Raw genomic sequence first — 55991 nt, forward strand, 5'->3', positions numbered from 1 at the left:
TGGTATGCGTGTTCTTTGCTCCTCCATGGCGTGAACCGCGCCAAAACCGGCATGCAAGGCCCGTTGGCCCTGCCAGTAAAAACCGGTTGCCCTGGCGCCATGCACGGAAGGAACTGTTATCCACAGGCCTATGGACAGGCCGCGCACACTATGCTGAAAAACGAGTTGCGGGACATACTGACGCGGCAAAAAGCCGATGACAGGGGAGACTGGCTGGAATCCCTTACCCTGCGTCAAGAAGGCGACACGCTGAATGTCGGGTTTCCCCACTTTTATTTTGCCGCGTGGTTCAGTCAGCACAAGCGCGATCTTTTTGAACAGGCGCTTTCCTGCCGTTTTGCCGACGAAAGGCTTCCTCAAATTGTATACGAGCAGCCCGCGCTGGGTCATGTACAAACATGGTCGCTGCAACATGCGGGACAGGAAGCCCCAGGCCAAAACGGCGCAAACACGGCGGATCGACCTGTCGACGCTTCAGCCCACGGCAATGAAAACGACGCCTTTACGGCCTTTATTGCCAATGCAAAAAACTCCTTTCCTCTGGCTGCCGCCAAGGAGATAGCGGAGCAGCGCGCCGGCGTGACCTACAACCCGTTTTTGCTTTGCGGGCGCAGCGGCACGGGCAAGAGCCACATTCTGCGATCCATGGCCGCAACGCTGCAGCAGAGCCAGACTGGCAACCGCGTCATCATTGCCCCGGCAGCACGTTTTTGCGCCGACAATCCGGCCTGGGTACGCCATCCGGAACTTTTCTGGCAGCAGTGGGATGTGCTGCTGCTGGACGACATACAGGACCTTGCCGGGCAGACGGCCTGGCAGCAAAAGCTTGTGGCATGCATGGACGCCTGCCCGCCATCTACCTCGCCGGGGCGCAGGTCGGGGCAGATGGTATTTGCCTGCACAGGACAGCCCCAGGCGCTCAAGGCCCTGGACGAGCGTCTGCGCTCGCGGCTTGAAAGCGGCCTCGTGGTGGAACTCATGGAACCTGACCTTGACGTGCGCATGCGCTACCTGCAGGCCACATGCAAAGAAAGAAACATGAACCTTTCACGCGACCAGTTGCTGTTCATAGCGCAACGCTGTTCGCAGTTTCGCCTGCTGCAGGGCCTGCTTATCAAGGTGGCGGCTTTTTGCTCTGTGACGGGCTGTGAACTGTCGCAGGCAGATCTTGAAAACATCGTCCGCACGGGCGTGGCCGACAAAACGCCAGGCTGCCTTGAAATTCTTGGTGAAGTGGCGCGCACCATGAACTTGCGGGCCGAGGACGTACTTGGCGGCAAACGCCGCCCTGACCTTGTGCTGGCCCGTCAGATCGCCATGTATATCTGCCGGCGCAAGCTGGGGCTTTCGTACCCTGAGCTAGGGCGGGCTTTTGGCGGAAAGGACCATAGTACTGTCATCCATGCAATTAAAAAGATTAAGAAATTTCTAGTTAGTGACAAAGCGCTCCAGCAGTTAGTGGCGGAACTGGAGCTTAAGACACAATAGCGCCCCGCAGCCGGGGTGAAACCACAGGGCAATGTCACCGGCGTTTCCTGCGAAGGCACTGAAATGTTCCAAAAAAAGTTAATAAAAAAAGCAAGTTAAACAGCTTAGAAACATAGCTACAGACGTCTATAATAGTAAGGAAAAAACATATGAAACTTACTGTAAACAAAGAGCAAATCATCGAAGGCCTGCTGAAGGCGGCTGCCATCATTCCCGCCAAGGCGGGGGCGCAGTATCTGCGCTCCATCTGGCTCAAGGCGGAGGAGGGCAGTATTTCCGTCATGTCCACCGACGCCAACATAGAGTTTACCGGTCGGTATCCCGCCGAGGTAGCCAAGCCTGGCCTTATAGGCGTGCAGGGCAGAGCCTTTGTGGATCTGGTGCGTCAGCTGCCCACGGGCGTTCTGCATCTCACGCTTGACGAGGCTTCGGGAAATCTGCTGATTGAACAGGGCCGCCGTACCTACAAACTGCCAGTGAGCGGGGCGGAGTGGTTTCAGAATTTTTCCGCTTTTCCCGCTGAGGAGGCGGTCACCTGGTCGGGCGACTTTTTGCAGGACGTGCTGGACAAGGTGGGCTTTTGCATCAGCGACGACGACGCCATGGACGCCATCGCCTGCCTGTGCATGAAGCCGCGCGGCAACGGACGCATTGACGTGTGCGGGCTTAACGGGCACCAGTTTGCCCTTGTGTCGTTTACCCACGACGAGCTGGCGGAGCGTCTGCCCGAAGCAGGCATGCTGATTCAAAAAAAATACCTGCAGGACATCAAAAAATGGCTTGGCGTAGATGAGATAGAGCTGAACATCACCGACAAGCGCCTGTACCTGCGCAGCCTGGACGGGGCCGAAACTCTCAGCCTGCCGCGCGCGGCTCACGAATACCCCGACTACAACATTTTTATGAGCAAGCTGGCCAGCGAAGACATGCACCCCATGACGCTTGCCCGCAAAGAAGCCATTGAGGCGCTTGGGCGTATCCTTATTTTTAATACCGAGAGCGACCGCTGCACCTACATGGATCTGACCGCAGGCGAGGCGCTGCTTTCCGCCCAGGGGCAGGATGTGGGCTCCGCCAACGAGAGCCTTGAAGTAACCTATAACGGTGATATAAAACGCATTGCCTTCCCCACGCGCAACCTGCTTGACGTGCTGGGACACTTTGTTTCGACAAAGATAGACATGATGCTTACCGGTTCTGAAGGCCCCTGCGGCATACGCGGCGCCGACGACACTGAGTACACGGTCATTATCATGCCCATGAAGGTTTCTGAAACGACCTATTATAGCGAGGAAGACGTTTAATGGCTCCTGAAACCGGCAACGGCGGGTACAACGCCTCTTCCATTACCATTTTGGAAGGCCTTTCGGCCGTGCGCAAGCGCCCGGCCATGTACATAGGCTCCACTGACGCGCGCGGCCTGCACCACCTGGTATACGAGGTAGTGGACAACTCCATCGACGAAGCCATGGCTGGCTTCTGTTCGCGGATAACGGTCATTTTGCACGCCGACAACAGCGTCACAGTACGTGACGACGGCCGCGGCATACCTGTCGACATTCACCCCAAGGAAGGCGTGCCCGCCGTGCAGGTGGTCATGACCAAGCTGCACGCCGGCGGCAAGTTTGATAACTCAAGCTACAAGGTTTCCGGCGGGTTGCACGGCGTTGGCGTGTCGTGCGTCAATGCCCTTTCAGAAGAGCTTACGGTTACCGTCCGCCGCAACGGCAAGCGCTACCGTCAGCATTACGCGCGCGGCGTGCCGCAGGACAAGCTGGTTGTCATCAGCGAAAGCTATGTGGAAGGTCACGGCACCACAGTGCGCTTCAAGCCCGACGAAGAAATTTTTGAGGTGCTTGAGTTTTCATATGAAACATTGAAAAAGCGCTTTGAAGAGCTGGCCTACCTCAACAAGGGCCTGACCATCGAGTGCATTGACGAGCGCATCGGCGAGACCCATGTTTTCCACGCCGATGGCGGCATACGTCAGTTTGTGGGCGACCTCAATTCGGGCGAGCAGGGCATTCACCCCATTATTTTTGGCGAAGGCGTGGTCGAAAACGTCACTGTTGACTTTGCCCTGCAGTACAACGCCGGGTACAAGGAAAACATTTTTACCTTTGCCAACAACATTCGCACCAAGGAAGGCGGCACCCACCTTGTGGGCTTTCGCACCGCGCTGACCCGCGCCATCAACGGCTACATCAAGGGCCAGCCGGACCTGGTCAAAAAGATGAAGAACACCTCGCTGTCGGGCGACGACGTACGCGAGGGTCTTACCGCCGTTATCAGCGTCAAGCTGCCTCAGCCGCAGTTTGAAGGGCAGACCAAGACCAAGCTTGGCAACAGCGAGATAGCCGGTCTGGTGGCTGGTGTTGTTTACGACCGCCTTAACGTCTATTTTGAAGAAAATCCCAAGGATATACGCCTCATTATAGACAAGGCCGTCGATGCCTCCCGTGCCCGCGACGCCGCCCGCCGCGCCAAGGAGCTTGTGCGCCGCAAGGGCGCGCTTTCTGACAACTCGTTGCCCGGCAAACTCGCCGACTGCCAGAGCAAGGACCCTATGGAGTCTGAGCTGTTCATCGTCGAAGGTGATTCGGCAGGTGGTTCGGCCAAGCAGGGGCGCAACCCCAAAAATCAGGCTATCCTGCCCCTGCGCGGCAAGATTCTGAACACGGAGCGCACCCGCTTTGACAAAATGCTGGCCAACAAGGAAGTAAAGGCCCTCATCACCGCCATGGGCGCGGGCATCGGCGAGGAAGACACCGACCTCGACAAGCTGCGCTACCACAAAATCATCATCATGACAGACGCCGACGTGGACGGAGCGCACATCCGCACCCTGCTGCTGACCTTTTTCTTCAGGCAGTATCAGGAGATGGTGGAGCGCGGCTTTGTCTACATCGCCCAGCCGCCTCTGTACCGCGTGCACAACTCGCGCATGGAAAAGTTCATCAAGGACGACCCGGCGCTCAACGAGTTTCTGCTTACCCGCGTCAGCGAGGATGTGACCGTGGTTGCCTCCAGCGGCAAGGAATATACGGGCAAAGAGCTGATCAACCTCATGGAGCACATTGAAAAGCTTGAAAACCGCGTCAACGATGCCGAAATGGCGGGCACCCCGCGTGATCTCTTTATGGCTCTTGTTACCTATGCAAAGCAGATTGACGCGCAGAGCCTCGAAAACCAGGACAACGAACTGACCGGGTGGCTCAACGGACACGGCTATATGCTGACCCTTGAGCGGGAAAAAAACGAGGACGAAGAGGAGCGCCTGTTTGCGGTATTTGAAAATACCGGTGGGCACCATACCCGCAGGGGCATGGAATTTTTTTCTTCGCGCCTGTACCGGCAGACCTGGCAGCTCTTTGACGAGCTGCGCTCGCAGTGCGGGTCGTTTGCCTTTACCCTGCGCCGCAAGGACGGCGATGTCCCCGCCGAGGACATGTTTACGCTCATGCGCATGGTGTTTGACGAAGCCCGCAAGGGCATCAACATCCAGCGTTACAAAGGTCTTGGTGAAATGAACCCCGACCAGCTGTGGGTAACGACCATGAACCCCGAAAACCGCGTGCTTCTGCAGGTTTCGGTGGAAGACGTCAACGAGGCCTCCGACGCCTTTGTTGAGCTGATGGGCGACCGCGTGGAGCCGCGCCGCGACTTTATCGAGCGCAACGCCCTGGCTGTTCAGGATCTGGATATCTAGGCTCCGGGCGTGCATAACCTGCCCGTCGGCGGGCAGATATGCGTGCGCCTGTGTATGTTTTTTACTTACCTGTGCGGGCAACTGACGGTTTGAACGTACTTTTGCCGCACAACATATAAAAAGGGGTTTCAGCGGGGCGTAGCCCCCTGAAAACCGGGGGCCTGCCCTCCGATCCCCAAAATAACAGCAGCGAGGCCCGCAGTGGCAGACATGCAGTCGCAGATAAGCATAGAAAAAGAACTCCGCAAATCGTATCTGGAGTATTCCCTTTCGGTCATCATCGGGCGCGCCATCCCTGACGCGCGCGACGGCCTTAAGCCGGTGCACAGGCGTATTCTTTTTGCGCAGTACGAGCTTGCCAACAACTATAACCGTCCGCACAAAAAATCCGCGCGTATCGTCGGTGATGTCATCGGTAAATATCACCCGCACGGCGACTCTGCCGTGTACGACGCGCTGGTGCGTATGGCGCAGGAATTTTCCATGCGCGATCCGCTGGTGGACGGGCAGGGCAACTTTGGTTCCATCGACGGCGACGCCGCAGCTGCCATGCGTTATACCGAAGTGCGCATGTCCAAGCTTGCCCAGGAGTTTTTGAACGACCTGGACAAGAATACCGTGGACTTTCGTCCCAACTACGACAATACCCTGCAGGAACCCACGGTCATGCCGAGCAAGGTTCCCAATCTGCTGCTCAACGGCAGCTCGGGCATTGCCGTGGGTATGGCCACCAACATTCCGCCCCATAACCTTGGCGAACTGTGCGACGCGCTGCAACTGCTGCTTGATAACCCGCAGTGCAGCGTCGACGAGCTTATGGAATATGTGAAGGGGCCGGACTTTCCCACCCGTGGCTTTGTGTACGCGGGCAAGGGTCTGTACGACGCCTACCACACCGGGCGCGGCACCGTTAAGGTGCGTGGCCGTCTGGATTTGGAAGAACGCAAAAAGGGCGCGCAGAGTATTGTCATTCGCGAGATCCCCTTTGGGCTTAACAAAAGCTCGCTGGTGGAAAAAATCGCGGCTCTGGTCAATGACCGCAAGATCGACGGCATCACCGACCTGCGTGACGAATCTGACCGCAAGGGCATCCGCGTGGTTATCGACCTCAAGCGCGGCACCATCCCCGACATTGTGATCAATGCCCTGTACAAGTTTACGCCGCTTGAAACGAGCTTTGGCATCAACATGCTGGCCGTGGTGGACAACCGCCCCCAGCTGCTTACCCTCAAGACGGCGCTTTCGTGCTTTGTGGATCACCGGCGCGAGGTGGTCATCCGCCGCACGCGTTTTGACCTTGAAAAGGCCGAGGCCCGGGCGCACATTCTCGAAGGTCTGCGCATCGCCATCGACAATATCGACGAGGTGGTGGCCCTTATTCGCGCTTCGGCCAACCCGGAAGAAGCCCGTAACGCCCTGATGGAGCGGTTTACGTTTTCAGAGCTGCAGGCCAAGGCCATCCTTGAAATGCGCCTGCAGCGCCTCACCGGCCTGCAGCGCGAAGAACTGATGAACGAATACAAGGACCTGCTGCAGAAGATCGAATTCTACCGCTCCATTCTTGAAAATTCAGAAGTGCTGCGCGGCGAGCTCAAGCGCGAGATCGCCGAGATACGCGACAACTTCGCCACGCCCCGGCGCACCGAAGTGCTGCGCGAAGCCCTGAGCGACATTGATATTGAAGACCTCATCCCCGACGAGGAAGTGGTCATTACCCTGTCGCGGCGCGGCTACATGAAGCGCACCGGGCTTGAAAACTATCAGCAGCAAAAACGCGGCGGCAAGGGCATTGCCGCACTGCATACCTCGGACGACGACTATGTGCAGGAGTTTTTGACCACCACCAATCACCAGTACCTCTGCCTGTTTACCAACAAGGGCCGCATGCACCAGCTCAAGGTGCACCAGGTGCCCGAGGGCAGCCGTACGGCCAAGGGCGTGCATATCAACAACCTGCTGCCGCTCGAGGAAAACGAGTGGGTGACGACGGTGCTGGCCCTGCGCGAATTTGCCGAGGACAAGTTCTTTTTGTTCATCACCAAGCGGGGCATGATCAAACGTTCGTCCGCGTCGCTGTACGCGCGTTGCCGCAAGACCGGCCTTATGGCCGTGGGCCTGCGCGAGGACGACGAGCTTGTGGTTGTGCGACCCATCCGCGACAACAGCCATGTTGTGCTGGCCACGGCCGACGGCTTTTCCATCCGCTTTGCCTGCAACGACGTGCGCCCCATGGGCCGCGTGGCTACGGGCGTCAAGGGCATTGCCCTGCGCAGGCAGGACTTTGTGGTGGCCGCCGTCATCACAAAGGACATTGACCTGACCACAGAGATAATGTCCATCTCGGCCAACGGTTACGGCAAGCGCACCAGCGTCGACCTGTACCGTCTGCAGTCGCGCGGCGGCAAGGGCATCATCAACTTCAAGGTGACGGGCAAGACCGGCCCCGTTATCGGTGCCATGCCCGTGCGCGACAACGACGGCCTCATTCTGTTGACCTCGTCCAACAAGATCGTGCGCATTGGCGTTGACGATGTGCGCAGCAAGGGTAGGGCAACCATGGGCGTTATGCTTGTGCGCCTTGACGAAGGCGCGCATGTGGTGGGCTTTGACCGTGTTGACGAGGGCGGGCAGACCGGCAGGGACGCCAATGCTGAATTGGACGGCGACGACTTCGCCGGGGTTTCTTCCACGCCCGCCGTTGTTGAGCCCGAAGTGCCCGGCAGTGATGCCGCAGACGACGACGGCGAGGAATAAAAACGACTGATGAAAATACTGCGGCGGGTTTGCGGCAAGGCTCTGCCCCTGTGTCTGTGTCTGTTTTTTGCGGGCTTTCTGTGTGCTTGCAAAGACCAGAACATCGTGGGCGACGATCTTTCCGCTGCCCGTACCGCGGTATCTTTACGCGACTGGTCACTTGCCGAAAGGCTTTTGGAGCGTTATCTGCGTGAGGCGCGGGACGCTGACCTGCGCTGGGAGGCGTGGCAGCAGCTCCTGGTGGTGCTCAACGCCGCCGGGCAGGAGCCGCGCACAACGCTTGAGTATCTGGAAACCATGCTGGCGGAATTTGCGGACAACGACGCCAGAAGCGCCGTTATCCTGCGCCGTATGGGCGAGGTTAACGAGGGCATGCGCCGTTATGGTCGTGCGGCCGACGCCTGGAACGCCTACATAGGCCTTGGCGGTCTGTCCGCCGAGCAGACGGTGGACGGCTACCGCAGGCTTGCGGCCATGCAGTTTAATCTGCGCCGTTTTGACGCGGGGGAGGATACCCTCCAGCAGTGTCTGGCCCTGCCCCTTGCCGACCATGATAAAATAATGTGCATGTACGACCTTGCCGACCAGAACATGGCGAGGGAGCGCTGGCAGGAGGTTTCCGACCTTTGCCAGCAGATACTGGACAGCGACCCTGACAAGACCCTGCGCGGTCTGGCGGGGTATTTGCTGGCTGATGCCCTTGAGCAGCTCGGCAAAGGCAAGGAAGCCCTTAAAAACTTTGAACTGGCCCGCGACGATTATCCCAATCCGTCGGTCATTGATAATCGCATTGCGCATCTGCGCAAAAAACTGAAGAAGTAAGGCCTATGATCAAGCACGAATGCGGCGTATTCGGCATTTACGACCATGAAGAAGCGGCTCGTCTGGCTTATTTCGGTTTGTACGCACAGCAGCACCGCGGGCAGGAAAGCGCCGGCATTGTCACCTTTGACAAGGACGGCGTGCACGAACACAAGGGTATGGGTCTTGTGCCGGATGTTTTTTCCGAGGCGGATCTCAAGGCGCTTACCGGCAGAACAGCCATCGGTCATGTGCGCTATTCCACCACCGGGCGCTCCTCGAGCAGCAACGCCCAGCCTTTCCTTGCCCATTTCAAGGGGCGGGACGTGGTGCTTGCCCACAACGGCAACCTGGTCAACGCGGCCCAGCTGCGCGAAGATCTGGAGAACGAAGGGGCCATTTTTTCCACCAGCAACGATACAGAGGTGTTCATGCACCTGCTGGTGCGCGCCCTCAGGCACAACGACCTGCCCGGCGCGGTCAAGGAGACCTGTGCGCGCGTGCGTGGGGCTTACTGCCTGCTGGTGATGGTCGATGGCGTCATGGTTGCTGTGCGCGACCCGCACGGTTTTCATCCGCTGGCCTTCGGGCGCATAGACGGCAGCCCCGTGTTTGCCTCCGAAACCTGCGCCTTTGACCTGCTTGAGGCCCAGTTTGAACGCTCGGTGGAGCCGGGCGAGATGCTTATTGTCAACGGCAACAGCGTGCGCAGCGACTATCTTTTGGGTCCGCTGCCCGAAAAACCGCGCCAGTGCATCTTTGAACTGGTCTATTTTGCCCGGCCCGACTCGTACATTTTTGACGAGCAGGTGTACCTGTGCCGCAAAAAAATGGGCTGGAACCTGGCTGACGAATCGGCCCCTGACGTGGACTCCGTCATGCCTTTTCCCGATTCGGGCATATACCCCGCGCTTGGCTTTGCGCAACGCTCCGGGCTGCCCTACGAGCACGCCATGATACGCAACCACTATGTGGGGCGCACGTTTATTCAGCCTTCGCAGAGCATGCGCAGCTTTGGCGTGCGGGTTAAGATCAACCCTGTGCGCGAGATGATCGAGGGCAAACGCATCTGTATTATCGACGACAGCATTGTACGCGGCACCACCATGATGACCCGCGTCAAAAAGCTGCGCGAGCTTGGCGCCAAAGAGGTGCACATCCGTATTTCCAGCCCGCCGGTCAGGTTTCCCTGCTTCTACGGCATAGACTTTTCTTCACGCGGCGAGCTTATTGCGGCCCAGCACAACCTGCAGGAAATAACCCGCAAGCTTGACGTGGATTCGCTGCATTACCTCAGCATCGGCGGGCTGCTCGGCTCGGTGAGCAAGCCGCAGAATTATTGCATGGCCTGCTTTACAGGCGACTACCCCGTGCCCTGCGACGAATGCACCGGCAAATTCAGCCTTGAATCTGCCTGCGCCAAAAGGTAGACCATTTTCTTGCGCTGCCTTTCCTGAAGGCGGACAGTCTTATATGAGGAAGCCATGAGTATCGCACGTATCAAGGGTTTTGCGGACATGTTTCCGCCTGACAGCGACCAGTTTACGCGCATCGAAAACACCGCGCGCGGCGTTTTTGGGCGCTACGGTTTTGTTGAGCTGCGCACGCCCCTGCTGGAGTTTACCGAGCTTTTTTGCCGCTCCATTGGCGAAGAAACCGATGTCGTGCAAAAGGAAATGTACACGTTTCCTGACCGCAAGGGGCGCTCGCTCACCCTGCGCCCCGAAGCCACCGCTGGCGTCATGCGGGCCTATATCGAGAGTGGGCTGAACAACCGCGAGGCTGTAAGCCGCCTGTTTACCACTGGCCCCATGTTTCGCTACGAGCGCCCGCAGAAGGGCCGCATGCGTCAGTTCCACCAGATTAACTGCGAGTGCCTTGGCAGTCACAGCCCCATGGCCGACGCTGAGCTTGTCAGCATGCTGCTGCGCTTTTTGTCTGATCTGGGTCTGACCGACCTCACGCTCAAGATCAACTCGCTCGGCTGCTCAGAGTGCCGACCCAAATACAAGGCGGCCCTGCTCGAATATCTTGCCGGTGTGGATAAAAGTCTTCTTTGCCCCGACTGCGCCCGCAGGGTTGAGACCAACCCGCTGCGCGTGCTCGACTGCAAGCAGCCTGGTTGCCGCGCCATTACAGACAACGCTCCCAAGCTGCTCGACTACAATTGCCCTGACTGCCGTGCTCACTTTGATACCGTGCTGCAGCTGCTTGACGGGCAGGGTCTGCCCTATGAGCTCGACCACAGGCTTGTACGCGGCCTTGATTATTACTGCCGCACCACGTTCGAGGTGGTGAGCGGCAGCATTGGCGCGCAGGCGGCGGTGGCTGGCGGTGGCAGGTATGACGGGCTTGTGAAGAGCCTTGGCGGCCCCGACGTGCCCGGTGTTGGCTTTGCCTGCGGTATGGAGCGCCTTGCGCTCATGATGGGCGATGGCGGCGCGGCCGCAGCCGATTTTTATCTTGTCGCCATGGACCAGCAGAGCAGAACCCAGGGTTGGCAGCTTGCCCAGAAGCTGCGCAACGCCGGGCTGAGCGGTGAAATGAATTTCAGTGAAGGCGGTTTTAAAAGCCTTATGCGTCAGGCGGGCAAGTCGGGCGCGAGGTATTGTCTGATCATCGGCCCCGATGAAGCCGCCCAGGGCGCAGTGGTCGTTAAAAACCTTGAAAGCGGCGAGCAAAGCTCCATGCCGCAGTCAGGTGTACTCCAATTCTTGCAAACGGGAACCAACAATGACTGAACAGATGCAGACGCAGGACGCGCAGCAGGACGTGCAGCGCGAACACCAGAAATTCGTCACTGAGCTTGGAGACTGGCGGCGCAGCCATTCCTGCGGCCAGCTGACCATCAAAAATGATGGTGAAGATGTTTGCCTGATGGGTTGGGTGCAGTATCGCCGCGACCACGGCGGTCTTATCTTTGTGGACCTGCGCGACCGCGATGGTCTTACCCAGGTTGTTTTCAGCCCCGACATCGCCCCGGCTGCCCACGAAAATGCCCATATTCTCCGCTCCGAGTATGTCCTCGCGGTCAAGGGCAAGGTGCGCCCGCGTCCTGACGGCATGGTCAACGCCACTATGGTTACCGGCCAGATTGAGATTGTGGCTTACGAATGGAAGCTGCTCAATACTTCCAAAACACCGCCTTTTCCCATTGAAGACCGTACCGACGCCGGTGAAAACCTGCGTCTTACGTGGCGTTATCTTGACCTGCGTCGTCCGCGCATGCAGGCCAACCTGCGCCTGCGCCACAAGGTTTCGCAGGCAGCCCGTCGTTTTCTCGACGACAACGGCTTTACGGAAGTGGAAACTCCGGTGCTCACCAAGTCCACGCCTGAAGGCGCGCGCGACTTTCTGGTGCCCAGCCGCCTGAACAATGGCGAATTTTACGCCCTGCCGCAGTCCCCTCAGCTGTTCAAGCAGCTGCTCATGGTGGCGGGCATGGACCGCTACTTCCAGATCGTGCGCTGCTTCCGCGACGAAGACCTGCGCGCCGACCGTCAGCCCGAGTTTACGCAGGTCGACCTTGAGATGAGCTTTGCTGATGAAGAGCAGGTCATGACCATTGCCGAAGGCCTCATGGCCCGCGTGTTCAAGGACGTCATGGGCAAGGATCTTTGCCTGCCGTTCCCGCGCATGCCCTGGGACGAAGCCATGGCACGCTACGGCGTGGACAAGCCCGACACCCGTTTTGGTCTTGAGCTTGTTGACCTTACCGACATTGTACGCGGTTCGGGTTTCAAGCTTTTTGCTACGGCGCAGCTGGTCAAGGGTATGAAGGTTCCCGGCGGCGAATCCATGACTCGCAAGGAAATTGACGCCTTTACCGAGTTTGTGAAGATTTACGGCGCGCAGGGTCTGGCCTGGATCAAGATCAAGGCCGATGAATGGCAGTCGCCCATAGCCAAGTTTCTCTCTGACGCGGAGCGCAAGGGCATTGCCGATGCGCTGGATCTCAAGGTCGGCGATATCGTCTTTTTCCAGGCTGGCGAGCCAGCCATGGTCAACGCCGCTCTGGGCAACCTGCGCGTGCACCTGGCCAACCACCTCAAGCTGATACCCGAAAACAGCTTCAACTTCTTGTGGGTTACGGACTTTCCGCTTTACGAATACGACGAGGAAGACAAGCGCTACGTGGCCTGCCACCATCCCTTTACCTCGCCCGCGCCCGGCCATATGGATCTGATGATATCTGACCCGGCCAAGGCCCGCGCCCGTGCCTACGACATGGTGCTCAACGGCTGCGAAGTGGGCGGCGGTTCCATCCGCATCCATTCGGGCGAAGTGCAGCGGCGCATGTTTAAGGCCCTTGGCTTTACGCCCGAGCAGGCCGACGAACAGTTTGGCTTTCTTATTCAGGCGCTTGACCTTGGCGCACCGCCGCATGGCGGTTTGGCCTTTGGTCTTGACCGTCTGGTCATGCTGCTTTCGGCTTCGCCCAGCATCCGTGACGTTATTGCCTTCCCCAAGACGCAAAAGGCTACCTGCCTCATGACCGACGCGCCCGCTGGCGTTTCGTCGCGTCAGTTGAGGGAGCTGGGTTTGCGCTTGCGCGAAGTTCCTGCAGCGGAGCAAAAAAAGGACGGCGCAGCAGCCGATAAACCATAGGGGGCGAACCCTGCATGATTCTTGATATTGTCGTCTACCCTGATCCGCGGCTCAAAGAGGTTTGCAAACCAGTTGGCGAGATAACGGACGAAATTCGCCAGCTGGCCGCAGACATGCTTGAGACCATGTATGCAGCGCCTGGCGTTGGGCTTGCCGCCCCTCAGGTGGGCCGCAACATCCGCATGCTTGTTATGGATCCTGCCATGCAGGATGAGGAAAAAAATCCACGGGTGCTTATCAATCCTGTGCTGACCCTCTCTGGCGAGAAGGTTGTCAGCGAGCAGGAGGGCTGCCTCTCGGTGCCCATGAACTACCGCGCGGATGTACCCCGTATGAGCAATGTGCACCTGCACGCCTTGGATCTGGACGGCAATGTTATCGAAGAGGATCTTGAAGAGTTCCCTGCCATTATTCTGCAGCATGAATTCGACCATCTGGACGGCATACTGTTTATCGACAAGATAAGCCGCCTGCGCCGCACCCTGTACGACAGCAAGGTGAAAAAATGGCTCAAACGCAAAAATGCCGCATAGTATTTATGGGTACGCCCGAGTTTGCCGCCGCCAGCCTGCAAAGGCTGGCGGCCTGGCCTCGTGGCGAAATTGTGGCTGTGTACACACAGCCCGACAGGCCTGCGGGGCGCGGGCACAAACTTGCGGAATCACCCGTTAAAAAGCTTGCGTTGCAGCTGGGCCTGCCAGTTATGCAGCCCGCCAGCCTCAAGAACGCAGAGGCGCAGGCCGAGCTTGCCGCCTTTAAGCCTGATCTGCTCGCTGTTGCAGCGTACGGGCTTATCTTGCCTGACGCGGTGCTTGCCATGCCGGCTCTGGACGCCGTCAATGTGCACGCTTCGCTGTTGCCGGGCCTGCGCGGCGCAGCGCCCATACAACGTGCTGTGATCGACGGCTGGCAGCCCGGCGCGCGCGCAGGTATTTCCATCATGCGCATAGCGAGCAAGCTTGATGCTGGCCCTGTGTTTGCCACTGACGGTACTGTCATAGGCGAGCATACCGCTGGTTCGCTGCACGACGCCCTTGCGGGCATCGGTGCGGAGCTGCTGGTGAAAGTTGTTGACGATATCCTTGATGGCAAGGCCTGGGCGGTAGAGCAGGACGACGCGTTGGCCACCTATGCGCCCAAAATTTCCAAGGAAGATGGTTTTATCGACTGGACGCTGCCAGCTGCCGAGGTTCATGCCCGGGTGCGCGGCGTCACCCCCTGGCCGGGGGCGCGCACGGTTTTGGAAACCGCCTGTGATGGCAAGCAGCGCCCGCCGCTTTTGCTCATTCTGGCTCCAGGGCGTATTGGCGAACCAACGGGCAGCGCCGTGCCCGGTTCGCTGCGTGTGGATGCCGACGGTTTAAGCGTCGCCTGCGCGGACAAGTGGTATGAGTTTACCGCCGTACGACCTCAAGGTAAAAAGGACATGTCGGCCCGCGACCTGCTCAACGGAATTTTGCGGGGTCTGCCCAGGGGCATCGCCGGTTTGGCCAGAGCGCCAGTACCGGGCGAGTAACCCTTGCTGACACTTTTTATGTTTTTACTGAGGCTCTTTTGAGCCTCGTTTTTTCTTGTTTTGGCTCATAGTTCATGCCTGCCTGTTGCGCTTCACTGGGGGGCGTTTAAGGGCTTTTTTGACTATGCTCGCAGTTTTTCCCTGGCTGATGCAGCCGAGGCATCATGTTTAGCAAATCGCCCTTTTCATTACCCCCCGATCAGTACGGCGGCGCGCGCAAACGCGTTTTTATCGGGCTTATGCTTGCATCTTGTCTCTTGTCGTGCGCTGTTATTGCTTTTTTTCTTATTTTGCCGTGGGTGGGGTTTTTTTCAACGCAACACTGGCTGCCATTAATTAGTATTTCTGTTGGTTTTATTGTAATTTTTGCCATTTTGTGGCTGTGTATCATTCTTGTTTTTCATATTTATACTGGCAAAACCATGCCGGGTGTGGACAGCGTTCGTCATGTTACTGTGCGCCTTTTTTTTCCACTTATGGAATTACTTGCAAAACTTGTCTGTATTGATAGAGGCAAGGTTCGTCGGAGTTTCATCAAGGTTAACAATGAACTTGTGCTGGCCAGCGCGGTCACGGTACAGCCGCATGAGCTGCTTTTGCTGTTGCCGCACTGCGTGCAACAGGCCCTTTGCCCGCAGCGTCTTGTTCACAACCCTGACAACTGCAGGCGTTGCGGTAAATGCCCCGTGGGCGGTCTGCTTGACCTGCGCGACAGGTACGGCGTACGGCTCGCCATTGCCACAGGGGGCACCATTGCCCGGCGAATAGTGGTTCAGACGCGGCCCCGTTGCATTATTGCCGTCGCCTGCGAACGCGACCTTACCTCCGGCATACAGGACAGTTACCCCGTGCCTGTCTTTGGTGTGCTCAATCAGCGTCCGCACGGCCCTTGCGTTGATACGCTTGTGCCCATGCCCGCGCTTGAAGATGCGGTTAAAATTTTTCTTGGTCTGACGCAACGCTTGCAGCAAGGCAGGGTATGTAATGGGTAAGGCGTCGACAGCAGATAGCAGATTGTTTGCCTTGCAACGCAAGGTGCGCGCCCTCCCGTTTACAGCCCGCAACGTCGCTTTGAGCGCCTTGCTTTCAGTGGATGCTGGGCAAAGCGCCCAGCAAGCGTTGTCGCTTGCTTTCGGGCAGTCTTTTGCCGAGCACGCGGAAAAGTCCGCTGCTAGTTTGCCCCCAGTGGAACGCAATTTGTGCTCGGAGCTTGTGTACGGTTATCTCCGCTCCGAAATCCGTATCGCGTTTGTGCTCGCGCATGTTTTGCCTCGCCCGCAATCGCTGCCGCGTCCGTTGCTGCACGTGCTTGGTCTTGCCGTTTACTCATTGATATTTCAGAACAGAATACCTGATCATGCGGCAGTTTTCAGCGCGGTGGAAACTGCCCGCGCTCTCTACGGCTCTGCGCTTGCCAAGGTTGCCAATGGTGCTTTGCGTTCGGTGCAGCGGCTTGCCGATGCGCCTTTGCAGCCCGATTTTTATCTGCCTGGGGGGGTAGCGGTTCAGAGCGTCGAGCACCTTGCCTTGTTTTATTCCCTGCCGCCATGGATTGTGGGGCACTGGTGCAAGCGTTACGGGCAGCAAGCGGCGGAGCAGCTGGCCCAGCGTTCTTTTGCCCGTCCCTGGAGTGCTCTTAGGGTTAATGCCTGCCATGTGCTTGGCCATGATTTGCTGTCAGACCTGCTTGCGCAGGGCGGCACGCCGGTGGGGCAGTGGGGGGCCGCTTTTGCGCCGGGCAACCTGCCAGCACAGGCCTGCGGCAAGGCTTTGAATGATCTGCTGGCATGCGGGGCGGTGTCGTTTCAGTCCGCCGGGTCGCAGCTCGTGCTTGAAAAGCTTGGTCTTTATGATTGGAAGCGCCCGGTCTGGGATGTTTGCGCCGGGTTTGGCGGCAAGACTGTTGCGCTGCTTGAGCGGGGTGTTGCGGTTGCTTTTTCTACCGACCGCAGCCTGCAACGCCTCACAGGCCTGCCAGGGCAGTGCGCACGTTTATTGTTGTCTTGCCCTGCCACGGCCCTGATAGACGCGGTTGCGCCGCCCTGTTCCGCCTGGGCCGGTCATATGCTGATTGACGCGCCCTGTTCCGGCCTGGGCGTGCTTGCTCGCAGGCCAGACATACGCCGCCGACCGCAACAGCAGGCCCTGGAGCATGAGCAGCTGCAAGGCCGCATGTTGGAGCGTCTGGTTGCCATGCTGCAACCCGGCTGTGAGCTTGCCTATATTACCTGCACGTTGCGCACGCAGGAAAATGAAAAACAGATACAGAAAGTTATGTGTGATGCGCCTGGTTTGCAGCTGGTGCGGCAATGGCAGACACCGCACGAACATCCATGGCTTGAAGGAATGTTTGGCGCGGTGCTGCGCAAACAGACATAAATAAAAAAGCGCAATGCGGTTGCTGCCGCCTGCGCTTTTTTGTGGTTTTGCATTGCCTGCACGTGCCGTTTTTTTACGGCCAGCCAGTATTGTTCCGCTGGCTATTTTGCAGGGGTTTCCGTTGTATCCTGCACAGCTGGCAGCGAAACGCCCAGCTTGCCAAGCAGCATTTCAAGGTCTTCACGGCTCGCGTAGGCAAGCGCAATGCGCCCGTTGTTTTCGTCCCCGCTGACCTGCGTTTTGCAGCCCAGGCTTTCGCACAGGTTTTGCTGCAGGGTTTTGAACTGGGGGCTTTTTTTGCGAGGTGCTTTGGTCCGGGGCTGCGTGTTTGCGTCCTGGTCTTCCCATGGCAGGGTATTGTGACCGCGCCAGAAGGCGGCGGCGTCTTCCGCTTCGCGTACGGTCAGCTTGTGGCTGATTATACGCTGCCGCAGTGCATCTGAGGCCATGGCATTGTCGATGCCCAGCAGACAGCGGGCGTGTCCGGCGCTGAGCAGGCCTGCCTGAATATCCGCCCGCGCGCTTGCGCTCAGCTGCAGCAATCGCAATGCGTTGGCAATGGCCGGGCGGCTTTTGCCAAGTCGCGTAGCCAGCTCTTCCTGCGTGAGCTCCAGAGCTTCTCGCAGACCCTGCAGGGCTTCCGCTTCTTCAATGGGGTTGAGGTCTTCGCGCTGCAGGTTTTCAATAAGAGCGGCGGCCATAACCTCTTTGTCGCTCAGCTCGCGCACAAAAACGGGAACTTCCGTCAGTCCCGCCATTTGCGCGGCGCGCCAGCGACGTTCGCCCGCAACTATCTGATAGGCATCGGTCCCGTGGGGGCGTACCAGCAACGGCTGAATGATGCCTTGCGATTTGATTGAATCTGCCAGTTCGCGCAATGCGGTATCATCAAAATGTCTGCGGGGCTGGTTGGGGTTGGGCCGTAAGGATGTGACCGGCACAAGGTTAACTGCGCTTTCTCTCTCTTGCGGTTCCTGCCTTGGTGCCGAGCCGCCAAACAGAGCGTCAAGCCCTCTGCCCAATCCCTTGCTGCTGCTCATGTTTTCTCCTTCCGCATTTGGTCGTATGTTTGATATGCTTTTGCTGCCGCGCTGTGGTTTTGCGTTGTGTGCGGCCTGGCCTTCAAGCCGGCGCACTGGCGTGTTGCAGCGTTGTTTGTCTAGTGCGCCAATATGTGTATCTGCGGCATGTCATGCCGTCACCGGGCTGTATGCGCGGTTTAACCCCATGGCTTGTTATGGCTTCTTGACATTTTCCCTTGGGGCGCGGCACGCTATGCGCTAGTATGGGCAGGGCAGGGCCGCTGTTGCGGTTTATGCGTCTTGCTGCCTTGCAACGCTCACGTTCTGCCTGGCATCGGTCTTTTGGCGCTTTTGCCGCAGGCGCATTGCTTTTTTGCAATTTTCAACGTGTTTGTTTTGGCTCCCAGCAAATACATTAAGGAACAAATATGCTCAACAATCCGCTACTTCAGTACGTTACCGACGCCAAGGGCAATGTTGCTTCTGTTATTATTCCCTGGCCCTTGTGGGAAAAAATGGAACCAAAGGTCCGCAAGCTGCTAGAGGCCCAAACAACACCGCAAGAACTCACGCAGGCACCCGGGCCTCTGGCCAACTTTGATGAACTCATGCAGCACTGGGATTTTAAATATCCCTATAGCCCTTCGGTTACGTGTCCGCACTGTGCGGCAAGTGCCCTTGACTGGCGCAACGATCCCAACCAGTCGTTTATTTTGACTAACGCAAATATCGGCGGCCTGCTCGTTTTTCACTGCCGCAAGTGCGGCACCACTATCAGGCAAAAGCATTTTCACAATCACGTGGCTGTGGAGCATACCACGCCCAAGGATTAGCCGAGGGCGTTTGCTGCCGTAGCCGTTAGCGGCTATTGCAGTACTGTGTTTTTTTTGCTGGGTCTGCGCAAAACAATTTCTTTTGCCAGGCCCAGATACGCTTCTGCGCCTTTGGACTTTATATCATAATGGATGATTGACTTGCCGTGGCTCGGCGCTTCTGAGAGGCGCACATTGCGGGGAATGACCGTTTCGAACAGGTGCTCGGGAAAGCAGCGGCGCACTTCGTTTTTTACTTCGCGGGTCAGGCGGTTGCGCGTGTCGTACATGGTCAGTACAACGCCAAGTAGCGAGAGATCGGGGTTGAGGCGTTTTTTGACCTGCTCGTAGGTTTGCAGCAGTTTTACGATGCCCTCGAGCGCAAAAAATTCGCACTGCAGGGGGATGAGTAGCTCGCGCGACGCGCACAACGCGTTGAGGGTCAGCAAACCCAGTGAAGGCGGGCAGTCAAGGATGATGTATTCGTAGTCGTTGCGCACGCTTTTAAGGCACTCGTCCAAAAAAAACTCGCGAGCCATTTTGTCGACCAGCTCCAGCTCAACGGCCACAAGATTTGTGCTGGCGGGCAGAATATCCAAAAACGGCGACCGGGTTTTTGCAATATTTTCTTTGAGTTTTTCGGGCTCATAAAAGGTGTTGTACAAATCGCCGTGCAGGTCTTCCTGGTGCAGGCCAATGCCGCTGGTGCTGTTGGCCTGAGGGTCGCAGTCCACAAGCAGAACTTTTTTTTCCATCACTGCCAGAGCGGCGGAAAGGTTGATGGCAGTGGTCGTTTTGCCGACCCCGCCTTTTTGATTGGCAATGGAAATAATACGCGCCATTGAGGCCTCCCAGTCATATTGACTGATTTTAGAGGAAGTTCTGCTTCAACCATGCCTTGCAAGTCAGGGAGCAGGTTCGTCAACGAGCATGAAATTTTTGGAGCAACAGTTTAACGGCGCACTTGAACTTTAAAACTTCGTGTTTCACATGAAACATGCCCTGCGCGTGTTGCTGTACTGGGTTGGTTGTAAAAGAGCAGGCAGGGTGCGTCAAGATTAAAAGCATAAAAGTGCGAAGCTAACTTGCCCCGCATAGCTAAACAGCGTAGTAAAAAAGCACAATTTCCAGGCTGGAGCGAATATGGAAACGACAAAAGTGCTGCTGGTTGATGACGAAACTGACGTGACGCGTATCCTTTCCAAGCGTCTGGGACGAAGAGGGTACGAATGTCAGGCCGCCGCTAACGGACAGGAAGCTGTAAACGCCATGGAACAGTTTCCTTTTGGTGTGGTGATAATGGATGTAAAGATGCCTGTCATGGACGGCATGTCCGCACTGCAGGTTATCCATTCGCGCTGGCCAAAAACGCAGGTTATCCTGCTTTCAGGACATGCAGACATGCAGCTGGCAGTGCAGGCCATGAGCGAGGGTGCCTTTGGGTACCTTATGAAGCCGGTTGACATTGACGAGCTGCTTTTTAAAATTGAAGACGCCACTACCCAGATTCGCCTTGAGGCGGAGCAGGGCTAGTAAACGTTACGTTAACAAGGACACCATATGTACAAAGGTAAAAAAATTGCCGCGGCTGTTGTTTTGGCATCTAGCATGGTTGTTGGTGCCGTGCCCGGTATAAACAACTCTGTGGCAAGCGCAGTAGAAATTACGGAAGAAAATCTGCCCCAGTTTCTCGAAAAACTGTTTCGTGAACGCCCTGAGCTTATAATGGACGTTTTGCGCAAGCAGAGCGAGTCGGTGCTTGATATTGCCCAGCAGGGCTCAAACCTGCGTCGCCTGCACAGCCTTGAAGCCCAGTGGGCTGTAGACATGAAGGTTAACAAGTCTGTCAAAACCGAGGGTCGCCCTGTAATGGGGTCGCCCAAGGCAAAGGTGCGCATTGTGGCGTTCTCCGACTTTACCTGCCATTTTTGCCAGCAGGCCTCCAAGACCGTGGATGCCATTTTGAAAGAATACGGCAATGACGTGAGCCTTGTGTTCAAAAATATGCCGCTGGACGAAAAAGGGCCTGCCACCATTGCATCGGCGTATTTTGTGGCCGTGTCGCAGCAGAGTGAAGAAAAGGCCTGGCAGTTTTATAAAGCCCTGTTTGCCGACAGGGACAGGCTTATTGCTGAGGGCGAGGCCTTTTTGAAAAAAACGGCTGAAGACCTGCACGTGGACATGAAAAAGCTGGCCAAGGATGTGCACAGCAAAAAGGTCACGGACATTATTGCCGAAGACCAGCAGGACGCCCAAAAATTGGGCATAGAAGGCACGCCGTATTTTCTCGTAAACAATCTTGTGGTGCGCGGTGCGCTGCCGCTTGACCTGTTTAAAAGCGCTGTGGACATGGCGCTGAAAAACAGCAAATAGCCATGCGCGTACTGCCGGTCTGCGAAGCAGATCTGCCAGCAATTCTGGCCCTGCAAAAAACAGCGTTTGCAGATGAAGCCCGGCTGGTCGGCGATTGGAGCATTCCGCCGCTGACGCAAACGCTGAGCGAACTTGCCGAGGACTTACGCAAGGGCGTTATGCTCAAAGCGCTGAACGAGCGCAATGAGCTTGTGGGGACAGTGCGGGCGCTAACCGCAGGCCTCGGTATGCATATCGGCAGGCTCGCGGTTTTGCCCCAATGGCGGGGCAGGGGCTATGGTTCAGCCTTGTTGCAGGCAATTATGGCCGCAACTACAGCCAGCAGATACGAGCTGTTTACAAGCTCGCAAAGCGAGCGCAATTTGCGGTTGTACCAGCGCTTAGGATTTCGACCTTTTAAAAGGACTCTGACCGCATCCGGCGTTGAGCTGATCTGGCTGGAAAAAACCGCAACCAGCAATGCCGGCGAGGACAGCAACTTCAAGACGGTGTAGAGCTCTGCCGCATGACCTGGTCAGTTGAAGCGGGTACTTTTTGCATGCCCCAACGGTGCGCAGGCCAGCCCAGGCAGAATTGTTTTTTATCAGGTTGCGGAATCAGGCATGGTTGCGCTGTCAAAACGCAAGAGTAAAAACGCAAAAAGCAGGTCGAGAGCGACCTGCTTTTTGCGTTGATGGCCGGGCACAAAAAACATGCAGTACGGTATTGCCGAGTTGTTACGGAAAGCCAACACCCCGAAAAGCATCCAGATAGGCCAATGCAAAGAACCCTTGCGCAACCCCGCAGATTGATGGCGTGCGGAGCGGTGCACAAAGAGCAATAACGCACAAAAGAAATACGCTGTAAAAAGGAAGAATGGGAGCAAAAGCGCCATGCGCCAGTCGCAAAACAGGCCCAGGCGGGCAGGCAGGGCTAATCTGCGTTGCCGCGATTGCGGATAACCTTGGTCATCCATGAGCGCAACTGGTCAAGATCAGCCTGTTGCGTTTTTTCGGAGGCATCAAGCAGCGTGCGCAGGGTGGCAACCTCCTGACGCAACTGACCCACCTCTGGCGCAGGCGAGCCGACGGGGGCTGGCAAGCGCTGCACCACAAGCTGCAGCAGGTGCGCGATGCCCTCAATGGCGCTGGTTTGCCGCTCAAGAATCTGCAGGGCGGCAGAAGGAAAATACTCATTACTTACTGCAAGATCGGCAACTTCGCCAGCAGCGGCAGTGTCCGCAACCGCCACCGCGTTGCGGGGAAAACGTGCCGTCAGGGCGTCCTCGACCGCAGCCGCCGTACGTGATTTTTGCATTTGCTCAAGTATTGCGGATATGACCTCTAGAGTTTCGCGACGGTAACGGCGTCTGCGTCCATCGCCAACGCTGGGTATAAACTGCGCAAAACGTTTGCAATAATAGCGTGTTGTAGATTCCGGCAAAGAAAAATGGCGCGAAATATCCGCAATACTTAACAGGCTTTCAGCTACAGCTGCCTTGCGTGCCATGTTTCCTCCCGTGCCGGAAAAAAAGCTTTGTTATGCAATCTGAGCAACGTACAGCCCGGCAAATTGAATAAAATGAGGGGAGTGGGCAGAATCGGAACTCAGCAACAAGGTGATTCCGATATAATTCTTGTTTGAAATACTCCAAACAAAATTTAATAGCAAGTCAGCAAACAGAAAAGACGGTACAGACAAAGCCGATACCGCCGCATTGAGACAATTACGCTGTTGCGCTTTGGCGCTTATGCGAATCAGTAAACCACCCTGCGTACCGCCACAAGGCTGTTGCGCCAATAGGGAACGTCCAAGCTTTCCACGCGCACGTTTTCGCCCCGTCGCGGGCTGTGGATAAATGAATTGCCCCCGGCGTATATGCCGGTGTGCAGGCCGCGCGGGCCGGAACCCGTGCGGAAAACGAGAATGTCGCCCTGCCGCGCCGAGGAAAGGGACACCTTTTGCCCCGCGCTGGCCTGATCAGACGTGATACGTGGAACCTTCAGGCCGTTTTGCCGGTACGCCCACCAGATAAGGCCGGAGCAGTCAAAGCCTTTTTGGGGGGATGCTCCGCCAGCGCGGTACTTATTGCCCATCTGCGTGTACGCCGTCTTAACGACCTTCTGGGCCGATTCGGGCGCAGGGCCACCGTCGGGAGCAGACCGAAAAGCGCCGCAGGCCGTCAGAAGTACGGCGCAGACAAGCAGTAAGGCCATATTGCGCCAGAGGCGCCAATTGAGTGTGCGCATTGCTGCTTCCATGCTGCAACCTGCTGTGTTTGCAAATAAATTTGCAAAAGTCAAAAATATAACACCATGCTCGCTGCATCAAGAGTAGCAAATAGCGTGCCTTGTGTGTGTGCAGGGGAGCGGGAGCTGTAATTATTTTGCTGATTGGCGCAATAAAACGCGCACAGGCAATCAGGAACAAACGGTGCATGTTGCTCGACAGCAAAAAAAAGCCCCGCATAAACGGGGCTGTGGTATTGGCTGTGCAAGGGGAGCGGCCGGAGCCGCTCCCACCAGGCATGTGCTGTTTTATTGGGCGGGCTTTGCCTCGGGCGTGACGCGGGTCTGGCCGTTCCAGACCTGGTCAGCCTTGGGCAGAGCGGGCAGCAGCTTGGTCCAGGGGTTCTTTTTGAGGAATTCCGGATCCTGCTGCAGCTTGCGGCTCATCTCGAGGATCGGCGGCACGGTTTCCTTGATGTCCCTGGAAAGCGGTTCGGCAATGCCGAATTCCGTGGCCTTGTTGGCCAGATCCACGGCCTTCTGGCTGCATTCCATGGAGGTCATGAGGGTATCGAGGGTTTTTGCAGGGTTATGGAAGCCAACGCTGTTTTCAGCCGAGACGTAGTCCCAGAACAGCTGACCCTTGCGAACCATTTCACGGGCTTCGGTCATCAGGGCATCGTAATCGGGCGAGCGCTTGCCCTCATAGCCATTGGCGAGCCGTACGGCCTCGTGCGCCTTGACCGAGATTTCCTGAGCTTTGAGCAGCTGCTCGTAGGCCTTTTTCTGCGTGTATTCCACACGGCCGCGCAAGTAGTCGGCCGTCTTGTCCGCATGGCACTGCCTGCAGGCGCGCAGCTCGGGATCCTTGAGGGGCGAGGTCATCCAGTGGCTGGAAACCTTTTTGCCGCCTTCGCGCATGTAGGGCATGTGGCAGTCGGCGCAGGCGACGCCGGCAGCTCCGTGCGGGCCGTCCTGGAACATCTCGTAGTCAGGATGCTGCATCTTGATCATGCCGACCTTGGAGGCCGCGTGCGTCCAGTCGACAAAAGGACCAGGCTTGCCGTCGGGGCCCTTGGCGCCGTGACCCTTGTAGTACTGGTACATATCCTCGGGGTTGAAGCCGTTGTCCCAGGGGAACACGGGTTTGGCGGCGGGGCCGTTGTCCTTGTGGGTAAAGTAGTATTCCACATGACACTGGGCGCACACGAGGCTGCGTTTCTGGTTGCGTGAAAGCTTGGCCCAGTCTTGCCCGCTGCGCTTCAGCCAGTCTTTGAGCGGTTCGGAGTACGGGCGCAGCTCCATGGTTGCCGGGTCGTGGCAGTTGGCGCAACCGATGGTTTCGTCCATGCCGTCGATTTTGTCCTTGCTGCGAAATTCGTTGACGTCTTTGGACCAGAAGCTGTCGCCGTACTGTTTGACCCACTCCATCATCTTGGGGGTTTTGCAGTTCCAGCAGGTGGCGGGCAGGCCGCCCTTGCCGTCTGCGGCAAAGCGGTTGATGCGGTCAATATTGACAAAGTCCTCTATGGCGTAGGTGTGACCTCGGGCTTCATTATACTCGTACATAAAGGGATAGCCCAGCCACAGGTTTTTCAGATAGGGCTGTGCGTGCTTGAAGCCGGTGGGCAGGGGGTTGACGTTGTCGTTCTTGTGGTAGGGTATGGACCCCTTGTACTCGGTCATGACCGAGGTTTCGTTGTTCTTCATGTACGAGGCGTACTGCTGGGGAAATTCCTTTTTGAAAGCAGAAATACGGGTTTCGTTTTCAGGAATACCGGTTTTGTACTTGGGGGCCTTGAGGTCAGTGGAAACATCCTGACAGCCCGTAAGCAAAACCACGCCAAGCAGGGCCACCGCTCCCAGGGCCTTGTGTATATTGCTCTTAGTCATTGGCTACCGTCCTTGTGCTTATAGGCATCATGCGCATATGGGCCATACCCCGGTGGCAATCCACACAGTAGGGTTTGGCGTCCATGCTGGCCACATTGACATTGGTCTGGCTATGGCAGGCCATGCAGTTGGCATTAACCACATCCTTGGTGCGCACGCTCAGAGGGCGCGGAATGTCGTGGCCTGAAACATTGCCGATAAAGTCACGTAAGCCTTCCTGGCCCTTGAACGGCAGCTTGACCAGCAGATTGTGCGGGGCATGGCACTCGTTGCACGAAAGCTTGGCATGCGAACCCATTTTTTGGGTTACGGCCGCTTCCTGCATTATGTGACAACTGGCGCAAAACGGTCTCTGGTCAGTTGTCGTCATGGCGTACGCAAGCACACCCAAAAGCACCATTCCCGCCGCAACGCCGCCCAACAGCACCTTAAGCCATGGTCCATTGCGGGGTGTTCCCATAGAGCCTCCTTAACTCGCTCCTTGCGTGCCGCCCCAATGGCGGCAACACCCTTAAAAGAACAAGAACCGTACCAAAAAGTGTAAATAAATTAAAAAAATAATGAGTATATAAATTGGCATATTAAGTAAAACTAAGGCAAAAACAGTGATTATGGTCACAGAAAAAATCAGATAAATAAGACAAATTCATAAAAATATGACAACTCGCACCAGAAGGTAAGCAATGCTGCGCGAATCATTAAAGAAGTCAAAAAAAATGCCGTGGCTGGCCATTGCGGCCAGTCTTGCCTGGCTTGTGCTGACCGGGGTGCTGTACAGACAGGCCGTGCAGGTCAATGCCGAACACAGTCTTGAACTTGAGCATACACGACTCTCAACGATGGCGCAGCAATTAATGGACGCCAGAAACTGGAATGCCGCACACGGCGGCGTCTATGTGGCGCAAAGCGAGTACGGCCAGCCCAACCCGTGGCTGCCCGAGTCGGAGCGCACGGTCAAAACCCAGGATGGCCGCAGCCTTGTGCTGGTCAACCCCGCCTATATGAGCCGCCAGCTGGCGGAACGCAGCTCGCGCGAAGGCGTGAGCATCAGCATCATCAGCAACGCCCCGCTGCGGCCCGAAAATATGGCCGATGTCTGGGAGCGCTCAGCATTGGCCCGTTGCGCCGACGAAACACCCGAAGTCTTTACGCCGCCCCGGCAGGGCGACGGGCAAAGCCTGCGGCTCTTGAGCGTGCTCATGGCCCAGCAAAGCTGCCTGCGCTGCCATGCTGGCAGAAAGGTGGGGGATGTGCTGGGCGCCATCAGCGTGAGCCAGGACGCGACCCAGTTTCAGAAAAGCCTGGAAAAACAGCGTCACAACATGCGCCTGTTGTACGGGTTGCTTGCCGTTACTGGCGTCCTCGCCATTGGCGGCATCACCCTCAACCTCACGCGCAGGCGCTGGCTGGCCGAAGAAGCCAGCCGCATGAAGAGCGCATTTATGGGGCACCTGAGCCACGACATGCGTACGCCCCTCACGGCCATAGTGGGCATGAGCGAGCTGGCCCAAAAAAAGAATCTGCCCGAGCAGGAGCGCAACCGCGCCCTCAATTATCTGGTACAGGCTGCTGAGGCCCTGCACGAAATGGTAGGCGACATCATGGACCACGCTGCGCTTGAGCAGGGCGCGCCGTCCCTGCAGGCGGCTCCGTTCAACCTGCGTCAGTGCCTGGCCGACTGCGTGGAGCTCTACCGGCCCATCTCGGAAAACAAATCAATAACTCTTACGCTGGGGCTGGACAAAAACCTGCCCACCTGCGCCGTGGGCGACAGTTTTCGCCTGCGACAGGCGCTCGGCAATATCATCAGCAATGCGGTGAAATTTACGCAGACAGGCTCTGTACGGGTGTTTGCGACAGGCATTGAAAATACCCCCGCGCAGCTGCGGCTGGCCATAGCAGTGACGGATACCGGCCCTGGCCTCGCACAGGAGGATCAGGCCCGCGTGTTCGAGAGCTTTCAGCGGGGGCGCGACAGCGCCCACACGCCAGGCACAGGCCTGGGCCTGAACATCGCGCGTACGCTGGCAAGGCTCATGGGCGGGGATGTGCATCTGGTCTCACGCCCCGGGCAGGGAGCCTGTTTTACGCTGGAGGTTCTGCTGCAGCAGTGCACCCAAAGTCAGAACAGCGAGGCGGACAGGCAGGAAGACGCCGCAGGGCAGAATCAACGCGCGCCCCTGCAGGGCAAAAAAGTGCTGGTGGCCGAGGACACCACGTCCATTGCCTACGCCCTCAGGCAGATGCTGCTGGGCATGGGGGCCGAACCGCTGGCCGTCGCAAGCGGTGAAAGCGCGCTGCAAACACTTGCCGATCCAAGGCAGGGGCCGTGGGATATGGTCATCCTCGACAGCCGGTTGCCCGGCTTGAGCGGCCTGGAAGTACTGAGCGCCATTCGCCAGGGCGAAACCCTGGCCCAACGTCAAATGCTTGCCGTCATCTATACTGCTACCAGCAGCAGCGAATTTGTGCAGACCTGCAGAAAGCTGGGGGCGGATGGCGTATTTTTGAAGCCACTGAGTTTTGAGCAATTGCGCAGCCAGCTGGAAAGAATTGTCGCAGAAAGGGATTATGCCCGGCACGGGCCTGCCTCGCAGCCTGCGGACGACAAAAACGCAATAAACAATGGCGCTGTGAATAGTTCTGCATTGCAGCGAGATGAAGCCATTCAAAGTGGTAACGTGGTATGGAACCGCAACGCGGCGCTTGCAGACCTCGACAATGACGAGGCTGTACTGCAAAACCTTGTGGATGTGCTGGCGCACGAGCTGACAGAGCGGCTCGCCGCACTGGACGCGGCCCTTGCCGACGGTAATGCCGAGCAGGTGCGCCGCACGGCGCATGCCTGTAAAAATTCGGCGGGCATCATGCGGCTTGATCAGCTGCGAGCGGCAGCCAGCGCGGCTGAGAGCGCGTCAGGCGACAGCATTGCGCCAGCCGCGCAAACGCTCAGGCAGGCCATACTTGAGGCCAGGCAGGCGCTCGCCGCCGACGCGGCGAAATAACAGGGCCACGCCCTGCGGCCGGTCGCGGTGTGCAAACAGCGCCCCGCGGCGCTGCAGGCGACAACAGAACAACTTGCGGCGGTAAACCCCGCGCAGCGCCTGCGCGGATATGGGGAGGGGAGCAGATGGCCAGAGTCCTCGTGGTGGATGACGAAGGTCTCATGCGCACCATGGTGCAGGTGGTTTGCAACCGTATGGGGCACGAGACGCTGCTGGCAGGCTGCATTCAGGACGCCCTGCGCATGGCGGTGGAGCCAGTGGACGTGGTGCTGCTTGACGTCTGGCTTCCTGACGGCAATGGTCTGGAATATCAGGCAGATTTTGCGCATCTGCCCGGCGGCCCCGATGTGGTGGTCATTACGGGCAACGGCGACGGCGACAATGCCGAGGCCGCGCTGCGCTCTGGCGCGTGGGAGTTTTTGACCAAACCCCTGCAGATGCGCGACATCGAGCAGTGTCTGCGGCAGGTGCTGCAGTTCAGGCAAAACCGCTCTCCAGCGGCGGAATCGCTGGTGGTGGACAGCGGCCATGTTCTGGGGGCCGGGCCTGGCATGAGCCGCGCGCTCAAGTTGCTGGCGCAGGCGGCAAAAAGCGAAGTAAACGTACTTTTGCTGGGTGAAACAGGCGTAGGCAAGGAGTTGTTTGCGCGGGCGCTGTTTCGCAACAGCGGGCGTGCCGCCAAGCCCTTTATAACGGTAGACTGCGCCTCGCTGCCCGAAACCTTGGTGGAGAGCCATTTGTTTGGCCACAGCCGGGGGGCCTTTACTGGCGCCGACAGGGCGCGGGACGGCTTGCTGCTGGCTGCCGACAAGGGCACGCTGTTTCTTGACGAGGTGGGCGACTTGCCGCAGCCCATGCAGGGGGTGTTTTTGCGTGCGCTGGAGCAGCGCCGCTTTCGGCCTGTGGGCGAGGTGCGCGAGGTGAGCAGCGACTTCAGGCTGGTGGCGGCCACCAATAAAAACCTGGAGCAAATGGCCAGGGAAAACAACTTTCGGGCAGACCTGCTGTACCGGTTGCAGGGCATAACCATTGTCATCCCTCCTCTGCGTGAAAGGCTGGACGAAATACCGGCTCTCGCCCGGCAGGGCATAGCCCGTTTTTGTCTTGCCAGCGACCAGCCTGAAAAAAGTCTCTCCAACGAAGCCCTGAATATGCTGCTGGAATACGCCTGGCCCGGCAATGTGCGCGAGCTGAACCACTGCCTTGAGCGCGCCTGTCTGGCGGCGGGCAAAAGTGATCTGCTGCTGCCCGCGCATCTGCCCACCCGCATGAGGGTCGCCAGCGTGCGTCGTCGTCTGCGGCAGGGGCTCGCTGAACCAGAGCGGGCAAACGAAATGCTGCTGGCTACGGATGCCACGCCCGTCGCAAACGGGGCCGCAGGGCATACGCTGTCAGCTGGGGCCGACAATACGCAGCCCAGCCTGCGAGAATGGAAATCGCAAGCGGAAAAAGCCTACGTGCGGCAGGTGTGGGATATGAGCGGCGAGGACGTGCGCAAGGCTGCGGAAGTTGCAGGTATTTCACGCGGACACTGGTATGAACTGATGAAAAAAATTGGGTTGTAGCAGGGTGTTTTTGTCTCGGGTGGGCGCAGCAAGGCAGAAAAACACGACATTTGCCCAAGGATGCTTGCGTCAAAAAATAAAAGGAGCTATAGGCGAGAAAAACCGGCATTGAAAGGCAATGTTAGAGATTATGAACAAGAGTCCCATTACTGTCAGAGGCTATGTTGCGGCAGTGCCGCGCTCTGTGGACCCGCGCCAGGCCCGTGTTGCGGTTGTGCAGGATGATGTGGAGTACCGCATTATGCCGCGCGGCGCCGGGGTTGATCTGGACGATGAAGTCAGCGTGCCCGTCGAGGTCTCGGGCCTGATGGAAGAGGCCGACGGCGTTATGTACCTCACCGTGCGGGGCTACAAGGTGCTTGAAGACGACTCCTGGCTGGAAGAATAGCCTCCCGCCGCATCGCCCAGGTGGTGCATCCCTTAGCGTTTGTTGCCGGATATGGCGCCTGCCAAACCGGAAAGTCCGGTGCGTGCACGCTGTTGCGCCCGCAGGCGCGACGCAGCTTTTGTCTGTCCATCAGTTGACTGCACTGGTCGGCAGCCTGCGTGTCCCGCGCGCCAATGCAAATATCCATCTGTTAAAGACCGCGCCGCGTGGTGGCCTGCTCCCCGGCAAAGCCCGCGCTCTTTTTTGTCCCAGCATTCGCAAGCGCCCTTGGCGTTTTTTTGTTTTTGGCCCACGGCCGCTAAAAAAGGCTGATCTGCTTTTGCGCCTTGCGGGTGTGCTCGGCAAGGGCGCTGTGTCGGCAAAATTCGCGTATCTGGCCTATAAAGGGCGAAGGCTGCAGCTGCAGCGTGCGGCCATAAAGGCTGCGCTGGGCGCAGTGGCTGAGAAACAGCGCACGGGCGGCACGCGTCAGGCCCACATAGAGCAGCCGACGCTCCTCAGCTTCGTTTTGTTGGCTTTCCCCGCAGGATGTCCCCTCTGTGGGGAAGAGCCGCTCGCGCCGCAACGGTAGCAGGCCGTCTTCCAGCCCAGGAATAAATACCGCCTGAAATTCAAGCCCCTTGGAGGCGTGCAAGGTCAAAATTTGCACGTGCTCGGCTTTTCCGCGCACAAGTTCGGCCTCGCGTAGCCAGGCCAGCTGCTCAAAGAATGCAGGCCAGCTGCCGCTCTGCTTCCATACCCGGCACAATTGCCGCCAGCTGTGCCCGCTGGTAAAGAGTTCCCCCGCCCAGGGCTGGCTTGCAAGCCATGCAACCATACCCTCGGGCGCAGGCATGGTCTGGGCTGCCCAGTGTTCTGGCAGGCGGTAGGTCTGATCCTGCGATTCGGCAAAAAATTGCGCAAAACCGCAAGCTACCGCCAGCATGTCCAGCAGGCGGGCGCAAGCGGGATCCTGCCAAAAAGCATCCTGCGATGGCGCTGCGCATGGGATGCCCGCCTGTTCAAGGGCAGCGCGCAAGGGGGCGATCTGCGCCTTGAGGCGCACCAGAACCGCAACATCGCCGGGTGCAAGGGTTCCGGCCAGGCCGTGCAGGTCGTCCGGGTCTTGCCTGTCCATGAGCGTGTGGGCGGTGGCACCAAGCAGACGCCGCACGCGCTCGGCAACCCAGCGGGCTTCGGCATGCTCGTCAGGGGCGGAAAAAAGCCTCAGGTCGGCCGTGAGCTGCTGCGCAGCCTGCAACGGGCCGCACTGCCCCTTTTGGAGCAAAAGGCTGCGGGCCATGTCCAGCACGCTCTGGCTGGAGCGAAAGCTCTGCCCGAGCCTGTGCACGTCGAGGCCCGGCCAACAGGCGCGCAGACTGGCTTCGCTTTGCCCCGTAACGCCGCGAAAGCCGTAAATTGCCTGATCAGGGTCGCCGATGCCAAAAAAACCCGTGCCGTCCGCGGGCAGCAGGGCGCGTACAATGGCGAGCTGCACAGCGGAGAGATCCTGCACCTCGTCCACAAGCACATGCAGGGGGCGGGCGTTTGCGTCCAGAGGGTTTGCGGCCTGAGCGCGGGCGTGCGCAAGCCACCAGTCCAGCAGGTCGGCATAGTCCACATAGCGTTGGCCAGCGTTTTTGCGGGCCGCATAGTTGGTTGCGGCACGGGCCAGCGGGCTGTTGGTCTGTGCGTCGGCAAGGCTTGCCCGCTCGCGGGCCAAGGCCAGTTGATCCCACAGGTCGCGGGCCTCGCGGGCTTCCAGCGCGGGGTTTGCCAGCCGAAACAGGTTGAGCGCGGCATCCTCGCCCAGCAGCAGCGGGGGGATGCCTTCGCAGGTCTCGCGCATGGCGGCCCAGGCCATGCCGTGCAGGGTGTCGCACTGCGGCAGGGTGCTTTGATCCGCTGCCCAAAAAGCTCCGCTCAATCTCTCGCGCAGCTCGTCAGCGGCACGCCGGGTAAAGGTGACGGCCAGCACCCTGCGCATGTCCACGCCTTGCCCGGCCAGCCACTGCAGGCGTCCCACCAGTACGCGGGTTTTGCCCGCGCCGGGGCCAGCCAGCACAAGCACTGGCGCGGGGCCGCTGGTAAGGGCCGCCTGCTGCTCGGCGGAATAGGCAAACACCCGCGCCGGGCAGTCCGGTTTGGCGGCGGCCCGCACAGCCAATAAATTGGCGGCATCCACCGTTCCGTCCGCAAGGGGCAGAGACGCGCGGCGTACCCGTACCGAACCTTGAGCGGATGCGTCGTCCGCTGCTGCACCGGCCTTTTTGCGTCCACGCCTGGCCGGAGCTTTTACACCCGGCAGTGCTCCGCGCGCGTCTGCCAGCTCCTCTGGGGCAAAAACCCGCACAATGCCGTACTCGCCGTCATAGCCGCCCTGACGGTAGACCTGCCCGCGCCGCATGCGGGCCACGGCCTCGCCCAGCGGTTCCCAGTGGGCGCGGATGTCGGCCTCCGGCAGACGGCAGAGAATATCCAGCTCCGGCCCAAGCTCACGCAAAAGACGGCTGTAGCGTTCCTGCACCCGGCGCGAGGAGGGGCCGACACCCAGAATTTCGCCCACCACCTCGGCCAGCGGTATCAGCGGGCGCACCTCGGGCTCGTGCAGGAGCTGCGCCGGGGTGTCGCGGTCGGCCAGCTCAAGCACGCGGTGCAGCACGCCCACGGTCAGCGGTTTGCCGCAGACGGGGCAGATATTGCCAAGGGCCAGCGAATCTTTGGGTTCCAGCACCACGTTGCAGGCGCGGTGTCCATCGAGGTGGTACTTGCCTTCGTCGGGGTAGAATTCCATTGTGCCCAAAAAACGGCAGTCGAGGCCGCTCTGGTCCTCTCGCCGGGCAGAAGCGCGCAAGGCCGCAAACACGCCCGCATAGCTCGGCTGACCCGCAAAAAGATTGGCCTCGCGCCCCAGGTTGGGCCCGGAATGCGCGTCCGAGTTGGATACGAGGGCGTACCCGTCAAGCCTGCTGATAAGGCGGTTCATGGCCGGGTCGGACGACAGGCCGGTCTCAAGAGCAAAGATGTGCTCCGAAAGGTCGCCGTAGCAGTCCTCCAGCCTGTCAAAGCCGGATTTGGAACCAAAAAGCGCAAACCAGGGCGTCCACACATGGGCAGGAATCATCACCGAACCGGGCGCGCATTCCAGCATGATTTCAAGCAGATCGCGAGAGTCCAGCCCCAGAATGGGCCGTCCGTCGGCGTTGAGGTTGCCTATCTGGGCCAGGCGCAGCGAAAGCCGCTCCGCATCCTCAAGCGTGGGAACAAACACGAGGTTGTGGACCTTGCGCACCTGACCGCCGCGCTTGTAGATGGAGCTGATCTCGGTCTGCAGCATGAACAGCGGAGCTTCGGACGCACGCAAGCCGGGGCTTGCCGTCGGGTCCATGAAGTCCAGCGTTTCCGGCTCCACCGCCAGACGGTAGAGGCCGGAATTCTCGTCGAGCACGAGCTGTTCCGCCAGTTCCGCCCGCCACTGGGGGTGGGTAAAGTCGCCCGTGCCCAGTACGTTGATGCCCTTGCAACGCGCCCAGGCGGCCAGATGACGGGGATTGAGCGCCTTGCTTGTGGCGCGCGAAAACCGGGAATGGATGTGCAGATCAGCTATAAAATTCATGGTTCACCCTGCGGTGGTGGTGTATAAAATGTCGTGCCGCGGCAAAGGCGGCCCGTTAAGCCAGCCAGGGGCAAAATCGCAGCGCCCGCGCGGACCAGTGGGCACCGTCGGTTGCGGTCTGCGCGCTGTGCAGCGTCAGGGGCGCTTCAAGCACGCACTGGTGCGCCGCATTTTTGCGGGCCAGCGCAAGAACGCGCATGGCGGGCCTTGAGGCGTAGGCCCGCACGGGCACAATGCCGCGCAGGCCAAGCCCCGCGTCATCCAGGGCGGCGCACAGCCGGGGCAGTGCTGCAGCGTCGTAAATACAGCAAAAATATCCCAGATGCCGCAGCAGGTTTGCGGCGGCGCGGCAAAACACCGTCAGCGAGACCTCAGGCGCATCAGCCCCAGTGTTCTTGCGCGCACTCTCTCCCTGCGCTGCGCGCAGGGCCCGCTCGCGCATCCGGCTAGGCGAGGGACGGCCCGCCACGTCATAGGGCGGGTTTGCCAGTACCAGGTCAAAGCTGGCGGGCTTGCCGCCGGCGGGCTCGGGCAGCCGCCCAAGCTGGCGCAGGTCAGCCAGGTCGGCCTGGGCAAAGTGCAGCCTGTCCGCAAGGCCAAGAAGCTGCGCATTGGCAGTAGCGGCCTGCACAAGGGGCGCTTCCCTGTCCAGCCCAAGGCCTTTGAGCGTGTCGCAACGCAGGGCCAGCCCCAGCAGGGCCGCCCCGCAGCCGCAGCCAAGCTCCGCAGCGGCAAGGGCGTTGCGCCGGGCCGGGCTTAGGCCTTCCACCTGCCGTGCGGCAAAAGCCGCCAGCAGCAGAGCGTCCGCGCCAAAGCGCAAGCTGCCTTGCGGCTGCTGAAGCCCGCGCGGGAAAAGCGCACGGGCTTTGTGGATGGTGGCTTGGGTGTCCATGGCGTTTCCTGCGCAGGAGAAAGGGCCGCCGACAGAAATGGTATCCCTGCTGGCGGCCCGTGATATGTCGTGCTGTGCATGCCGCCGGGCGGCCTGCATGGGGGCTACAGCAGCGCCCCCTCCCAGTTGAACAGGCTTTTGCGCCGCATGTCGGGCACAGAGGCGGGCGGGTTTTCCTGCATATGCGCAAAAAAGCCGTATCCAGCCGCCGAGAGCTCCTGCCGTTTGCTGGTGATGTCCAGCGGCCAGCCAGGATAAATCCAGATATTGCCGCCGTACTGCCGCGCCCAGAAGGGTTCGCCCATGGGGCTGAGGAAGGGCTCGTTGGGCTTGACGCCCAGCAGGCCAAAACGGCTGATGCCCACGGGCCAGTAGCCGGAAAGCACCGCGCCCAGCGGCAGGGGGCTTTGCGCGGGCAGGGCGAGCATGTCTTCCTGCGCCAGCTCGGGGCTCACAAATGCACCTGCAAAGCCCATTTGCGCCAGCACGCCAAGGGCTGAGGCATTGGCCGCATTGCAGAACGGCCCTGCCAGCAGGTCGGCGTTTTCGTCCAGCTGCTCGGGGAAAAGGCCTCGCTGCCACGGCGCGTTGCAGACAAAATGCCGTGCGCCGTCGCGCCACAGCCTGCCTATGGAACGGCGCAGGGTTTCCTCTTCATCCGGCCAGATAACAGGCGGTAGCCACCAGCACATGCGCGGGGCCACCGTGCGCGAGAGCTCCGCGCTGCGCGCCGATAGCCAGAGGCCCTGCAACTGGCTGCGGCTTGTGCGGGTCTCCTTGCCGTGGGGCACGCTTGAGCGCACGTACACGTCTGGCCGGGGCTTGGCCTTGATGGGCTTGGGCAGACGCGGGTCGGTTTCTACCGGTTTGCTGGGGCGCGAGGGCATGGCCTCAAGGCGTGCCTGCCAGCTCTTGATGATGCGCATAAGCTCCGGTTCACGCCGGTCAATAAGAAAAACCGGCGTGCCTGCCTTGGGCGTCTTGTGCTTGGGCAGGCGCAGGGCAAGGCTGCCGCCCTTGGGGATGCGCCGGGTTACGGGCAGGGTGGCGTGCCAGCGCTCGTCCTCCACGCCCACGCGCAGGTAGTCCTGCGGCAACAGCTCAAAAAAGGGCTTGAGCGTCACGCCGCCTTCGGGCTCGATGCGTATCTTGCCCGCCAGCAGGCCGGAGCTGGTCTGGCCGTCCGGCGCGATGGGGATGGTGTGATCCTTTTGCGGCAAAAAGCGCGCGCGGGTCACGGGCCGCCCCAGAGCCATCTGCAGTATTTCTTCCGCAGTCTTGCGGGCCTGGGCGTCGCCGGGGTTGTCGCGCAGCATGCGGTAGGCTGTCACCACATGGTACACGTAGTGCGGGCCTTTTTTGCGGCCTTCGATCTTCCACGACACCAGATGCGGGATGTTCATCAGGGTTTTGGCCAGCACATCCAGCGAAAGGTCAAGGCAGGAGAACCAGCGCCCGTTGTGCTCCTTGCCGCGCACCTGTCCGCGCGTGGTCTGGCGTCGGGGCGCGTCAAACGATTCGTTTCTGCGGTCGTCGGATTTGTCCCGGTCGTCGGGCCTGCCGCGTCCATCGCGTCCGTCGCGCCCGGTACGGTTTTTGCGGGCAATGTCCATGCGCGACTGTTCGCTGCGCAGGCGGTCCTGCTCCTCGCGTTCCGCATTGCGGATCAGGGCAATGGCCGCAGGGCCGCCCTGACGGTACACGCGGCGGCAGGGCTGCACGCAACGCCCGCGCAGACCGCTTTTGCCGCCCATGTAGCTCGACCAGTAGCAGCGGCCGGAAACGCAGTAGCACAACGCGCCGTGCACAAAGCACTCGAGGTCAAGGCCTTCGGGGCAGGCCTCGCCCATGGTGCGTATCTCGTCAATGGAAAGCTCGCGCGGCAGGATAACGCGGTTTGCGCCAAGTTTTTTGGCCTGCAACAGGCTTTCGGGGTGGGTGAGGTTGGCCAGGGTCGAAAGAAAAAGGCCGCCCTCAAAACCTGCCTGACGGGCAAGATCAAGCATGGCCAGATCCTGCACGATAAGCCCGTCGGGGCGTACCTGACGGGCAAGGCGGGCCGCCAGCCGGTATGACTGCGAGGTCTCGCCCGGCTTTATGAGGGTATTCATGGCCACATAGACGCGAGCGTTTTCGGCATGGGCCAGATCGGTAAGGCGCGAAAGCTCGGTTAGGCCAAAATTTTCTGCCTGCATGCGGGCCGAAAAATGCTTGAGGCCCAGATAGATGGCATCGGCCCCGGCGGCAAGCGCAGCCAGAAATGAAGGCGCGTCGCCCGCCGGAGCCAGAATTTCGGGCCGGGCGGGCGTGGGTGCGGTCAGGGTTGCGTTGTCCGCAGAGGGGGAAAATGTGTCGTTCATATTTTATAATACTCTTTGTACCAGGCCACAAAGCGGGCTATACCCTCGCTGAGCGGCGTGGACGGGGCAAAGCCGGTGGCGGCGGTGAGGTCGTCAATATTGGCCCAGGTGGACTCAACGTCGCCCGGTTGCATGGGCAGCAGTTCCTTGCTGGCCTTCATGCCCAAGGCGTCTTCAAGAGCGCTGATAAAGTCGTTGAGTTCCACCGTATTGTTGTTGCCGATGTTGTAAATGCGCCAGGGCGCGGAGCTGCTGGCGGGGTTGGGGTTTTCGGGGTCAAAGTCGGGGTCGGCCTGCGGGGCCAGCGGCAGCAGGCGCACCACGCCTTCGATGATGTCGTCGATATAGGTAAAGTCGCGGCGCATGCGCCCCTCGTTAAAAACCTTGATGGGTTTGCCGTGCACAATGGCGGTGGTAAACAGGTGCAGGGCCATGTCGGGCCTGCCCCAGGGGCCGTAAACCGTAAAAAAGCGCAGGCCCGTGCAGGGAATGCGGAACAGATGGCTGTAGGCGTGGGCCATGAGTTCGTTGCTTTTTTTGGTGGCGGCGTACAGGCTCACCGGGTGATCGACGTTGTGCTGCACGCTGTAGGGCCGGGCCGTGTTCATGCCGTAAACAGAGGACGATGAGGCAAAAAGCAGGTGGCCGACCTTGTTTTGGCGGCAGCCTTCAAGTATATGCCCAAAGCCCAGCAGGTTTGCGTTAAGGTACGATTCCGGGTTCTGCAGGCTGTAGCGCACGCCGGCCTGCGCCGCAAGGTTGACCACATGGGTAAAACCCTCGCGGGCAAACAGGGCGGCCATCGCCGGGCCGTCGGCCAGGTCCAGATGCTCAAACCGGAACCGGTGAGCTTCGGGCATGGCGGCAAGTTGGGCCAGACGGTCTTTTTTTAGTTGCACATCGTAATAGTCGTTGCAATTATCAACGCCCACAACGCTGTGCCCGTCGGCCAAAAGCCGCCTGCAAAGATGGTAGCCTATAAAACCCGCCGCGCCGGTCACAAGAACATGCATGAGAACCTCCCAGAGTGCATGCAGGCAAGGTAAGCCAGATGCGCCTTCTGGGCAAGGGCGGCGCGAAGGCGTGAAATCCTTGTTTCGGGGTCGTGGGGCTTGCGGGAAAAAGCGGCGCATCGTATGTTTTGGGAACCGAGGTAACGAATGCAGAAAGCAGAGAAAAACAGCACCGAAGCGCAGGGGCAGCCCGCCGCAGCAGCGGGCAAAAGCCGCAGCGCCGGTAGCGCCGCCTGGTACGCCGGTCCGTACAAGGATGCGCTCATATATCTTATGGTCGCCATATTTTTTGTGGAACTGGTGGTAGGCGGCATCTCATTTTTTTACGGCGTCATGCACTCCGCGCCGGAAGTGCCCGGCGGGCCGCCGCTGGCGCGCTTTCCCTGGTTGGGCTGGGCCGTGGCCGCCGTGCTCGCGCCTGTGGGGCTGATGCTGATAGTGCACCTTTCGGGCACGTATGTTTCGCGCTACCTCGGCAGGGAGGACGCCCAGCAGGCAGACGCTCAGGGCGGCGCAGGGCACGGAGCGGACGACGATCAGGTTCCCGAACGTCTGCGCCGGTTTTACGCCATTATCCGCAATGCGCCGACTGTGGCCCTGTTGCTGGGCATCATGCTGCTGGGCGCTGGGCTGTTTTTTGTGGACGGGGCTTTTTCGGCCATTGTGCGGCTGGGCGGCGCCCTGACCGACTATATCCCCTGGATCGCGGGCAGTCTGGCCGCGCTTATCGCCATGTGCTATCTGGTGCACCGCTGGTTTGTTTACCGGCACCACCGCATGCAGCAGGAATATGAGTATCGGCGCGAAGTGCTGGAGCGCACGGGCATTGTGCTGGTAGACAAAGGCTGCATACCCCTGCCGCAAAACGAAATGCAGCGCCTGGCCCTTGGCGGGCAGGTGGTGGAGGCCAAGGCCCTGCCGCCGGTGCTGGATGCCCGCAACGCGTCGGGCAATGGCGCAGGTTGCAGCGCTCCTGCCGGGCACGACGACGATGTGACCGATGCGGAGATCATCAGCCCCGATGCCGCCACGCCAGCGGCTGGCGCGGCCCCTTCGGACGACCAGACGCATTTGGACGATGCGGCAAGCCCGGACGGGGCGGGCCGTAAAGCCGCAGCCGGGGACGCCGCCGATCAGGCGCAAAAGCCCGGCCAGCAGGGCTAAACTGACAGAATACCGATCGGGTCGGATAACCTGGGGCAAAAAATGAGCATACCCAAACCAGGCACACCTGTCCGCGGCTCGCGAAGCGGCGTGCCGCTTATGGCGCTTTTTGACCTTTTGGGCAAGCGCTGGGCCATGGGCGTTATCTGGCAGCTGCGCAGGGGGCCTGCCACTTTCAGGGGCTTGCAGGCGGTGTGCGAATCCATATCCCCGGCGGTGCTCAACAGCCGTCTTAAAGAACTGCGCGAGGCCCGGCTGGTGTGCGCCACCGACGAGGGCTATGCCCTGACGGATATGGGGGTTGAATTGGGCCGTTTGCTTGAACCGTTTGGAACCTGGGCCATTGCCTGGGCCATGGAAGTGGCCCCGGAGGAAGCTGAACGCTGGAGCGAACTGCTCAGCAAGAGGCTTGCCTAGCGCCTCCCCCGGGGTTTGCTGTTCTGCTTGCGGGCTTCAGGCCGACAGACCGTGCGCAGCCTATTGCTGCGCTGCCTTGATCGCCTTGAGCGTGCGGCCGCCAAGGCCGATGGCATCGGTGCCGTATTCCTCGACAAATACCACAAATTTTTCCTGCGGAACCTGCGTTGCCGCCACGGCGGCAGCGGTCAGGCCTTCAATCAGATTCCTTTTCACTTCTTCAGTGGTGCTGTGCAGAGCTATGGTAATGACAGGCATGGGGTTTCTCCTTGTTGTCTGCGTCTGCGCCTCATGCCAAACGGCGAGGCTGCGGGCGCGTATGGGTGTTTGCCGCGATCGCTATGGATTAAATAGCGCGCTATTAAAAAAATAGCAAGGGCACCCGGAGCGCAACCCAGCCTGAACCTTTTTACCTGGCTGAACGGGGCGGAGGGACTGGCTGCTTTGGTCAGGCCGTCTTGCGTTGTCGGCGTCGCAGCCTTTTGTGCGGATAGCCTGTCAAATATTGGAGAGGGCGCTTGCAAGCGGTGTGTTCACAACGCCGCGACCTGCGTAAGGCCGCGCCTGGCCAGCGCCATATCTGCCAGGGCGTTGATGCAGGCGGCGGCCACGGCTGAGCCGCCCTTGCGGCCCAGCAGGGTAAAGTGCGGCCACGGGCTTTGCCGCAGCAGCTCCTTTGACTGGGCGGCGTTCACAAAGCCCACGGGCATGCCCACAATCAGAGCCGGGGGCTGCGCGCCCTGCGCCAGCACTTCCAGCAGCCCCAGCAGGGCAGTGGGAGCGTTGCCGATAACAACGATGTTGCCGCCCATGTTTTGCGCAATGCTCTCAAGCCCGGCGCGGGAGCGCGTGGTGCCCCGGCGGCGCGCAAGCTCCGCAAGGCCGGGCAGGGCCATAAGCGGCGTTACCGTGACGCCCAGCGGTTCAAGGCGACGCATGGGCAGCCCCGCAGCGGCCATGCGGGTGTCGGTGTACACCGTACAGCCCGCCAGCAGGGCGTTCACGCCAGCCTCCATCCCAGTAGCGGAGAGGCGCAGATCCGCCACAATATCCGTATCGCCGAGGGTATGGACGCAGCGGCGGGCCACCTGCCACAGAGGGCCCTCAAAGGTGCGCGGTTGGGGAATTTCGGCATCTATGATGGCAAAAGAACGGTTTTCTATCTCTGCCGGTGTGCAGGCCGGGTCAAGCTCTGTCGTGATGGGGGTGCGGGATGTCATGGCGTCCTTACGAGCGTTGATCTTTGTTGTATGCCGCGCAGAGGCCCAGCCATGCACGCCAGAAGCGGCGGGAGCCTTCCGGGTAGCAGTGCAGCCATGCCCCGGCCACAGAGCCAAGGCGGCAGCCGTCATCGCGTAAAAAAAGGCCCTGGCTGTCGTACAGCTTCCACAGGGGGCTGCATTGGGGCGGCAGGGGGTCGTTCTGCTCCTGCGCGTAATGAAATTCGTGCCCGCGCACCCACAAGGGGCGGTTGCCGGAGGTGTTGCCTTGGGCGTTTGCCCGCGCGCTCGGTAAAAACCCCGGCGCGGCCGTCGCCGCCCGGTACCCAAGAGCGGCCCTGGTTGCCCCCAGGGCGCAGCTGCGCGGCAAGAGGCCGCTCATGGCGTACTGCCGTCCGTTCAGCTGCAGCGAGCGCATAAGGTACATGTAGCCCCCGCATTCGCCGTACATGGGCATGCCCTGGGCCGCAAGCCGGTGCAGGGCCTCGCGCATGGGCGTGTTGGCCGTAAGGCCCGCCGCGTGCAGCTCTGGATAGCCGCCGGGAAAGTACAGGCCGCTGCACTGCGTGGGAGGGGCGGCGTCGCGCAACGGCGAAAAGGCGACCACCTCTGCCCTGAGTTCGCGCAGCACTGCGGGCAGGTCCGCGTAGCAAAAACTGAAGGCTTCGTCCCAGGCCAGCCCCACCACCAGTTTGCTTCTGCCCCGGCAGGCGGTTGCAGCAGCGACGAAAAAACGGCTTGCTGGCAGCGGCATTGCTGCTGATTCAGACTCCATGGCTTGCGCAGGGCCTTGCCTGCTGTCGGAGTCAACAGTGCACTTGTGCCCGTGCGGGGTGTCGCGTCTGTTTTCTGGCTCGTCTGCCGGCTGCGCGGCGCAGTCTGGCCTGAGGCATGCCGGGGTTGCACCCGCAGGGGTTTGCCCCTGCGCGGGAGCTTCCATGCGGGCAGCCATGCTGGCCGGGTGCAAGGACGAGCGTACCCCTGCAAGGCGGAGCAGCAGGTCAAGGTCGCAGTGGTCTTCGGCCCATTGGGCCAGAGCTTGCCGGTCCACGGCGGGCAGTGCCTCGTGCGCCTCCACCAGCCCCAGGTGACGCGCGGCCAGCGCGGGCGCTCCCTGTCGGGGCAAAAGGCCCAGCAGCGGCACTCCCTCGCTTTTGCCCAGCGGGGCCAGCGATTGCCGCAGCAGGTCGGCGTGCCGGGCGCTGCCCACATGGGTGCAGACCATGCCCAAAAAGCGTAGTGCCCGTCCCTTGGCCCAGGCTGGCCGGTGGTGCAAAAAACCCTCAGCCATGGCGGTCACCGACTGGCCCATGCCTCCCGCGTTGAGCACCAGCAGGATGGGGAGGCCCAGCAGCGAACCCAGATGGGCCGTGCTGCCCGCCCCATTGTGCCCGCCGTCAAAAATACCCATGGCTCCTTCCACCACCAGCAGATCTGGCGGGCAAGGCGCGGCAGTGGTCAGGACGCCTGCCGTCTGCCGATCAGGCAGGCGCATGCGTTCAAAAACGCGCAGCAATCCTTTGGGCAGGCCGCCGCTGGCGCGTAGGGACTGCGAGCCGGGCGACGGCGCGGATTCACGGCACATCCATGTATCGAGGTTTGCGGCAGGCTGGCCGGTAAGGTCGGCGTGAAAGGCAGCGTCGATATAGTCCGGCCCGGTCTTGGCCGCCCGCGCCGCAAGACCCCGTTTGTGCAGAGCGCAGAGCAGGGCCAGCGTAAGAGTTGTCTTGCCGGAATTGCTGCCCGTGCCGCCTATGACAAGGCCGGGTATGCTCGGCTGCGGCTTGGGCATGTGAGCGCTCCGTGCGGCGGCAGGTGGGGTGTGGCCTTGCGGCTGGCGCGGTCAGCGCTGCCGCAGCGCCTCGGCAATGATGGCCGCGTCTTCCTGCGGTCGGGCCTTGAGCTGCAGCTCGGGGTTGCCGCCGGTGCAGGCAAAGCCATCGGGCCCCAGCTCCACAAAACCGGCTGAAACCACGCGGCTGTAAGGCAACTGCTCGCGCATGTCGCTGTGATCCACGCGACGGGGAAAGATAAAGGGCACGGCCTGGCCGGAAAAATCTTCAACGATGAGGTACTTCACAGGAGCCTCCTCAGCGCGCGTCGGGCGCGGTGGGCTTGGCACTGCGGCGGTTTTGCAGATATTGCCGCACGGCCTTGTTGTGGTCGTTGAGGTTGGTGGAAAAGACGTGTTCCCCACCATCGTATTTAGCCACAAAATACAGATAGTTGTGCGCCTCTGGATGCACGGCTGCGCTAAGGGCGGCTGCCCCGAACGAGCATATCGGGCCGGGCGGCAGACCGGGGCGCTGATAGGTGTTGTACAGGTTGTTGGCATCGTCCAGGTCGCGGCGGCGCAGGTTGCCGTCAAAGGCCGGGCCAAGGCCGTAAATGACAGTGGGGTCTGCCTGCAGCAGCATGCCCTTGTCCATGCGGTTTTGGTACACCCCGGCCACGCGGGCGCGCTCCGCATCTATGGCGGTTTCCTTTTCCACAATGGAGGCAAGGATAATCCAGGTCTTGAGCTGGTCGGCCTGGGCCGGTCCCGGTTTTTTGCCGTCGGGCCAGACCTGGGCCGTCTTGCGCCAGAAGTTGTCCACCATGCGTCCGGCAACGGCCCGTGCCTGGGCAAGATCGACGGTTTCGTTTTTCTTGAGCAGATAGGTGTCGGGCATCAAAAAGCCCTCAGCCGTGGCAAAGGGGATGCCGTAGTGACGCAAAAAGTCCGGATCTGTCAAAACCTTGCGAAAATCTTCAAAAACCACAAGCCCCGCTTCTTCCAGCAGGCGCCCCGTCTGCCACCAAGAAAGCCCTTCGGGAATGGTGACGCGGTACAGCACCGGGTGCCCGTTGACCAGTTCATCCAGCACTTTTTCGGGCAGCCAGCCGGTATTGAGGGCAAAGCGGCCAGCCTGCAGGCGGTTTTCCCATTTTTTGTAGCGGGCCAAAAGGTCAAGCTTGCGCGCGTCGGTAACAACGCCCAGCTTGGCAAGCCCGGCGCTCACCTGCGCCAGGCGCGCCCCCGTGGGGACGTCAAAAAAAACATCGCGGCCCGGTGTTTCGGGCGCAGTGGTAAGGAAGGTGTGCGCCTCGTAGGCCACCCATCCTCCGCCTGCCAGGGCCAGCAACAACAGCAGCCCAAGCGCGCGCAACAGTATTTTCATGCTTGTCTCCGCTCCTGGGGCGCCAGCGAAAGAAAGGAGGAAAGGATGCGCACGGCGGCCTGCTGGTCAAGCACAGCCTTGCGTTTGCTCAGTTTGAGCCCCGCCTCGCGCAGGTCCGACCATGCTTCCGCAGAGCTCAGCGCTTCCATCATAAAGAAAAAAGGCAGCGGCACCCTGCGCTTGAGGCGTTCGGTGACATTGCGTATCTGGCGCGTGGTCAGGCTTTCCTCGCCATCAAGCGTGAGCGGCAGGCCCATCACCACCGCCTCTGCGCCAGCCTGCATGATGCGCTCCGCCAGCGCGGCCAGAAAGACCTTGCGGTCGGCAAAGTCCGCAAGCCGCAGGGTCTCGAGAGGAAAGGCCAACCGTCCCTCCGGGTCGGATACGGCAAGCCCGGTGCGGGCCAGGCCGTAGTCTACGCCAACGAATTTCACTGCAAGCCTCATGCTGCGCAAGTTGCGCGTGTTGAACGGTAACCGTCCGCAATATCTGTCTGAGCGGGTGTGAGCAGCCTAAATGATGCCCAACAGCGACAACAGGCCCACGGCGCTGCCGCTGACCAGCGGCCCCAGCACCAGGCCCAGCGCCCCGGTAAACAGCAACAACAAAAGAATGACAAATCCGTAACGCTCGATACTCAGGTAACGATATGCGGTAGTTGCAGGCAAAAAATAGGCCACAACCTTGCTGCCGTCCAGCGGAGGAATGGGGATCAGATTCAGCCAGCCCAGACCAAAATTAATGATTACGCCGGACTGGATGGTCTTGAGCGCAAACACGTAGCTTGAACTCTGCAGCCATTGCTGCGGGGGAAAGAGGAGGATCACCACCCACAGCAAAAGGCCAAAAAGCGTTGCCAGAATAAAGTTTGTCAGCGGCCCGGCAAGAGCTACCAGCATCATATCCTTTGCGGGATTGCGGAAGTTGCGGGGATCTACCGGCACGGGCTTTGCCCAGCCAAAGACAAAGGAGCCGGAAAGGCTCGTGAGCACAAAGGCCAGCAGGCCCATGGGATCAATATGCGGCAGGGGGTTAAGGGTCAGGCGACCCATAAACTTGGCGGTCGGGTCGCCGCAGCGCGAGGCTGCCCAGCCGTGGGCCACCTCATGCAGGATGATGCCCAGAAATGCTGGAACAGCGGCCACAGCCAGGGTGCTCAGCACCTGAGATATATCTAGGTTCAGCATATGTTGCGGTTACCATTTTCCTCTTGGCGCGGCAAGGTCGGCCTAGCCGGACGAGGCCACCTTGCGCACCAGCAGATTGTCTTCGGGCCAGATACGGCGGTCAGGGGTCAGCAGCTGCCCGTCGCGGGCCACGAGGGCGGTTTCTTCCGCAAGACCCAAGGCCTCAAGCAGCTGGCGCGAGGTTTTGGGGCGGGGCAGGGAGAGGTGCTTTTCTTCCGGCTGCAGCAGCACGGCTACGCGCGCGCCGGTGTGCTCGGGCTTGACCACATGGACGCGCGGATCTTGCGCCGCAGGGGTGGATTCGTTGACAGCGGCCGGGCTGGCCGGAGTGGCGGTATCGGTCATGGATGCTCCTACAGGTATTCTTCCAGCAGCGCGCAGGTGGCGCAAACCAGGGGGGAACAGGTTTTTATGAACAGGTTGCCCTTACGCGCGGCGGCCATTCCTTCAGGCGTTGTAAGGTCGTGGCCCAGCACGCCCCGGCACAGCAGGCTGCCGTGCGCCTTGGCAAAGGCTTCGGTAAAGGCGTCGCGCCGGGCGTAAAAGGCTTCTTTTTGCGGGCGGGCGCAGGGGCCGTTTGGCCCGTGCAGCATGCCCAGCACCATGAGCGAGCCGGAGACGCAGCCGCACACTTCTGCCCGCCCCATGCCTGAACCAAAGGCGGAGGCCACGCGCAGGGCGGTTTCTTCCGGCAGGCCAAGTCGGTCGGCAAAGTGGGTCAGCACCTGCTGGGCGCAGATAATGCCCATGTTGAAATTTTCCTGTACTTCGTCCAGTTCAGGCAGCCCGTTCATCCTACATGTCCTTTGTGCAAAAATAATAGGCAAGGGTAACCACGGTCATGCTGGCGGCTCGTAGACCCTGGTTGGCCAAAATAAGCCGCAGGGCCAGCGCCGGGCGAAAAAAACCGGCGTACGACGGAAACTGGTGCCGTATGGCGCGCATGGGGGTGGAAAGGATATTGCCCACCATAAGGGCCAGCACCACGTCGCGCGGCGAAAGCCCGCCAGTCTGCAGCACGCTGCCCGCCGCGCCGAGGGCGGCCCCAAGCTCCGCGGCCAGATGCAGCACAATGATGCCCATGGCCTGGGGTTTCAAAAACGACAGCCAGCCCATGTGGTCGGCCAGCCATGCCTCGGCCAGCGCAAAGTATCCGTAGCGCTGCAAAAGGAACATAAGCACATATATGGGCGCGGTGAAGTAGACGAGCTTGGGCAGACGGCGCAAAAAGCGCCGCCAGGCCTTGCGTAGGGCGTCGGCCCACGAGGTGTCCTGCTCCTTGAGGCTCTGGCAGGCGATGCAGCCGTGCGGCGGCGAGGGCAGCAGCCAGCGCGAAAGCACAACTGTAAAGCCCGTGCGCCCTACGGCGGCCACAAGGGTCAGGGCCACATACACAAGGGCCGGAGTACCCAGCACAGGCCATGTGAGCAGAAAGATGGTGGGCGTATGCACAAGATAGGCGGGCAGGCTGTTGAAAAGGTTTGCCAGCATCAGCTCGTTGCTGGAGAGCTCGCCCAGGTTGTGGCTGTCGGACAAAAGTCCGTTGGCGGCGGCAGGCGACACAAAGGCCAGTGAAAAGCTGGCCCCGGCCACGTCGCGCAGATGGGCGGCGCGGGCCAGAGGTGCGGCAAGGCGCGCCAGATGGCGCGTCCAGCGCAGCGCCTCGAGCAGGTTTGCCACCAGAAGGCCAACAGCCAGCCCCATGAGCAGGCGGACCAACGGCCAGCCAAGTGAATGCCAGAGTGCGGCGAGCGAAAGTGCGGTGTCGGGGGTGGTTGGTGTCATACTGGTTATGTCGGCAACTGGCCTGAAAAACGGAAATTGGCAAAAGCTGGGGGGTGCGCGCCCCTGCGGGCAGCCCCGCAAGGGCAAAGTGGCGGGCCTTGTCAGGCCTAAGGCTTATAGCCTGTGTCGGGGGGCAGATCCCTGCGGCTGGCCTCGGCGCGGGCCAGTACGTCGCAACGCTCGTTTTCCGGATGCCCGGCATGCCCCTTGAGCCAGTGCATGCGTACTTTGTGTGTGGAAAGCATGGGCAGCAGCCGCTGCCACAGGTCGACATTGAGGGCGGGCTTTTTGTCGCTCTTGATCCAGCCTTTTTTTTGCCAGCCCCATACCCAGCGTTTTTCCACACTGTCGCACACGTACTTGGAGTCGGTGTACAGCTCAACCTCGCAGGGGTTTTGCAGCTGGCCCAGAGCCTCCACCACCGCCAGAATTTCCATGCGGTTGTTGGTGGTAAGCTTGTAGCCTCCGGCAAATTCCTTGCGGTAATCCTGCCCGTCAAGTTTGAGCACTGCTGCCCAGCCTCCGGGGCCGGGGTTGCCCAGGCACGAGCCGTCGGTATGAATGGTCACTTTTTGCATTGGCGTCCTTTGCGCTTGTTCCCGCCGAAGCTGTTTCGGCGAGGAGACAGCATACACGGCAACGCACCGCTGGGCAATGCGCCCAGTGAGAAGGCAACCCGCTTCTCAACTAAAAAAGGCCGGGGCATATCAAGCCCCGGCCTTTTGAGTTTGTACCTGTTGGTCTAGTAGCGGTAGAGGTTGGGCTTGTAGGGGCCCTCGACCTTTACGCCGATGTAGTCGGCCTGTTCGGGGGTAAGCTTGGTCAGCTTGACGCCCAGGCGGGCAAGGTGCAGGCGGGCAACTTCTTCGTCCAGCTCCTTGGGCAGGGTGTACACTTTTTTTCCAAGCTTTTCAGAAGCCAGCTTGAGCTGAGCCAGGGTCTGGTTGGTAAAGCTGTTGGACATGACAAAGCTGGCGTGCCCCGTGGCGCAGCCAAGGTTGACCAGACGGCCCTCGGCCAGCACGATGATGCTGCGGCCGGACTTGAGTGTCCATTTGTCCACCTGCGGCTTGATGTTCAGGCGGGTGATGCCGGGGGTGTTTTCGAGATAGGACATCTCGATCTCGCTGTCGAAGTGGCCGATGTTGCAGACAATGGCCTCGTCCTTCATTCCTTCCATGTGCGCGGCGGTGATAACGTGGTAGTTGCCGGTGCAGGTCACGTAGATGTCGCCCTGAGGCAGGGCGTTTTCGACCGTAGTGACTTCAAAGCCCTCCATGGCGGCCTGCAGTGCGCAGATGGGGTCGATTTCCGTCACAAGCACGCGCGCGCCAAAGCCGCGCATGGACTGGGCGCAGCCCTTGCCCACGTCGCCGTAGCCCACAACCACAACTACCTTGCCAGCCACCATGATGTCGGTGGCGCGCTTGATGCCGTCGGCCAGCGACTCGCGGCAGCCGTACAGGTTGTCGAACTTGGACTTGGTGACCGAGTCGTTGACGTTGATGGCGGGGAACAGCAGCGTTCCGGCCGCTTCAAGCTGATAGAGTCGGTGCACGCCGGTGGTGGTTTCTTCCGATACACCCTTTACCTTGGCTGCAACCTTGTGCCAGTGCTGCGGGTCTTCTTTGAGTCGCAGCTTGAGGCGGTCAAGGATGCACTGAAATTCCTTGTTGTCGGTCGGCTGGTCAAGGATGGCGGGGTTGGCTTCGGCCTCCACGCCTTTGTGGATGAGCAGGGTGGCGTCGCCGCCGTCGTCCACAATAAGGTCGGGTCCGCTGCCGTCGGGCCAGGTGAGGGCCATCTCGGTGCACCACCAGTAATCTTCAAGATTTTCGCCCTTCCAGGCAAAAACCTTGGCCAAGCCCATTTCGGCAATGGCGGCGGCGGCGTGGTCCTGGGTGGAAAAAATGTTGCACGATGCCCAGCGGATGTCCGCGCCAAGGGCGTGCAGGGTCTTGATGAGCATGGCCGTCTGGATGGTCATGTGCAGCGAGCCCGTAACCTTGAGGCCCTTGAGCGGCTTGGTGGGGCCGTATTTTTTGATGCATTCCATGAGCCCGGGCATTTCGCGCTCGGAAAGCTGCATTTCTTTTTTGCCAAAGTCTGCCAGCGACATGTCGGCCACTTTGTGGTCAAGGGTCAGGTCAAGGGGTTTGATCATGGGGGTCTCCTATCCGTAATTCTGTTGTGGTCGTTTGCGATATATTACTAAAAAAAGTAACTACTTGTGGTGTCAGCTAACAGGCCTCGGCGCTCAGCAACAGCAGGGTCATGTCCCTGTCAACGGGCATGTGCCTGCACTGCAAAACCCTGAACCCCGCCGAGGCAAGGTCCACGCCGAGCTGCTGTTCGTCAAAGCCGAGCCAGCGGTCGCCATAGCGGATACGCATGGTTTCGTCAGCGTGGCGCTGAAAGTCGGCCACAAAAAGCCTGCCGCCCGAGGCCATGATGCGGCGTATCTCGCGCAGGCCTTCGGCCGGGTCGGAGAGGTGGTGCAGCACAAGGTTGATGCAGGCAAAGTCAGCCTCGTGGTCACGCAGGGGCAAGTGGCTGAGTTCGCCAATGCGCAGCGATACCCGGCCTTCGGCCAGAGCTTCTGGGGCAAAGCGGCGGCGGCAGATCTCGAGCATGCGGGCAGAGCCGTCCACGCCGATGAGGCCGTGCGCCTTGGGCAGCATGCGGGCCAGCACCGCGCCCGTACCGCAACCAAGATCCACTGCGGTGCCGCAGCCAGCGGGTACGGCCTCGCAAACTGCTTCAGAAAGATCAAACGAACCAAGTACTTCGCGGTTAAGCTCGTCCCAGTCTTCCGCAATGGCGTTAAAGAACTGGCGGGTTTTGAGTGCGCGCTCCTCAAGCATCTGGGCGGCCATGTTGATGTCGGCGCGCATGGCCGCATCAGGATGCACAAAGGGGGTAAGGGCACGCAAAAATTCGCGTTCCTCGCCGGAGTGAGGAGTTGCGTAAAATACCCACAGGCCGTCCCGCCGCGAGGTAAGCAACCCCGCTTCGGTAAGTATCTTGAGGTGGCGCGAAACGCGCGACTGCCCCATATCAAGGATGCTGACCAGTTCGTTGACCGAGAGTTCGTAATGCAGCAAGATGTGCACAAGGCGCAGGCGCGTCTCGTCCGAAAGGGCCTTGAAATATAAAAGTGCCATGGCTTTCCTATAAATCAAATTTGATTGATACAAGTATCAATATATCTGGATATAGTCAATGCGCTCAAGCCGCGCCCGTGTTGAGCGCTCACGGCAGCAGGGCAAAACTGGCCGGAACAGATAAATATTCCGCGCCTGGGGTAATCCGGGTTAGCCCGGACCGGAGTTATGGAGCAGTGATGGCAGCCTTTCGCAAACGTCAAAAAGACACGCAACCCGTACCCGCCATGGAGGTTATGGCCTCTGTGCTGGCCGGGCTTGGCGCAGCCCCCGGTCAGGGGGAAACCCGCGCGCGGCTGCAGCAGCTCTGGCTCAACTGGGCAATGGTGATGGGGCCGGAGCTCGCGCCGCTGGCGCGACCCATGGGCCACCACCGCGACCTTTTGCTCATTGGGGCTGAGGACGCCATGCTGGCGCAAGAGCTGCACCTGCTGGCGGGCGAGATGCTTGAGAGGGTCAACGCCTTTATGGAGCAGCCATTCTTTACTGCCATCAAGGTGACCCTGCTCATGGGCAAGGCCGGTCTGGACAAAACCGCAGCCAGTAAAGCCGCGCCTGCAGGTAGCGCCCCCCGACCAAAAAGGCCGGAACCGCCTAACGCCCACGGGCTGTATCTTGAAGCCATGGACCCCAGCTCGCCGGTGGCGCGGGCTTACGCGCGCTTTGTGCGCCAGCGGGGCTGAGACTGGCTGGCGCTATCGCCCGCGCGGCTCTGCCGCAACCGCAATGCGTCCGCCCTGCCAGGCGGGGTTGGCGCAAGGGGCAGGGCCGGGCAGGGATGGGCGCAGCGGCAGCCTTTGCCGACAAAAAGGAGTAAACCGCAAAAGAAAAGTATCTTTTTTAAGTAAAAAATTTAGTATATTACAAAAAATACGTGCTGTTTAAGCATGCGATTTTGTTGTTCGCTTGCTGCGCTTTATTGACAACTCTTCTGCTGCAGTGCTAGTTTTCCCCAACGTTGTTTGGGTATTTGTTGTGACCGTTGCTTGATGGTCTGACCCTGCGGAGGATAATGAATGAACGCGCAGAAAACCATGGAAGACATCTGTCTGAAACAGGACAATGGCTGCGACTTTGCCTTTAGCGGTCGTCTTTTTTCAGAATGCTCATGGTATGATGAATCGCAGGGCACGCTGACCCGCCAAAAGCTCTATGTGACCGAAAGCAACGAGCAGGTGTATTACATTGTGCGTTCCAGCGGTCAGGAACGCAGCCGCCACGCCTACAAGCTTTTCATGCGCGGCGATGTGTGCATTATCCACAACGGCGTTACCGAAATGGCCCTGCAGTTTGAGATGCTTATGCTGGCCGTGCGTGGCCTGTGCGGACTCGAATCCGGCTCTACTCCCTCGCTCTCCATGGTTGAAGAAATGCTCAAGGCCGCCAACGCCTGATATTTCCATATAGCCGCTGCTGGCGCTCACGCGCGGGCAAACGCAACCTCCACATGAAACGGCCCTCTCTCTGAGAGGGCTTTTTCATTTTGAGCTACAGACATTATGGAATATTGCAGGACGGCGCATTGTTTTCACGCAGCCCGACCGCAACAGTTGCGGCCGGGCTGCGGTGATCAATCAGTACAGGCCAAGAAATTTTGGAACAAAGGTTGTGATGGAGGGGAAGGCCGTTATGACGGCCAGCGCAAGCAGGGCTGCCCCAATAAGCGGCAATGCCTCCTTGCTGATCTGCTCCATGGTGAGGCCGCTGATCTTGGCGCCAACATAGAGGTTTACGGCCACAGGCGGCGTAACCTGGCCCACGGCAAGGTTGATTGTCATCATGATGCCAAACCAGACAGGATCCCACTGAAAGTGGCTGACAATGGGCAACATGAAGGGCAGAAATACATAGTAGATGGAAATGGCGTCCAGCAACATGCCTGCAATCAGCAGGATTATGTTGATCATCAGCAGCACTATCCATGGGGTATTGGACATGCCAAGCAAGACGCCAGAACATTTTTCAACCAGCCCAACGGCTGAGCCAACCCACGAATACAGGCCTGCACAGGTGACCACAATCATTACTATCGCAGTTGCCTTGGCAGTTTCTGTCAAAATTTCGATAATAATTTCAAGGCTGTTGATTGTGCGATAAATAAATACGCCCACAAAAAGCCCATAGAATATGGCCACAGCGGCAGCTTCTGTGGGTGTGAAAACACCGCCATAAATGCCGCCAAGAATAACCACGGGGGTCATGATGCCCCAAAATGCTTCGCGCAGCGCCTTGCCGACGGGTTGCTGACGTGGCTTGCCCTTGTATCCGCGTTTGCGCGAGATAAGCAGCACCGCACCCATGATAAAAAAAGCCACAACAATGCCTGGTACAAAACCCGCTGCAAACAGGGCCGGTACCGATACATCCGCAACACCGCCATACACAATGAAGGCTATGCTGGGGGGTATGACAATGGCAAGGCCAGACGTGACAGAAACTGTCGCCGTGGCAAATGCCTTGTCATAGCCAGCCTTGGCCATGCCGGGAATAAGTATGAGGCCCAGGGCAGCCACTGTGGCAGGCCCGGAGCCGCTGACAGCACCCCAAAATGTGGCCACGGCCACAGTGGCCACGGCCAGCCCGCCGGTCATGGAACCCACCAGGGCCTCCATAAGCGCCACAATGCGGGCGGCTATGCCTGCCCGCTCCATGATGTATCCCGCGAGAATAAAGAAGGGTATGGCAAGCAGTGGAAACTTGGCAATTCCTGCAAAGAAATTGTAGGAAAGCATGCTGACGCCCATATCCCACTTCCACACCACAAAAAGGGCGGAAAAGCCCAGCGCGAGGGCAATGGGCACGCGAAAAAGCAGGGGAACAAGAAAAAGCGTCAACAACCAGAAGGCGGGATCGTGAAGCAGTGCGTCCATAGTATCCCCCGCCTAAAAGTTGTTGGTGCGCTGGTCTTCAAAAGCCCTTTGCGCAATGCGGAAAATAATAAGCAGGGAAAACAGCGGGGTGGCAATTGTGTACCACCATACAGGAATCCCCAGGGCCTCAGAGGTCGCGTCAAGATCAATTTCGTCCACGACCTCTGTGAAGCCAGTCCAGCACAGTGCGCCAAAAAAACACACGCCAAGCAGTACAGAGCCCCAGTAGCAGATGCGCCGATAGCGCAGCGGCAGTGAATCGTACAACGCGGTCATGCCCAGATGCCCACCCTCGCGAAAGGCGCGGGCCGTGCCCAGCATAGTTATCCAGACAAAGAAATTGATGGTAATTTCTTCTGTCCATGCAAAAGAAAAAGAAGTGCAGTAACGTACTATCACGTTGATAAATGCGATGACAGCCATTGCAGCCAGTATGAATGCTCCCAGCAGATCCTCAAACCGTTTGTCCAACAGACTCCACATCATTGTACCCATCCCTGAAAAACCCCCCTCGAACGCCCGTGGCGTCATGAGGGGGGTGATGCTATTTTGCTGCGGCCATATCCTGCTCAGCTGCCTTGACCAGATCGGGCCCGATTTTTGCTGCCCAGTCATCGCGCACGGCCTTGGTGGCCTTATGGAACTGCGCAATCTGCTCGGGTGTAAGGCGCGAAACGGTCATGCCGTGCTGTTCAAGGCAGGCATAGGGGTCGTTGATTTCGGGGAGTTTGCCGATTTTTTCCAGATAGGCCTTCGAAGCGCCATCGTCCATGCCAAGGCGGGAGAGGGCCTTGCTGTAGGCTTCCATTTCTTTGGCGCAGGCAAGCAGAATCTGCTGGTCTTCGGGCGTAAACTGTGACCATACAGCGGGATTGATGCCGAGCATCAGCGGGTCAATGACGTAGTGCCAATCGCAGAGAAATTTGTGGAAATCCCATATTTTCAGGGGAATATTGATGCCATTGGTGGGGTTTTCCTGCCCGTCCACAACGCCCTGCTGAAAGCCCGTTGTGGCTTCTGCCCAGTTCATGTTGACGGGGTTTGCCCCAAGCGCACGAAAAGTATCAATAAAAATTGGGCTGCCAACCACGCGGATCTTGAGGCCCTGCATGTCTTCGGGTTTGGTGATGGGGCCTTTGCTTGTGGTCATTTCGCGGTAGCCGTTTTCGCCCCAGCCCAGAAATTTAACGCCCTTATGCTCAACAGCGGCGATCAGCATTGCGCCCGACTTGCCAGCGGTGACCGCATCGATTGCCTTGTAGCGGTCTGGCTGCACGGCCATGAAAAAGGGCAGCGCCGTGAGGTTCAGCTCCTTGATCTGGGGCGACCAGTTGATGGGCGAAGCCAGCGCAAAATCAATGGCGCCGTTGCGCAGCATAAGAAATTCAGAGGTCTGTTTGCCTGCCAGCAGCTGGCTGGAGGGATAGACCTTGATGTTTATGCGGCCATTGGTGCGCTCGTTGACCAGTTCGGCAAAACGGGCAGCTGTGAGGCCCCAGCCAGAGGTGGCGCCAGGAACAACGCTGAGTTTGTACTCTGCCTTGTAGGCCGCCTCAGCCTTCTGCGATAAAGCAAGCAATGCCCCGGCTGACAGCAGGCACACGAACACAACGCCCCATGTCCAACGCATAAAGCCTTTCATATTCACAATCTCCTCATCAAAAGGGTAACAAACAAGACCTTGCCATACATGCGCGGGCAACATGTATGAGCGCCAATCCTTCGCAGCATTGGCGGCTCTGCCGTAATAACGGGATCTTTGGCAGCCTTGTGGGCCGATGGACGCCAGCAGGTTTTGCAGCGGGGCTTGTGGCCGGGCGTTGCCGCTGAAAGGTACCCTCGGTATAAAGATCGCGAATGAGTATTTCTTTATTTATGCCAGACTTACGCAGAATGGTACAGATTTTTTTGGGGTGTTGCGTGGCAGGCTGTGGAGAAAATTGGTTTGACGCCACGTTGAAAGGGGTGGGCATGTGCTTTATCATGCACCATAAATATGCTCCCATCAAAATGGCTGGCAACAAGTTATGCAATCAAACATTATACGGCAGTGAGGCAAGATGAGCACGACACTACAGCCAGGTATGACAGGCACTCTGGAAACCACGGTCACGGAATCCATGCTGGCAAGCAGCGTGGGCAGCGGCAAGGTCGACGTGTTTTCAACCGCCATGATGGTGGCCTGGATGGAAGCGACAGCCGTGGATGTGGCCCAAGCCTGCCTTGAGCAGGGGCAAACTACTGTAGGGACCGGCATAAGCGTGACCCATGTGGCTGCAACACCGCTGGGCATGAAGGTGCGCTTTACCGCAGAGCTGACGGCTGTCTCCGCCAACGGCAAGGGTCTGAGCTTTAAGGTTGCCGCCCACGACGAGGCCGGGCTTATTGGCGAGGGCACGCACGAGCGCGTGGTGGTGAACAGGGAAAAGTTTGAGGCGCGCACCAGGGCCAAGGGGCAGCCCAAGGATTAGCCAACAGGATAAACAGTAGGGGCCAGAAGTCGAATCGTTACGGCGCGGGGGCCATCCTGCCGTTGGCTGTTGTTGTGGGCTTTTGCGTCAAAACGCAGTAATCTGCTAGGGTCTGTGCAATACAAGGAGTTTTTATATGCAGAATCTTACTTTTGTCGGCATATCGGGCAGC

52 protein-coding genes (1 of these 52 running past the window's edge) are annotated in these 55991 nt (G+C 59.4%); 25 read left to right on the forward strand and 27 right to left on the reverse strand.

The features are described 5' to 3' along the window. Positions 1–150: 150 nt before the first annotated feature. The 12 genes from DDIC_RS00005 (at position 151) to DDIC_RS00060 (ending at position 17255) form a co-directional block, all read left to right on the forward strand. Positions 151–1488 (forward strand): DnaA ATPase domain-containing protein, encoded by a 1338-nt coding sequence (locus DDIC_RS00005; protein WP_136398538.1) that lies wholly within the window; start codon positions 151–153, stop codon positions 1486–1488. Positions 1489–1637: 149 nt separating this feature from the next. Further along, complete coding sequence (dnaN, locus tag DDIC_RS00010) at positions 1638–2792, forward strand: DNA polymerase III subunit beta (RefSeq protein ID WP_136398539.1); 1155 nt, start codon at positions 1638–1640, stop codon at positions 2790–2792. Beyond that, entirely contained in the window at positions 2792–5197 is a 2406-nt protein-coding gene (gene gyrB / locus DDIC_RS00015) for a DNA topoisomerase (ATP-hydrolyzing) subunit B (RefSeq protein ID WP_136398540.1), read from the forward strand. Before dnaN ends, gyrB begins: the two co-directional genes overlap by 1 nt. Positions 5198–5407: 210 nt before the next feature. Next, positions 5408–7951 carry a DNA gyrase subunit A gene (gyrA, locus tag DDIC_RS00020; RefSeq protein WP_247647497.1) on the forward strand — a complete coding sequence of 848 codons (2544 nt, stop codon included), beginning with the start codon at positions 5408–5410 and terminating at the stop codon, positions 7949–7951. 9 nt (positions 7952–7960) lie between these two features. Beyond that, the gene (locus tag DDIC_RS00025) at positions 7961–8773 is read left to right on the forward strand and encodes a tetratricopeptide repeat protein (RefSeq protein WP_247647498.1); all 813 of its coding nucleotides are present in this window, start codon (positions 7961–7963) and stop codon (positions 8771–8773) included. A gap of 5 nt (positions 8774–8778) precedes the next feature. Continuing rightward, a complete protein-coding gene (purF, locus tag DDIC_RS00030; RefSeq protein ID WP_136398541.1) occupies positions 8779–10182 on the forward strand; it encodes an amidophosphoribosyltransferase in 1404 nt (467 codons plus the stop codon). Between the two features lie 54 nt (positions 10183–10236). Further along, entirely contained in the window at positions 10237–11493 is a 1257-nt protein-coding gene (gene hisS / locus DDIC_RS00035) for a histidine--tRNA ligase (RefSeq protein WP_136398542.1), read from the forward strand. Continuing rightward, the gene (gene aspS, locus DDIC_RS00040) at positions 11486–13360 is read left to right on the forward strand and encodes an aspartate--tRNA ligase (protein ID WP_136398543.1); all 1875 of its coding nucleotides are present in this window, start codon (positions 11486–11488) and stop codon (positions 13358–13360) included. The genes hisS and aspS overlap by 8 nt, the downstream gene beginning before the upstream one ends. A 14-nt stretch (positions 13361–13374) precedes the next feature. After that, positions 13375–13893 (forward strand): peptide deformylase, encoded by a 519-nt coding sequence (gene def / locus DDIC_RS00045; protein WP_136398544.1) that lies wholly within the window; start codon positions 13375–13377, stop codon positions 13891–13893. Beyond that, positions 13866–14876: a methionyl-tRNA formyltransferase gene (gene fmt / locus DDIC_RS00050; protein WP_136398545.1), complete on the forward strand. Its 1011-nt coding sequence runs from the start codon at positions 13866–13868 to the stop codon at positions 14874–14876. Before def ends, fmt begins: the two co-directional genes overlap by 28 nt. Before the next feature lie 476 nt (positions 14877–15352). Then, positions 15353–15868: a DUF116 domain-containing protein gene (locus DDIC_RS13895; protein WP_247647610.1), complete on the forward strand. Its 516-nt coding sequence runs from the start codon at positions 15353–15355 to the stop codon at positions 15866–15868. Beyond that, the gene (locus DDIC_RS00060) at positions 15861–17255 is read left to right on the forward strand and encodes a transcription antitermination factor NusB (RefSeq protein ID WP_136398547.1); all 1395 of its coding nucleotides are present in this window, start codon (positions 15861–15863) and stop codon (positions 17253–17255) included. The genes DDIC_RS13895 and DDIC_RS00060 overlap by 8 nt, the downstream gene beginning before the upstream one ends. Positions 17256–17356: 101 nt before the next feature. Here DDIC_RS00060 and DDIC_RS00065 read toward each other — a convergent pair whose 3' ends face one another. Continuing rightward, complete coding sequence (locus DDIC_RS00065) at positions 17357–18295, reverse strand: ParB/RepB/Spo0J family partition protein (RefSeq protein ID WP_136398548.1); 939 nt, start codon at positions 18293–18295, stop codon at positions 17357–17359. A gap of 410 nt (positions 18296–18705) precedes the next feature. Between DDIC_RS00065 and DDIC_RS00070 the strand changes: the two genes are divergently transcribed. Then, positions 18706–19110 carry a hypothetical protein gene (locus tag DDIC_RS00070; RefSeq protein WP_136398549.1) on the forward strand — a complete coding sequence of 135 codons (405 nt, stop codon included), beginning with the start codon at positions 18706–18708 and terminating at the stop codon, positions 19108–19110. A gap of 32 nt (positions 19111–19142) precedes the next feature. Here DDIC_RS00070 and DDIC_RS00075 read toward each other — a convergent pair whose 3' ends face one another. Beyond that, positions 19143–19931: a ParA family protein gene (locus tag DDIC_RS00075; RefSeq protein ID WP_136398550.1), complete on the reverse strand. Its 789-nt coding sequence runs from the start codon at positions 19929–19931 to the stop codon at positions 19143–19145. Positions 19932–20232: 301 nt separating this feature from the next. Between DDIC_RS00075 and DDIC_RS00080 the strand changes: the two genes are divergently transcribed. From DDIC_RS00080 to DDIC_RS00090, 3 genes are all read left to right on the forward strand, one after another. Continuing rightward, entirely contained in the window at positions 20233–20622 is a 390-nt protein-coding gene (locus DDIC_RS00080; RefSeq protein ID WP_136398551.1) for a response regulator, read from the forward strand. 75 nt (positions 20623–20697) lie between these two features. Beyond that, the gene (locus DDIC_RS00085; RefSeq protein WP_247647500.1) at positions 20698–21462 is read left to right on the forward strand and encodes a DsbA family protein; all 765 of its coding nucleotides are present in this window, start codon (positions 20698–20700) and stop codon (positions 21460–21462) included. 2 nt (positions 21463–21464) lie between these two features. Next, a complete protein-coding gene (locus DDIC_RS00090) occupies positions 21465–21956 on the forward strand; it encodes a GNAT family N-acetyltransferase (RefSeq protein WP_136398553.1) in 492 nt (163 codons plus the stop codon). Positions 21957–22045: 89 nt separating this feature from the next. Here DDIC_RS00090 and DDIC_RS00095 read toward each other — a convergent pair whose 3' ends face one another. The 5 genes from DDIC_RS00095 to DDIC_RS00115 all read right to left on the reverse strand — a co-directional run bounded on the left by DDIC_RS00095 (position 22046) and on the right by DDIC_RS00115 (position 26022). Continuing rightward, positions 22046–22417, reverse strand: coding sequence for a hypothetical protein (locus DDIC_RS00095; protein ID WP_136398554.1), 372 nt, complete (start codon positions 22415–22417; stop codon positions 22046–22048). Further along, positions 22375–22950, reverse strand: a complete 576-nt coding sequence (locus DDIC_RS00100) for a MerR family transcriptional regulator (RefSeq protein WP_136398555.1) — start codon at positions 22948–22950, stop codon at positions 22375–22377. Before DDIC_RS00100 ends, DDIC_RS00095 begins: the two co-directional genes overlap by 43 nt. Before the next feature lie 248 nt (positions 22951–23198). Further along, complete coding sequence (locus tag DDIC_RS00105) at positions 23199–23690, reverse strand: C40 family peptidase (protein ID WP_136398556.1); 492 nt, start codon at positions 23688–23690, stop codon at positions 23199–23201. A 288-nt stretch (positions 23691–23978) separates the two neighbouring features. Then, entirely contained in the window at positions 23979–25562 is a 1584-nt protein-coding gene (locus DDIC_RS00110) for an ammonia-forming cytochrome c nitrite reductase subunit c552 (protein ID WP_136398557.1), read from the reverse strand. Continuing rightward, on the reverse strand, positions 25555–26022 hold the full coding sequence (locus tag DDIC_RS00115; RefSeq protein WP_136398558.1) for a cytochrome c3 family protein: 468 nt from the start codon (positions 26020–26022) through the stop codon (positions 25555–25557). The genes DDIC_RS00110 and DDIC_RS00115 overlap by 8 nt, the downstream gene beginning before the upstream one ends. Positions 26023–26245: 223 nt before the next feature. On the opposite strand from DDIC_RS00115, the gene DDIC_RS00120 reads away from it, so the two are divergent. From DDIC_RS00120 to DDIC_RS00130, 3 genes are all read left to right on the forward strand, one after another. Beyond that, a complete protein-coding gene (locus DDIC_RS00120) occupies positions 26246–28567 on the forward strand; it encodes an ATP-binding protein (protein WP_136398559.1) in 2322 nt (773 codons plus the stop codon). 125 nt (positions 28568–28692) lie between these two features. Beyond that, entirely contained in the window at positions 28693–30132 is a 1440-nt protein-coding gene (locus DDIC_RS00125) for a sigma-54-dependent transcriptional regulator (protein WP_136398560.1), read from the forward strand. A gap of 130 nt (positions 30133–30262) precedes the next feature. After that, on the forward strand, positions 30263–30520 hold the full coding sequence (locus DDIC_RS00130; protein ID WP_136398561.1) for a hypothetical protein: 258 nt from the start codon (positions 30263–30265) through the stop codon (positions 30518–30520). Positions 30521–30818: 298 nt separating this feature from the next. Here DDIC_RS00130 and DDIC_RS00135 read toward each other — a convergent pair whose 3' ends face one another. The 4 genes from DDIC_RS00135 to DDIC_RS00150 form a co-directional block, all read right to left on the reverse strand. After that, a complete protein-coding gene (locus tag DDIC_RS00135) occupies positions 30819–34115 on the reverse strand; it encodes a UvrD-helicase domain-containing protein (protein ID WP_136398562.1) in 3297 nt (1098 codons plus the stop codon). 55 nt (positions 34116–34170) lie between these two features. Beyond that, positions 34171–35007 carry a methyltransferase domain-containing protein gene (locus DDIC_RS00140; protein WP_136398563.1) on the reverse strand — a complete coding sequence of 279 codons (837 nt, stop codon included), beginning with the start codon at positions 35005–35007 and terminating at the stop codon, positions 34171–34173. 104 nt (positions 35008–35111) lie between these two features. Next, a complete protein-coding gene (locus DDIC_RS00145) occupies positions 35112–37367 on the reverse strand; it encodes a peptidase U32 family protein (RefSeq protein ID WP_136398564.1) in 2256 nt (751 codons plus the stop codon). Then, positions 37364–38380: an NAD-dependent epimerase gene (locus DDIC_RS00150; RefSeq protein WP_136398565.1), complete on the reverse strand. Its 1017-nt coding sequence runs from the start codon at positions 38378–38380 to the stop codon at positions 37364–37366. Before DDIC_RS00150 ends, DDIC_RS00145 begins: the two co-directional genes overlap by 4 nt. A gap of 147 nt (positions 38381–38527) precedes the next feature. Here DDIC_RS00150 and DDIC_RS00155 point away from each other — a divergent pair, with 147 nt between their 5' ends. Continuing rightward, positions 38528–39544 carry a hypothetical protein gene (locus tag DDIC_RS00155; protein WP_211088886.1) on the forward strand — a complete coding sequence of 339 codons (1017 nt, stop codon included), beginning with the start codon at positions 38528–38530 and terminating at the stop codon, positions 39542–39544. A 42-nt stretch (positions 39545–39586) separates the two neighbouring features. Further along, positions 39587–39961, forward strand: coding sequence for a winged helix-turn-helix transcriptional regulator (locus DDIC_RS00160; RefSeq protein ID WP_136398566.1), 375 nt, complete (start codon positions 39587–39589; stop codon positions 39959–39961). 60 nt (positions 39962–40021) lie between these two features. Here the strand turns inward: DDIC_RS00160 and DDIC_RS00165 are convergent, their stop codons facing one another. The 13 genes from DDIC_RS00165 to DDIC_RS00225 form a co-directional block, all read right to left on the reverse strand. Continuing rightward, positions 40022–40219 (reverse strand): tautomerase family protein, encoded by a 198-nt coding sequence (locus tag DDIC_RS00165; RefSeq protein ID WP_136398567.1) that lies wholly within the window; start codon positions 40217–40219, stop codon positions 40022–40024. 275 nt (positions 40220–40494) lie between these two features. Beyond that, a complete protein-coding gene (locus DDIC_RS00170; RefSeq protein WP_136398568.1) occupies positions 40495–41181 on the reverse strand; it encodes a precorrin-8X methylmutase in 687 nt (228 codons plus the stop codon). A gap of 7 nt (positions 41182–41188) precedes the next feature. Then, complete coding sequence (locus tag DDIC_RS00175) at positions 41189–42973, reverse strand: cobyrinate a,c-diamide synthase (RefSeq protein ID WP_136398569.1); 1785 nt, start codon at positions 42971–42973, stop codon at positions 41189–41191. A 51-nt stretch (positions 42974–43024) separates the two neighbouring features. Next, positions 43025–43261, reverse strand: a complete 237-nt coding sequence (locus DDIC_RS00180; protein ID WP_136398570.1) for a hypothetical protein — start codon at positions 43259–43261, stop codon at positions 43025–43027. Between the two features lie 10 nt (positions 43262–43271). Continuing rightward, positions 43272–44342, reverse strand: coding sequence for an endolytic transglycosylase MltG (gene mltG, locus DDIC_RS00185; protein ID WP_136398571.1), 1071 nt, complete (start codon positions 44340–44342; stop codon positions 43272–43274). Then, positions 44339–44776 (reverse strand): Holliday junction resolvase RuvX, encoded by a 438-nt coding sequence (gene ruvX / locus DDIC_RS00190; RefSeq protein WP_168732427.1) that lies wholly within the window; start codon positions 44774–44776, stop codon positions 44339–44341. Before ruvX ends, mltG begins: the two co-directional genes overlap by 4 nt. A 78-nt stretch (positions 44777–44854) precedes the next feature. After that, positions 44855–45529, reverse strand: coding sequence for a site-2 protease family protein (locus DDIC_RS00195; RefSeq protein WP_136398573.1), 675 nt, complete (start codon positions 45527–45529; stop codon positions 44855–44857). A 42-nt stretch (positions 45530–45571) separates the two neighbouring features. Next, on the reverse strand, positions 45572–45874 hold the full coding sequence (locus DDIC_RS00200) for a hypothetical protein (RefSeq protein WP_247647501.1): 303 nt from the start codon (positions 45872–45874) through the stop codon (positions 45572–45574). An 8-nt stretch (positions 45875–45882) separates the two neighbouring features. Then, the gene (locus DDIC_RS00205; RefSeq protein WP_136398574.1) at positions 45883–46323 is read right to left on the reverse strand and encodes a C-GCAxxG-C-C family protein; all 441 of its coding nucleotides are present in this window, start codon (positions 46321–46323) and stop codon (positions 45883–45885) included. Position 46324: 1 nt separating this feature from the next. Beyond that, positions 46325–47314, reverse strand: a complete 990-nt coding sequence (locus DDIC_RS00210) for a hypothetical protein (RefSeq protein ID WP_136398575.1) — start codon at positions 47312–47314, stop codon at positions 46325–46327. Positions 47315–47421: 107 nt separating this feature from the next. Continuing rightward, entirely contained in the window at positions 47422–47892 is a 471-nt protein-coding gene (rnhA, locus tag DDIC_RS00215) for a ribonuclease HI (protein ID WP_136398576.1), read from the reverse strand. Between the two features lie 164 nt (positions 47893–48056). Continuing rightward, on the reverse strand, positions 48057–49478 hold the full coding sequence (ahcY, locus tag DDIC_RS00220; RefSeq protein ID WP_136398577.1) for an adenosylhomocysteinase: 1422 nt from the start codon (positions 49476–49478) through the stop codon (positions 48057–48059). A gap of 76 nt (positions 49479–49554) precedes the next feature. Next, positions 49555–50478, reverse strand: coding sequence for an ArsR/SmtB family transcription factor (locus DDIC_RS00225; RefSeq protein WP_136398578.1), 924 nt, complete (start codon positions 50476–50478; stop codon positions 49555–49557). A 179-nt stretch (positions 50479–50657) separates the two neighbouring features. Between DDIC_RS00225 and DDIC_RS00230 the strand changes: the two genes are divergently transcribed. Together DDIC_RS00230 and DDIC_RS00235 are read left to right on the forward strand one after the other, a co-directional pair. Next, positions 50658–51161, forward strand: a complete 504-nt coding sequence (locus DDIC_RS00230) for a DUF721 domain-containing protein (protein ID WP_136398579.1) — start codon at positions 50658–50660, stop codon at positions 51159–51161. Positions 51162–51494: 333 nt separating this feature from the next. Continuing rightward, a complete protein-coding gene (locus DDIC_RS00235) occupies positions 51495–51872 on the forward strand; it encodes a hypothetical protein (protein ID WP_136398580.1) in 378 nt (125 codons plus the stop codon). A 180-nt stretch (positions 51873–52052) separates the two neighbouring features. Here the strand turns inward: DDIC_RS00235 and DDIC_RS00240 are convergent, their stop codons facing one another. The 3 genes from DDIC_RS00240 to DDIC_RS00250 are packed head-to-tail and all read right to left on the reverse strand — an operon-like array spanning position 52053 to position 54978. Then, positions 52053–53348, reverse strand: a complete 1296-nt coding sequence (locus tag DDIC_RS00240; protein WP_136398581.1) for a TRAP transporter large permease — start codon at positions 53346–53348, stop codon at positions 52053–52055. Positions 53349–53360: 12 nt separating this feature from the next. Next, positions 53361–53834 carry a TRAP transporter small permease gene (locus tag DDIC_RS00245; RefSeq protein WP_247647502.1) on the reverse strand — a complete coding sequence of 158 codons (474 nt, stop codon included), beginning with the start codon at positions 53832–53834 and terminating at the stop codon, positions 53361–53363. Positions 53835–53892: 58 nt separating this feature from the next. Further along, positions 53893–54978, reverse strand: coding sequence for a DctP family TRAP transporter solute-binding subunit (locus DDIC_RS00250; protein WP_136398582.1), 1086 nt, complete (start codon positions 54976–54978; stop codon positions 53893–53895). Positions 54979–55408: 430 nt separating this feature from the next. Here DDIC_RS00250 and DDIC_RS00255 point away from each other — a divergent pair, with 430 nt between their 5' ends. Both DDIC_RS00255 and DDIC_RS00260 read left to right on the forward strand, forming a co-directional pair. Next, complete coding sequence (locus DDIC_RS00255; protein WP_136398583.1) at positions 55409–55819, forward strand: thioesterase family protein; 411 nt, start codon at positions 55409–55411, stop codon at positions 55817–55819. A gap of 136 nt (positions 55820–55955) precedes the next feature. After that, positions 55956–55991: the beginning of an NADPH-dependent FMN reductase gene (locus DDIC_RS00260; protein ID WP_136398584.1), read on the forward strand. It continues 507 nt past the right edge of the window; 36 of the gene's 543 nt are visible here — the first part of the coding sequence; its start codon is at positions 55956–55958; its stop codon lies beyond the right edge, outside the window.

The sequence above is a fragment of the Desulfovibrio desulfuricans genome, assembly GCF_004801255.1.
GTDB lineage: Bacteria > Desulfobacterota > Desulfovibrionia > Desulfovibrionales > Desulfovibrionaceae > Desulfovibrio > Desulfovibrio desulfuricans_C.

What these genes read in the sequence shown, in the direction of transcription:
- DDIC_RS00085 (WP_247647500.1), top strand. Translation starts at nt 20,698, where the DNA reads ATGGTTGTTGGTGCCGTGCCCGGTATAAACAACTCTGTGGCAAGCGCA.
- DDIC_RS00155 (WP_211088886.1), top strand. Translation starts at nt 38,528, where the DNA reads ATGCAGAAAGCAGAGAAAAACAGCACCGAAGCGCAGGGGCAGCCCGCC.
- DDIC_RS00095 (WP_136398554.1), bottom strand. Translation starts at nt 22,417, where the DNA reads ATGGATGACCAAGGTTATCCGCAATCGCGGCAACGCAGATTAGCCCTG.
- DDIC_RS00060 (WP_136398547.1), top strand. Translation starts at nt 15,861, where the DNA reads ATGGGTAAGGCGTCGACAGCAGATAGCAGATTGTTTGCCTTGCAACGC.
- DDIC_RS00175 (WP_136398569.1), bottom strand. Translation starts at nt 42,973, where the DNA reads ATGCCCAAGCCGCAGCCGAGCATACCCGGCCTTGTCATAGGCGGCACG.
- DDIC_RS00240 (WP_136398581.1), bottom strand. Translation starts at nt 53,348, where the DNA reads ATGGACGCACTGCTTCACGATCCCGCCTTCTGGTTGTTGACGCTTTTT.
- DDIC_RS00115 (WP_136398558.1), bottom strand. Translation starts at nt 26,022, where the DNA reads ATGGGAACACCCCGCAATGGACCATGGCTTAAGGTGCTGTTGGGCGGC.
- DDIC_RS00025 (WP_247647498.1), top strand. Translation starts at nt 7,961, where the DNA reads ATGAAAATACTGCGGCGGGTTTGCGGCAAGGCTCTGCCCCTGTGTCTG.
- DDIC_RS00150 (WP_136398565.1), bottom strand. Translation starts at nt 38,380, where the DNA reads ATGCATGTTCTTGTGACCGGCGCGGCGGGTTTTATAGGCTACCATCTT.
- DDIC_RS13895 (WP_247647610.1), top strand. Translation starts at nt 15,353, where the DNA reads ATGGAATTACTTGCAAAACTTGTCTGTATTGATAGAGGCAAGGTTCGT.
- DDIC_RS00065 (WP_136398548.1), bottom strand. Translation starts at nt 18,295, where the DNA reads ATGAGCAGCAGCAAGGGATTGGGCAGAGGGCTTGACGCTCTGTTTGGC.
- DDIC_RS00250 (WP_136398582.1), bottom strand. Translation starts at nt 54,978, where the DNA reads ATGCGTTGGACATGGGGCGTTGTGTTCGTGTGCCTGCTGTCAGCCGGG.
- DDIC_RS00160 (WP_136398566.1), top strand. Translation starts at nt 39,587, where the DNA reads ATGAGCATACCCAAACCAGGCACACCTGTCCGCGGCTCGCGAAGCGGC.
- DDIC_RS00205 (WP_136398574.1), bottom strand. Translation starts at nt 46,323, where the DNA reads ATGAACGGGCTGCCTGAACTGGACGAAGTACAGGAAAATTTCAACATG.
- DDIC_RS00110 (WP_136398557.1), bottom strand. Translation starts at nt 25,562, where the DNA reads ATGACTAAGAGCAATATACACAAGGCCCTGGGAGCGGTGGCCCTGCTT.
- DDIC_RS00125 (WP_136398560.1), top strand. Translation starts at nt 28,693, where the DNA reads ATGGCCAGAGTCCTCGTGGTGGATGACGAAGGTCTCATGCGCACCATG.
- DDIC_RS00170 (WP_136398568.1), bottom strand. Translation starts at nt 41,181, where the DNA reads ATGACATCCCGCACCCCCATCACGACAGAGCTTGACCCGGCCTGCACA.
- fmt (WP_136398545.1), top strand. Translation starts at nt 13,866, where the DNA reads ATGGCTCAAACGCAAAAATGCCGCATAGTATTTATGGGTACGCCCGAG.
- DDIC_RS00255 (WP_136398583.1), top strand. Translation starts at nt 55,409, where the DNA reads ATGAGCACGACACTACAGCCAGGTATGACAGGCACTCTGGAAACCACG.
- ahcY (WP_136398577.1), bottom strand. Translation starts at nt 49,478, where the DNA reads ATGATCAAACCCCTTGACCTGACCCTTGACCACAAAGTGGCCGACATG.
- DDIC_RS00230 (WP_136398579.1), top strand. Translation starts at nt 50,658, where the DNA reads ATGGCAGCCTTTCGCAAACGTCAAAAAGACACGCAACCCGTACCCGCC.
- DDIC_RS00145 (WP_136398564.1), bottom strand. Translation starts at nt 37,367, where the DNA reads ATGAACGACACATTTTCCCCCTCTGCGGACAACGCAACCCTGACCGCA.
- gyrA (WP_247647497.1), top strand. Translation starts at nt 5,408, where the DNA reads ATGCAGTCGCAGATAAGCATAGAAAAAGAACTCCGCAAATCGTATCTG.
- DDIC_RS00090 (WP_136398553.1), top strand. Translation starts at nt 21,465, where the DNA reads ATGCGCGTACTGCCGGTCTGCGAAGCAGATCTGCCAGCAATTCTGGCC.
- DDIC_RS00200 (WP_247647501.1), bottom strand. Translation starts at nt 45,874, where the DNA reads ATGACCGATACCGCCACTCCGGCCAGCCCGGCCGCTGTCAACGAATCC.
- DDIC_RS00165 (WP_136398567.1), bottom strand. Translation starts at nt 40,219, where the DNA reads ATGCCTGTCATTACCATAGCTCTGCACAGCACCACTGAAGAAGTGAAA.
- mltG (WP_136398571.1), bottom strand. Translation starts at nt 44,342, where the DNA reads ATGAAAATACTGTTGCGCGCGCTTGGGCTGCTGTTGTTGCTGGCCCTG.
- aspS (WP_136398543.1), top strand. Translation starts at nt 11,486, where the DNA reads ATGACTGAACAGATGCAGACGCAGGACGCGCAGCAGGACGTGCAGCGC.
- DDIC_RS00195 (WP_136398573.1), bottom strand. Translation starts at nt 45,529, where the DNA reads ATGCTGAACCTAGATATATCTCAGGTGCTGAGCACCCTGGCTGTGGCC.
- DDIC_RS00070 (WP_136398549.1), top strand. Translation starts at nt 18,706, where the DNA reads ATGCTCAACAATCCGCTACTTCAGTACGTTACCGACGCCAAGGGCAAT.
- def (WP_136398544.1), top strand. Translation starts at nt 13,375, where the DNA reads ATGATTCTTGATATTGTCGTCTACCCTGATCCGCGGCTCAAAGAGGTT.
- DDIC_RS00080 (WP_136398551.1), top strand. Translation starts at nt 20,233, where the DNA reads ATGGAAACGACAAAAGTGCTGCTGGTTGATGACGAAACTGACGTGACG.
- DDIC_RS00005 (WP_136398538.1), top strand. Translation starts at nt 151, where the DNA reads ATGCTGAAAAACGAGTTGCGGGACATACTGACGCGGCAAAAAGCCGAT.
- DDIC_RS00130 (WP_136398561.1), top strand. Translation starts at nt 30,263, where the DNA reads ATGAACAAGAGTCCCATTACTGTCAGAGGCTATGTTGCGGCAGTGCCG.
- gyrB (WP_136398540.1), top strand. Translation starts at nt 2,792, where the DNA reads ATGGCTCCTGAAACCGGCAACGGCGGGTACAACGCCTCTTCCATTACC.
- DDIC_RS00210 (WP_136398575.1), bottom strand. Translation starts at nt 47,314, where the DNA reads ATGACACCAACCACCCCCGACACCGCACTTTCGCTCGCCGCACTCTGG.
- dnaN (WP_136398539.1), top strand. Translation starts at nt 1,638, where the DNA reads ATGAAACTTACTGTAAACAAAGAGCAAATCATCGAAGGCCTGCTGAAG.
- DDIC_RS00135 (WP_136398562.1), bottom strand. Translation starts at nt 34,115, where the DNA reads ATGAATTTTATAGCTGATCTGCACATCCATTCCCGGTTTTCGCGCGCC.
- DDIC_RS00105 (WP_136398556.1), bottom strand. Translation starts at nt 23,690, where the DNA reads ATGCGCACACTCAATTGGCGCCTCTGGCGCAATATGGCCTTACTGCTT.
- DDIC_RS00245 (WP_247647502.1), bottom strand. Translation starts at nt 53,834, where the DNA reads ATGATGTGGAGTCTGTTGGACAAACGGTTTGAGGATCTGCTGGGAGCA.
- DDIC_RS00120 (WP_136398559.1), top strand. Translation starts at nt 26,246, where the DNA reads ATGCTGCGCGAATCATTAAAGAAGTCAAAAAAAATGCCGTGGCTGGCC.
- DDIC_RS00140 (WP_136398563.1), bottom strand. Translation starts at nt 35,007, where the DNA reads ATGGACACCCAAGCCACCATCCACAAAGCCCGTGCGCTTTTCCCGCGC.
- DDIC_RS00100 (WP_136398555.1), bottom strand. Translation starts at nt 22,950, where the DNA reads ATGGCACGCAAGGCAGCTGTAGCTGAAAGCCTGTTAAGTATTGCGGAT.
- DDIC_RS00235 (WP_136398580.1), top strand. Translation starts at nt 51,495, where the DNA reads ATGAACGCGCAGAAAACCATGGAAGACATCTGTCTGAAACAGGACAAT.
- hisS (WP_136398542.1), top strand. Translation starts at nt 10,237, where the DNA reads ATGAGTATCGCACGTATCAAGGGTTTTGCGGACATGTTTCCGCCTGAC.
- purF (WP_136398541.1), top strand. Translation starts at nt 8,779, where the DNA reads ATGATCAAGCACGAATGCGGCGTATTCGGCATTTACGACCATGAAGAA.
- rnhA (WP_136398576.1), bottom strand. Translation starts at nt 47,892, where the DNA reads ATGCAAAAAGTGACCATTCATACCGACGGCTCGTGCCTGGGCAACCCC.
- DDIC_RS00225 (WP_136398578.1), bottom strand. Translation starts at nt 50,478, where the DNA reads ATGGCACTTTTATATTTCAAGGCCCTTTCGGACGAGACGCGCCTGCGC.
- DDIC_RS00075 (WP_136398550.1), bottom strand. Translation starts at nt 19,931, where the DNA reads ATGGCGCGTATTATTTCCATTGCCAATCAAAAAGGCGGGGTCGGCAAA.